General features: G+C 68.2%; 58 protein-coding genes and 1 tRNA gene. 40 read left to right on the top strand and 19 right to left on the bottom strand.

Annotation, left to right across the window (positions count from 1 at the left end; genetic code table 11):
* The first annotated feature begins 261 nt into the window (after positions 1 to 261).
* The 5 genes from MAA8898_RS10370 to pheT all read left to right on the top strand — a co-directional run bounded on the left by MAA8898_RS10370 (position 262) and on the right by pheT (position 6,152).
* Positions 262 to 942 carry a gamma-glutamylcyclotransferase gene (locus MAA8898_RS10370; protein ID WP_176445121.1) on the top strand — a complete coding sequence of 227 codons (681 nt, stop codon included), beginning with the start codon at positions 262 to 264 and terminating at the stop codon, positions 940 to 942.
* 70 nt (positions 943 to 1,012) lie between these two features.
* Complete coding sequence (gene pheS / locus MAA8898_RS10365; RefSeq protein WP_094020943.1) at positions 1,013 to 2,086, top strand: phenylalanine--tRNA ligase subunit alpha; 1,074 nt, start codon at positions 1,013 to 1,015, stop codon at positions 2,084 to 2,086.
* Positions 2,087 to 2,269: 183 nt separating this feature from the next.
* The gene (locus MAA8898_RS10360; protein ID WP_094020942.1) at positions 2,270 to 2,659 is read left to right on the top strand and encodes a hypothetical protein; all 390 of its coding nucleotides are present in this window, start codon (positions 2,270 to 2,272) and stop codon (positions 2,657 to 2,659) included.
* Positions 2,660 to 2,797: 138 nt separating this feature from the next.
* Positions 2,798 to 3,589, top strand: a complete 792-nt coding sequence (locus MAA8898_RS10355; protein ID WP_094020941.1) for a type 1 glutamine amidotransferase — start codon at positions 2,798 to 2,800, stop codon at positions 3,587 to 3,589.
* A gap of 157 nt (positions 3,590 to 3,746) precedes the next feature.
* Complete coding sequence (pheT, locus tag MAA8898_RS10350; protein ID WP_094020940.1) at positions 3,747 to 6,152, top strand: phenylalanine--tRNA ligase subunit beta; 2,406 nt, start codon at positions 3,747 to 3,749, stop codon at positions 6,150 to 6,152.
* 65 nt (positions 6,153 to 6,217) lie between these two features.
* Here the strand turns inward: pheT and MAA8898_RS10345 are convergent, their stop codons facing one another.
* The 3 genes from MAA8898_RS10345 to MAA8898_RS10335 form a co-directional block, all read right to left on the bottom strand.
* Positions 6,218 to 6,658 (bottom strand): EF-hand domain-containing protein, encoded by a 441-nt coding sequence (locus MAA8898_RS10345; RefSeq protein WP_094020939.1) that lies wholly within the window; start codon positions 6,656 to 6,658, stop codon positions 6,218 to 6,220.
* 93 nt (positions 6,659 to 6,751) lie between these two features.
* Positions 6,752 to 7,084, bottom strand: coding sequence for a carboxymuconolactone decarboxylase family protein (locus tag MAA8898_RS10340; protein WP_094020938.1), 333 nt, complete (start codon positions 7,082 to 7,084; stop codon positions 6,752 to 6,754).
* 214 nt (positions 7,085 to 7,298) lie between these two features.
* On the bottom strand, positions 7,299 to 8,984 hold the full coding sequence (locus tag MAA8898_RS10335) for an acyl-CoA dehydrogenase family protein (RefSeq protein ID WP_094020937.1): 1,686 nt from the start codon (positions 8,982 to 8,984) through the stop codon (positions 7,299 to 7,301).
* 224 nt (positions 8,985 to 9,208) lie between these two features.
* On the opposite strand from MAA8898_RS10335, the gene MAA8898_RS10330 reads away from it, so the two are divergent.
* Positions 9,209 to 9,976 (top strand): sulfite exporter TauE/SafE family protein, encoded by a 768-nt coding sequence (locus tag MAA8898_RS10330; RefSeq protein WP_094020936.1) that lies wholly within the window; start codon positions 9,209 to 9,211, stop codon positions 9,974 to 9,976.
* 5 nt (positions 9,977 to 9,981) lie between these two features.
* Positions 9,982 to 10,299 (top strand): hypothetical protein, encoded by a 318-nt coding sequence (locus MAA8898_RS10325; RefSeq protein ID WP_094020935.1) that lies wholly within the window; start codon positions 9,982 to 9,984, stop codon positions 10,297 to 10,299.
* Between the two features lie 487 nt (positions 10,300 to 10,786).
* Here MAA8898_RS10325 and MAA8898_RS10320 read toward each other — a convergent pair.
* Together MAA8898_RS10320 and MAA8898_RS10315 are read right to left on the bottom strand one after the other, a co-directional pair.
* A tRNA-Ala gene (locus tag MAA8898_RS10320) sits at positions 10,787 to 10,862 on the bottom strand.
* A gap of 165 nt (positions 10,863 to 11,027) precedes the next feature.
* A complete protein-coding gene (locus tag MAA8898_RS10315) occupies positions 11,028 to 11,354 on the bottom strand; it encodes a TIGR02300 family protein (protein ID WP_094020934.1) in 327 nt (108 codons plus the stop codon).
* A gap of 105 nt (positions 11,355 to 11,459) precedes the next feature.
* Between MAA8898_RS10315 and MAA8898_RS10310 the strand changes: the two genes are divergently transcribed.
* Positions 11,460 to 12,149: a M48 family metallopeptidase gene (locus tag MAA8898_RS10310; RefSeq protein ID WP_094020933.1), complete on the top strand. Its 690-nt coding sequence runs from the start codon at positions 11,460 to 11,462 to the stop codon at positions 12,147 to 12,149.
* Positions 12,150 to 12,171: 22 nt separating this feature from the next.
* Here the strand turns inward: MAA8898_RS10310 and MAA8898_RS10305 are convergent, their stop codons facing one another.
* Positions 12,172 to 12,690, bottom strand: coding sequence for a J domain-containing protein (locus MAA8898_RS10305; protein WP_094020932.1), 519 nt, complete (start codon positions 12,688 to 12,690; stop codon positions 12,172 to 12,174).
* 167 nt (positions 12,691 to 12,857) lie between these two features.
* Between MAA8898_RS10305 and MAA8898_RS10300 the strand changes: the two genes are divergently transcribed.
* Both MAA8898_RS10300 and MAA8898_RS10295 read left to right on the top strand, forming a co-directional pair.
* On the top strand, positions 12,858 to 13,502 hold the full coding sequence (locus MAA8898_RS10300; protein ID WP_094020931.1) for a GntR family transcriptional regulator: 645 nt from the start codon (positions 12,858 to 12,860) through the stop codon (positions 13,500 to 13,502).
* A 44-nt stretch (positions 13,503 to 13,546) separates the two neighbouring features.
* Positions 13,547 to 14,713, top strand: a complete 1,167-nt coding sequence (locus MAA8898_RS10295) for a cation:proton antiporter (RefSeq protein WP_094020930.1) — start codon at positions 13,547 to 13,549, stop codon at positions 14,711 to 14,713.
* Between the two features lie 18 nt (positions 14,714 to 14,731).
* Here the strand turns inward: MAA8898_RS10295 and MAA8898_RS10290 are convergent, their stop codons facing one another.
* The 4 genes from MAA8898_RS10290 to MAA8898_RS10275 form a co-directional block, all read right to left on the bottom strand.
* Complete coding sequence (locus MAA8898_RS10290) at positions 14,732 to 15,142, bottom strand: thioredoxin family protein (protein ID WP_094020929.1); 411 nt, start codon at positions 15,140 to 15,142, stop codon at positions 14,732 to 14,734.
* A 17-nt stretch (positions 15,143 to 15,159) separates the two neighbouring features.
* Positions 15,160 to 15,873 carry a cytochrome c biogenesis CcdA family protein gene (locus MAA8898_RS10285; RefSeq protein ID WP_094020928.1) on the bottom strand — a complete coding sequence of 238 codons (714 nt, stop codon included), beginning with the start codon at positions 15,871 to 15,873 and terminating at the stop codon, positions 15,160 to 15,162.
* 100 nt (positions 15,874 to 15,973) lie between these two features.
* Positions 15,974 to 16,936 carry an acetyl-CoA carboxylase carboxyltransferase subunit alpha gene (locus MAA8898_RS10280; RefSeq protein ID WP_094020927.1) on the bottom strand — a complete coding sequence of 321 codons (963 nt, stop codon included), beginning with the start codon at positions 16,934 to 16,936 and terminating at the stop codon, positions 15,974 to 15,976.
* Positions 16,937 to 17,026: 90 nt separating this feature from the next.
* Positions 17,027 to 17,620, bottom strand: a complete 594-nt coding sequence (locus MAA8898_RS10275; RefSeq protein ID WP_094021203.1) for a LysE family translocator — start codon at positions 17,618 to 17,620, stop codon at positions 17,027 to 17,029.
* A gap of 72 nt (positions 17,621 to 17,692) precedes the next feature.
* On the opposite strand from MAA8898_RS10275, the gene MAA8898_RS10270 reads away from it, so the two are divergent.
* On the top strand, positions 17,693 to 18,145 hold the full coding sequence (locus MAA8898_RS10270) for an Lrp/AsnC family transcriptional regulator (protein WP_094020926.1): 453 nt from the start codon (positions 17,693 to 17,695) through the stop codon (positions 18,143 to 18,145).
* A 37-nt stretch (positions 18,146 to 18,182) separates the two neighbouring features.
* Here the strand turns inward: MAA8898_RS10270 and MAA8898_RS10265 are convergent, their stop codons facing one another.
* Positions 18,183 to 19,142: an L-malyl-CoA/beta-methylmalyl-CoA lyase gene (locus MAA8898_RS10265; RefSeq protein WP_094020925.1), complete on the bottom strand. Its 960-nt coding sequence runs from the start codon at positions 19,140 to 19,142 to the stop codon at positions 18,183 to 18,185.
* A 15-nt stretch (positions 19,143 to 19,157) separates the two neighbouring features.
* Positions 19,158 to 19,322, bottom strand: coding sequence for a hypothetical protein (locus MAA8898_RS26235; protein ID WP_176445120.1), 165 nt, complete (start codon positions 19,320 to 19,322; stop codon positions 19,158 to 19,160).
* A gap of 57 nt (positions 19,323 to 19,379) precedes the next feature.
* Here MAA8898_RS26235 and dgcN point away from each other — a divergent pair, with 57 nt between their 5' ends.
* From dgcN to MAA8898_RS10240, 5 genes are all read left to right on the top strand, one after another.
* Positions 19,380 to 20,381, top strand: a complete 1,002-nt coding sequence (dgcN, locus tag MAA8898_RS10260; protein ID WP_094020924.1) for an N-acetyltransferase DgcN — start codon at positions 19,380 to 19,382, stop codon at positions 20,379 to 20,381.
* 162 nt (positions 20,382 to 20,543) lie between these two features.
* On the top strand, positions 20,544 to 21,509 hold the full coding sequence (dgcA, locus tag MAA8898_RS10255; RefSeq protein ID WP_094020923.1) for an N-acetyl-D-Glu racemase DgcA: 966 nt from the start codon (positions 20,544 to 20,546) through the stop codon (positions 21,507 to 21,509).
* On the top strand, positions 21,506 to 22,096 hold the full coding sequence (locus MAA8898_RS10250) for an NUDIX hydrolase (protein WP_245853352.1): 591 nt from the start codon (positions 21,506 to 21,508) through the stop codon (positions 22,094 to 22,096). Before dgcA ends, MAA8898_RS10250 begins: the two co-directional genes overlap by 4 nt.
* Complete coding sequence (locus MAA8898_RS10245; protein ID WP_094020921.1) at positions 22,093 to 22,728, top strand: 3'-5' exonuclease family protein; 636 nt, start codon at positions 22,093 to 22,095, stop codon at positions 22,726 to 22,728. The genes MAA8898_RS10250 and MAA8898_RS10245 overlap by 4 nt, the downstream gene beginning before the upstream one ends.
* A 44-nt stretch (positions 22,729 to 22,772) precedes the next feature.
* Positions 22,773 to 23,636 (top strand): D-amino-acid transaminase, encoded by an 864-nt coding sequence (locus MAA8898_RS10240; protein ID WP_094020920.1) that lies wholly within the window; start codon positions 22,773 to 22,775, stop codon positions 23,634 to 23,636.
* 71 nt (positions 23,637 to 23,707) lie between these two features.
* Here the strand turns inward: MAA8898_RS10240 and MAA8898_RS10235 are convergent, their stop codons facing one another.
* A complete protein-coding gene (locus tag MAA8898_RS10235; RefSeq protein ID WP_281252861.1) occupies positions 23,708 to 24,910 on the bottom strand; it encodes a TIGR03862 family flavoprotein in 1,203 nt (400 codons plus the stop codon).
* A 70-nt stretch (positions 24,911 to 24,980) separates the two neighbouring features.
* Here MAA8898_RS10235 and MAA8898_RS10230 point away from each other — a divergent pair, with 70 nt between their 5' ends.
* Together MAA8898_RS10230 and ybgC are read left to right on the top strand one after the other, a co-directional pair.
* Positions 24,981 to 25,283: an HNH endonuclease family protein gene (locus MAA8898_RS10230; RefSeq protein WP_094020918.1), complete on the top strand. Its 303-nt coding sequence runs from the start codon at positions 24,981 to 24,983 to the stop codon at positions 25,281 to 25,283.
* Positions 25,284 to 25,344: 61 nt separating this feature from the next.
* Complete coding sequence (gene ybgC / locus MAA8898_RS10225) at positions 25,345 to 25,731, top strand: tol-pal system-associated acyl-CoA thioesterase (RefSeq protein WP_094020917.1); 387 nt, start codon at positions 25,345 to 25,347, stop codon at positions 25,729 to 25,731.
* 69 nt (positions 25,732 to 25,800) lie between these two features.
* Here the strand turns inward: ybgC and MAA8898_RS10220 are convergent, their stop codons facing one another.
* Positions 25,801 to 27,378 (bottom strand): hypothetical protein, encoded by a 1,578-nt coding sequence (locus MAA8898_RS10220; protein ID WP_094020916.1) that lies wholly within the window; start codon positions 27,376 to 27,378, stop codon positions 25,801 to 25,803.
* A gap of 213 nt (positions 27,379 to 27,591) precedes the next feature.
* Between MAA8898_RS10220 and tolQ the strand changes: the two genes are divergently transcribed.
* The 15 genes from tolQ (at position 27,592) to MAA8898_RS10145 (ending at position 42,578) form a co-directional block, all read left to right on the top strand.
* Complete coding sequence (tolQ, locus tag MAA8898_RS10215; RefSeq protein WP_094020915.1) at positions 27,592 to 28,287, top strand: protein TolQ; 696 nt, start codon at positions 27,592 to 27,594, stop codon at positions 28,285 to 28,287.
* Between the two features lie 3 nt (positions 28,288 to 28,290).
* On the top strand, positions 28,291 to 28,767 hold the full coding sequence (gene tolR, locus MAA8898_RS10210; protein WP_094020914.1) for a protein TolR: 477 nt from the start codon (positions 28,291 to 28,293) through the stop codon (positions 28,765 to 28,767).
* Positions 28,768 to 28,774: 7 nt separating this feature from the next.
* Positions 28,775 to 29,998 (top strand): cell envelope integrity protein TolA, encoded by a 1,224-nt coding sequence (tolA, locus tag MAA8898_RS10205; protein ID WP_141194825.1) that lies wholly within the window; start codon positions 28,775 to 28,777, stop codon positions 29,996 to 29,998.
* A complete protein-coding gene (tolA, locus tag MAA8898_RS10200; protein WP_094020912.1) occupies positions 29,995 to 30,468 on the top strand; it encodes a cell envelope integrity protein TolA in 474 nt (157 codons plus the stop codon). Before tolA (MAA8898_RS10205) ends, tolA (MAA8898_RS10200) begins: the two co-directional genes overlap by 4 nt.
* A 143-nt stretch (positions 30,469 to 30,611) precedes the next feature.
* Positions 30,612 to 31,934 carry a Tol-Pal system beta propeller repeat protein TolB gene (gene tolB / locus MAA8898_RS10195; RefSeq protein WP_370738621.1) on the top strand — a complete coding sequence of 441 codons (1,323 nt, stop codon included), beginning with the start codon at positions 30,612 to 30,614 and terminating at the stop codon, positions 31,932 to 31,934.
* A 128-nt stretch (positions 31,935 to 32,062) separates the two neighbouring features.
* Complete coding sequence (pal, locus tag MAA8898_RS10190; protein WP_094020910.1) at positions 32,063 to 32,581, top strand: peptidoglycan-associated lipoprotein Pal; 519 nt, start codon at positions 32,063 to 32,065, stop codon at positions 32,579 to 32,581.
* Between the two features lie 48 nt (positions 32,582 to 32,629).
* Positions 32,630 to 33,415 carry a tetratricopeptide repeat protein gene (locus MAA8898_RS10185; protein ID WP_094021202.1) on the top strand — a complete coding sequence of 262 codons (786 nt, stop codon included), beginning with the start codon at positions 32,630 to 32,632 and terminating at the stop codon, positions 33,413 to 33,415.
* Positions 33,369 to 34,751 carry a tRNA lysidine(34) synthetase TilS gene (gene tilS, locus MAA8898_RS10180; RefSeq protein ID WP_094020909.1) on the top strand — a complete coding sequence of 461 codons (1,383 nt, stop codon included), beginning with the start codon at positions 33,369 to 33,371 and terminating at the stop codon, positions 34,749 to 34,751. Before MAA8898_RS10185 ends, tilS begins: the two co-directional genes overlap by 47 nt.
* Positions 34,752 to 34,829: 78 nt before the next feature.
* Positions 34,830 to 36,752, top strand: coding sequence for an ATP-dependent zinc metalloprotease FtsH (gene ftsH / locus MAA8898_RS10175; RefSeq protein WP_094020908.1), 1,923 nt, complete (start codon positions 34,830 to 34,832; stop codon positions 36,750 to 36,752).
* The gene (locus MAA8898_RS10170; RefSeq protein ID WP_094020907.1) at positions 36,749 to 37,543 is read left to right on the top strand and encodes a methyltransferase domain-containing protein; all 795 of its coding nucleotides are present in this window, start codon (positions 36,749 to 36,751) and stop codon (positions 37,541 to 37,543) included. Before ftsH ends, MAA8898_RS10170 begins: the two co-directional genes overlap by 4 nt.
* Before the next feature lie 61 nt (positions 37,544 to 37,604).
* Entirely contained in the window at positions 37,605 to 38,192 is a 588-nt protein-coding gene (locus MAA8898_RS10165) for an MOSC domain-containing protein (protein WP_094020906.1), read from the top strand.
* Between the two features lie 308 nt (positions 38,193 to 38,500).
* The gene (locus MAA8898_RS10160; RefSeq protein ID WP_094020905.1) at positions 38,501 to 40,177 is read left to right on the top strand and encodes a formate--tetrahydrofolate ligase; all 1,677 of its coding nucleotides are present in this window, start codon (positions 38,501 to 38,503) and stop codon (positions 40,175 to 40,177) included.
* A gap of 130 nt (positions 40,178 to 40,307) precedes the next feature.
* Positions 40,308 to 40,622, top strand: coding sequence for a chorismate mutase (locus MAA8898_RS10155; protein WP_245853348.1), 315 nt, complete (start codon positions 40,308 to 40,310; stop codon positions 40,620 to 40,622).
* Positions 40,619 to 41,512, top strand: a complete 894-nt coding sequence (gene folD / locus MAA8898_RS10150) for a bifunctional methylenetetrahydrofolate dehydrogenase/methenyltetrahydrofolate cyclohydrolase FolD (protein WP_094020904.1) — start codon at positions 40,619 to 40,621, stop codon at positions 41,510 to 41,512. The genes MAA8898_RS10155 and folD overlap by 4 nt, the downstream gene beginning before the upstream one ends.
* Before the next feature lie 172 nt (positions 41,513 to 41,684).
* Positions 41,685 to 42,578, top strand: coding sequence for an NAD-dependent epimerase/dehydratase family protein (locus tag MAA8898_RS10145; RefSeq protein ID WP_094020903.1), 894 nt, complete (start codon positions 41,685 to 41,687; stop codon positions 42,576 to 42,578).
* 4 nt (positions 42,579 to 42,582) lie between these two features.
* Here the strand turns inward: MAA8898_RS10145 and MAA8898_RS10140 are convergent, their stop codons facing one another.
* Positions 42,583 to 43,005 (bottom strand): PaaI family thioesterase, encoded by a 423-nt coding sequence (locus MAA8898_RS10140; protein WP_094020902.1) that lies wholly within the window; start codon positions 43,003 to 43,005, stop codon positions 42,583 to 42,585.
* A gap of 123 nt (positions 43,006 to 43,128) precedes the next feature.
* On the opposite strand from MAA8898_RS10140, the gene MAA8898_RS10135 reads away from it, so the two are divergent.
* Positions 43,129 to 43,404, top strand: coding sequence for a hypothetical protein (locus tag MAA8898_RS10135; RefSeq protein WP_094020901.1), 276 nt, complete (start codon positions 43,129 to 43,131; stop codon positions 43,402 to 43,404).
* On the opposite strand, the gene pdeM is transcribed toward MAA8898_RS10135, so the two are convergent.
* Positions 43,397 to 44,071, bottom strand: coding sequence for a ligase-associated DNA damage response endonuclease PdeM (gene pdeM / locus MAA8898_RS10130; protein ID WP_094020900.1), 675 nt, complete (start codon positions 44,069 to 44,071; stop codon positions 43,397 to 43,399). The two genes, MAA8898_RS10135 and pdeM, sit on opposite strands and share 8 nt — an antisense overlap.
* Before the next feature lie 134 nt (positions 44,072 to 44,205).
* Between pdeM and MAA8898_RS10125 the strand changes: the two genes are divergently transcribed.
* On the top strand, positions 44,206 to 44,502 hold the full coding sequence (locus MAA8898_RS10125) for an antibiotic biosynthesis monooxygenase family protein (RefSeq protein ID WP_094020899.1): 297 nt from the start codon (positions 44,206 to 44,208) through the stop codon (positions 44,500 to 44,502).
* Positions 44,503 to 44,505: 3 nt separating this feature from the next.
* Here MAA8898_RS10125 and MAA8898_RS10120 read toward each other — a convergent pair whose 3' ends face one another.
* On the bottom strand, positions 44,506 to 46,947 hold the full coding sequence (locus MAA8898_RS10120) for a ligase-associated DNA damage response DEXH box helicase (RefSeq protein WP_094020898.1): 2,442 nt from the start codon (positions 46,945 to 46,947) through the stop codon (positions 44,506 to 44,508).
* A 305-nt stretch (positions 46,948 to 47,252) separates the two neighbouring features.
* On the opposite strand from MAA8898_RS10120, the gene MAA8898_RS10115 reads away from it, so the two are divergent.
* Positions 47,253 to 48,329, top strand: a complete 1,077-nt coding sequence (locus MAA8898_RS10115) for a CaiB/BaiF CoA transferase family protein (RefSeq protein WP_094020897.1) — start codon at positions 47,253 to 47,255, stop codon at positions 48,327 to 48,329.
* Positions 48,326 to 48,994 (top strand): nitroreductase, encoded by a 669-nt coding sequence (locus MAA8898_RS10110; RefSeq protein ID WP_094020896.1) that lies wholly within the window; start codon positions 48,326 to 48,328, stop codon positions 48,992 to 48,994. The genes MAA8898_RS10115 and MAA8898_RS10110 overlap by 4 nt, the downstream gene beginning before the upstream one ends.
* 12 nt (positions 48,995 to 49,006) lie before the next feature.
* Here the strand turns inward: MAA8898_RS10110 and MAA8898_RS10105 are convergent, their stop codons facing one another.
* A complete protein-coding gene (locus MAA8898_RS10105) occupies positions 49,007 to 49,942 on the bottom strand; it encodes an aldo/keto reductase (RefSeq protein ID WP_094020895.1) in 936 nt (311 codons plus the stop codon).
* A 125-nt stretch (positions 49,943 to 50,067) separates the two neighbouring features.
* Between MAA8898_RS10105 and MAA8898_RS10100 the strand changes: the two genes are divergently transcribed.
* From MAA8898_RS10100 to MAA8898_RS10090, 3 genes are all read left to right on the top strand, one after another.
* On the top strand, positions 50,068 to 50,796 hold the full coding sequence (locus MAA8898_RS10100) for a vWA domain-containing protein (protein ID WP_245853347.1): 729 nt from the start codon (positions 50,068 to 50,070) through the stop codon (positions 50,794 to 50,796).
* 112 nt (positions 50,797 to 50,908) lie between these two features.
* Entirely contained in the window at positions 50,909 to 51,400 is a 492-nt protein-coding gene (locus MAA8898_RS10095; protein WP_094020894.1) for a pilus assembly protein N-terminal domain-containing protein, read from the top strand.
* Between the two features lie 104 nt (positions 51,401 to 51,504).
* Positions 51,505 to 52,605 (top strand): hypothetical protein, encoded by a 1,101-nt coding sequence (locus MAA8898_RS10090; RefSeq protein ID WP_094020893.1) that lies wholly within the window; start codon positions 51,505 to 51,507, stop codon positions 52,603 to 52,605.
* A 12-nt stretch (positions 52,606 to 52,617) separates the two neighbouring features.
* On the opposite strand, the gene MAA8898_RS25775 is transcribed toward MAA8898_RS10090, so the two are convergent.
* Positions 52,618 to 52,830 (bottom strand): hypothetical protein, encoded by a 213-nt coding sequence (locus MAA8898_RS25775; RefSeq protein ID WP_141194824.1) that lies wholly within the window; start codon positions 52,828 to 52,830, stop codon positions 52,618 to 52,620.
* Positions 52,831 to 52,901: the final 71 nt, after the last annotated feature.

Raw genomic sequence — 52,901 nt, 5'->3', positions numbered from 1 at the left:
TCGCTGCGCCCTGAGCTGCCCCGCCGGCTCTGACAGCCATCGCGAACAGGGCGCCTGCCGGCCTGCTCTGACCGATCCTCAGTCCTGGCCCGCCCGCGCCCCATGTCCGAGCGCCTGACAGGGCCTGCGCGCTTGCCCATTGGCAAAACCCCCGCGCCGCCTTGCGCTTTGGTCCCCTCCCGCGCAAGCTGCGGCCTTGTCAGCAAGGAGCCGCCGGTGTCCCAGGACGACCCATTCCGCCACCATCCTCGCCTGCGTGCCATGATCACCCCGCGCGACCAGTCCATGTTCAAGGATTTCCGGGTCGAGATGGCGCGCGCACGCATGGCCGAAAAGGGGCTGCCGGACGCCTGGGTGCAGAGCGAGGACGCGCGCGAGGCCTGCCGCGCCCAGGCATTGGCCGGGCGGATGGACCGGGACCTCTGGGTCTTTGGCTATGGCTCGCTGATGTGGGATCCGGGGATACATTTCACCGAGGTGCGCCGCGCCTTTGTCCCCGGCGTCGCGCGCCGTTTCATTCTGGTCGACGCGAATGGCGGACGCGGCACGCAGGATGCCCCCGGCGCGATGGCTGCGCTGGACCGGGGCGAAGGTTGTCATGGCCTCGTCTTCCGCATCCCCGCCGAGGTGCTGGAGGCCGAGACCTACAGCCTGTGGAGCCGCGAGCGCATCGGCGGCGCCTATTCCCCGGCCTTCGTCATGGCCGAGACGGCGCATGGTGCGGTCGAGGCGCTGGCCTTCCTGGCCGACCACTCCGCCGACCAGATCGACCCCGACCTCAGCCACGAAGACCAGGTTCGCCTGATCGCCACCGGCGCGGGGATCCTGGGCACCAGCCTGACCTACCTGGAAAACCTGGCCGCGCATTTCGACGCCATGGGCATCGACGCGCCCGAGGTGGCGCGATTGCTGGCTGACGTGCGGGCCTATCGCGGGACGTGATCCCGCGCTTGGCGGTTGCAAACGGCGCAGGCCAAGGCTAACCCGTCGCGGGCAGCCTGAGGGACGTGACATGGATGATCTGCGCAACAAGTACATCGACCTGATTGCAAGCGCCGCCAGCGAGGCCGCGCTCGAGGAGCTGCGCGTCGCCGCCGTGGGCAAGAAGGGCGAGATCAGCCTGTTGATGCGCGAACTGGGCAGGATGAGCCCGGAGGAGCGCACCACCGCCGGCCCCGCGCTGAACGCGCTCAAGGACGAGATCAACGCCGCGCTTGCCGCCAAGAAGGCCGCGCTGGCCGATGCCGCGCTGGACGAACGGCTGAAGGCAGAGTGGCTGGACGTGACCCTGCCGGGCCGTCCGCGCCGCGCCGGCACTATCCACCCGGTCAGTCAGGTGATGGAAGAGATCACCGCGATCTTTGCCGACATGGGATTCTCGGTGGCCGAAGGGCCGCAGATCGACTCTGACTGGTACAACTTCGACGCGCTGAACATCCCGTCGCACCACCCGGCGCGGGCCGAGATGGACACCTTCTACATGCACCGCGCCGAGGGCGACAATCGCCCGCCGCACGTCCTGCGCACCCATACCAGCCCCGTGCAGATCCGCCACATGGAGGCGCATGGCGCGCCCTGCCGCGTGATTGCCCCGGGCCGCGTCTACCGCGCCGACTATGACCAGACCCACACGCCGATGTTCCACCAGGTCGAGGGGCTGGCAATCGACCGCGACATTTCGATGGCCAACCTCAAGTGGGTGCTCGAGGAATTCGTGAAGTCCTACTTCGAGGTCGACAACGTCGAACTGCGCTTCCGCGCCTCGCATTTCCCCTTCACCGAACCCTCGGCCGAGGTCGACATCCAGTGTTCCTGGGAAGGCGGCGTGCTGAAGGTGGGCGAGGGCGACGACTGGCTCGAGATCCTCGGTTCCGGCATGGTGCATCCGCAGGTGCTGAAAAATTCGGGCGTGAACCCCGACGAATGGCAGGGCTTTGCCTTCGGCATGGGGATCGACCGGATCGCCATGCTGAAATACGGCATCCCCGACCTGCGCGCCTTCTTCGACAGCGACCTGCGCTGGCTTCGGCACTACGGCTTTGCGGCGCTCGACGTCCCGGCGATGCATTCGGGGCTGAGCCGATAGGGTCTTTCGCGCGGCCATCAAAACGACGGCATGAGAACGGCGCGGACCAGGACCGATGGCCGCCGGGGTCGCGCCCAAGGCGCGGCGCCGGTCGTCGTGTTTCCTGCCGCCCCAAGATTTCCCTGACTTCCCGGTATGATCCGTGCAAACCTGCCCGGACATGACCAGCCCGGGAGACCCGACATGATCCGCCCCATCCTGCTTGCCTGCCTGCTCGCCACGCCCGCACTGGCCGACGAAGTCTGGTCCTCGGACGTGGGCGACATCGTCTACCAGGACGAGATCGACGGCGCGGCGACCTTTTCCTTTCGCGGGCATGACGGCCACCCCGTCACGCTGGTGATTCCGGGTCTCGCCGGCAACTACGATGCCCGGGGCGTGCATGACGCCTTCTGGCTGGGCGACGGGCCGGGGTACTGCACGGGCGCGATGTCCTGGCAGGGGCAGACGCGCACCCAGTGGGGTCAGGCCCTGCTGATCTTTGACAAACCCGCCTATCCGACGTCCTTCACGCTGTTGATGGGCGACTGCTTTGACCAGCCCAGCTATTCCATCCGCGCCGAGATCCGCTGACAGCCCCCGGCAGGGCGCGACGCAGCGGTGTCGCGCCTTGTCGCTGAAATGACGATTCCGGCACCGCTGTAGTCGGCGCGCGGCGCTATTGCTGCGCGGCGTGCGGGCTGACAGGGTCCGTGCCTGGGATCCGCCGCCATGCCTGCCATCCTGATCGTCAACGGCAATGCGCCGGGCCTGATCGCCGCCGGCGACCCGGACTACGGCGCTCTCTTCGACACCGTCCTGCGCGCGCTCGATCCGCTGATCGGGACCCGCCAAGTCTATCCTGACCTGAGCGCCCTCGCCGAGGCCGACCTGGTGGGGAACGACGGCGTGATCTTTACCGGCTCATCGACGCACTACTCTGCTGACGCCGCCGAGGTGGCCCCGCACCGCACCGCGATGGAGCGGGTCTTTGCCCGGGGGCTGCCGGTCTGGGGGTCGTGCAACGGGATGCAGCTGGCGGCGGTGGTGCTGGGCGGCCGGGTCGGCACCTCGCCCAAGGGGGTCGAGATCGGGTTGGCGCGCGACCTGTCGCTGACGCCCGAAGGGGTGCTGCACCCGATGATGGTGGGCCGCAGCGGGGTCTTTACCGCCTGCACCATCCACCGCGACGAGGTGCAGCTGCTGCCCACCGGTGCCACGCTGACCGTCTCCAACGCGCACAGCCCGGTGCAGGCCTTTGCCTACGACCGCGGCGGGGTGGACTTTCGCGGCACCCAGTACCATCCCGAAGTGGCGCCCGCGCTGATCGCCCGTCTGTTGCGGCAGCGCGGCGAGGATGGACCACTGGCGGCGGACCTGGACGCGGCCGAGACCGACCCGCTGGCCGCCGCCCGGCTTGGTGCGACCTGCGCGGCGCTGCGCCCCGAGACCCGCGCGACCGAACTGAAAGCCTGGCTGGCGCACGTCCACACGCGCAGTCCGCAGGTCGGTGTGCCTGCCTGACAGCCGCGCCCGGACCCGATCCGGAGGACAAGGGGGGGTATCTGGGCCAAGAAGACGCCGGGACGAGGCTTTCGAACCCCCTGTCCGCGCCCTCTTTCCTCCCCCCGGCCGATCCGTTAATCACGGCGCAACTGAAGGCGACGCGGGGCACGGACCGATGAAATTCACGTTTTCCTGGCTCAAGGAGCACCTGGACACCAAGGCTTCGGTCGACGAGATCGCCGAGGCGCTGACCGATCTCGGGCTCGAGGTCGAGGAGGTGGTGAACCCGGCGGCGCGGCTGTCGGCCTTTACCCTGGCCAAGGTGCTGGAGGCAGAACAGCACCCCGACGCCGACCGCCTGCGGGTCTGCAAGGTGCAGACCGACGAGGGGGTCAAACAGATCGTCTGCGGCGCGCCCAACGCGCGGGCGGGGATCACCGTGGTGCTGGCCAAGCCGGGCGACTACGTGCCCGGCATCGACGTGACGCTGTCGGTCGGCAACATCCGCGGCGTCGAGAGCCACGGCATGATGGCCTCGGAACGCGAGCTGGAGCTGTCGGACGAACACACCGGCATCATCGAGCTGCCCTCGGGCGAGGTGGGTCAGAAGTTCACCGACTGGCTGGCCGCGAACGACCCGGCAAAGGTGGACCCGGTGATCGAGATCGCCATCACGCCGAACCGGCAGGACGCGCTGGGCATACACGGCATCGCGCGCGACCTTGCGGCGCGGGGCCTGGGCACGCTGAAGCCGATGAAGGTGGAACAGGTGCCCGGCACCTTCCCCTGCCCGATCTCCGTCACCATCGACGCCGACACGCAGGGCGAGGGCGGCTGCCACATCTTTGCCGGTCGGCTGATCCGGGGGGTCAAGAACGGCCCTTCGCCGAAGTGGTTGCAGGACCGCCTGCGCGCCATCGGGCTGCGACCGATCTCGGCGTTGGTGGATGTGACCAACTTCTTCACCTTCGACCGCAACCGCCCGCTGCACGTCTTTGACGCGGACAAGGTCAAGGGCGACGCCCTGCGCATCCACCGCGCCAAGGCCGGTCAGACGCTGCTGGGGCTGGACGAGAAGAGTTACACCTTTTCCGACGGGCAGGTGGTGATCTCGGACGCCGAGGGGATCGAATCCATCGGCGGCATCATGGGCGGGCTGGCGACCGGCTGCACAGGGGAGACGGTCAATGTCTTCCTGGAGGCCGCCGTCTGGGACCGCATCCAGATCGCCCACACCGGCCGCGCGCTCAAGATCAACTCGGACGCGCGCTATCGCAACGAACGCGGGATCGACCCGGCCTACAACATGCAGGCGATGGAAGACGCTGCGCGCATGATCCTGGACCTCTGTGGCGGCGAGGCGTCGGAGGTGGTCGTCGCGGGCGAGGTGCCCGACGACCGCCGCGCCTACCGACTGGACCCGGCGCGGGTGGTGTCGCTGGTGGGCATGGAGATCCCGGCGGCGACTCAGCGCGCGACGCTGGAGGCGCTGGGCTTCTGCCTGGACGGCGACATGGCGCATCCGCCGTCCTGGCGGCCGGACGTGCTGGGCGAGGCGGACCTGGTCGAGGAGGTGGCGCGGGTGGCGTCCCTGACGAAACTCAAGGGCAAGCCGCTGCCGCGCCTGTCCGACGGGGTGACGCGGCCGATCCTGTCGCCGATGCAGCTGCGCGAACGGTCGGCACGGCGCACCATGGCGGCGCTGGGCTACAACGAATGCGTGACCTACAGCTTTATCGACCAGGCCTCGGCGGCGCTGTTCGGCGGCGGCGAGGACAGTCAGATGCTGGCCAACCCGATCAGCTCGGAAATGAGCCACATGCGCCCGGCGCTGCTGCCCGGACTGTTGCAGGCGGCGGCCCGCAACCAGGCGCGCGGCTTCATGGACCTGGCGCTGTTCGAGGTGGGCCATGCCTTCGACGGCGGTGAGCCTGGGGAGCAGCACGTGCAGGTCTGCGGGCTGCTGGTGGGGCGGACCGGTCCGAAGGACGTGCACGGATCGGCGCGGCCGGTGGATGTCTACGACGTGAAGGCCGATGCCGAGGCGGTGCTGGCCGCCATGGGCGCGCCGGCCAAGGTGCAGATCCTGCGTGGCGCGCCCGGCTGGTGGCACCCCGGTCGGCACGGTCTGATCTGCCTTGGCCCCAAGAAGGTGCTGGGTGTGTTCGGCGAGTTGCACCCCAAGGTGCTGGCGGCGATGGACGTCAAGGGCCCGGCCATGGGCTTTACCCTCTGGCCGGCCGAGGTGCCGCTGCCGCGCAAGACCGGCGCGACCCGTCCCGCGCTGGTGCTGAACGACTTGCAGCCGGTCGAGCGCGACTTTGCCTTTGTCGTGGATGTCGGCGTCGAGGCGCTGACGCTGGTCAACGCGGCGGCAGGTGCCGACAAGGCGCTGATCGACGAGGTGCGCGTCTTTGACGAGTTCATCGGCGGCGCGCTGGGCGAGGGCAAGAAATCGCTGGCCATCACCGTGCGCCTGCAGCCGACCGGGGGCACGCTGAAGGAAAAGGACATCGAGGCCGTCGCGGCCAGGATCGTCGAGAAGGTGACCAAGGCCACCGGCGGCGTGCTGCGCGGCTGAGTCCAGCCTTTCACGGAACGGCAAAAGGGCGGGGTTCTTCCCGCCCTTTGTGCGTTTTCAGCCGGTCAGTTGCCCGCGCCGGGTCCGAAGTCGTCGGTGGTGACGACGCCGTCGCCGGTCCGGTCCATCGCGGCCACCCAGGCGGGGACCTGGCCCAGGAACTCTTCGAGGCTGACCTTGCCGTCGCCATCGGTGTCGTTGCGTTCCAGCAGCATGCCATCGGCGGCGCGCATCATCGCGCCCCCACCCGGACCGCCGGCATGGGTGGCGAGGTCCGTGTTGCGCGCCTCGTCGAACAGGACGTATTCCTCGGCATCCAGGAACCCGTCCTCATTGGCGTCGAAGGAGGCAAAGATGTCCCCCCGACGCTCGGTCGCCTCGTCGACGGTGACCTTGCCGTCACCGTCGATGTCCCAGACCTGGACGAAATGTCCGCCGGGCTGGCCTTGCTGGGCAAGGGCGGGCGCGGCGGCGAGCAGCAGGGCGAGGGAGATATGCTTCAGCATGGGATCCGTCCTTTGTTCGTTGATCTCTATATATAACGAACGCGGAATGTAATCTGGTCGCGGCAGGCTGACGCAGGTCTCGCCCGGTGGGCTTCAGCTCAGTTCGTCGAAGACTTCCAGTGCCTTGCCGGCGTACATCAGGCCGGGGCCGCCACCCATCTGGATGCACATCGACAGCACCTCCGAGACTTCCTCGCGCGTGGCGCCGGCGCGCAGCAGCGCCTCGACGTGGAACATGATGCAAGGTTCGCAGCGGATCGCGACGGCGATGCCGAGGGCGACGAACTCCTTTTCCTTCACCGAGAGCGCGCCGTCATGCTTGACGCTCTTGCCGAGGGTCGAGAAGGCGCCGGTGGTTTCGGGGATCGCCTGGCGCAGGGTGCGCTGCTGCTGCTTGGCCTCGTTCAGTTTTTCCGTCCAGCTCATGTTGGGCTCCGTTGCGTGCGTGTTCTGCGTCTCAGACCACGGCGGGCCGGAGGGGTCCTTGATCTGTGTCAGGCCGGGGCGGACAGGGGGCGGGGGCGCTGCCCCCGTCGACCTGCGGTCGACTCCCCCGGGAGTATTTTCACAGAGAAGAAGCCGGAAACGGAAAAGCCCCGCCCGAGGGCGAGGCCTTGCGATGTTCGGGAGCGGCCGGTTGTCAGGCCAGCAGGCGGCGGGCGATGACCTGGGCCTGGATCTCTGCGGCGCCTTCGAAGATGTTCAGGATGCGCGCGTCGCAGAGGATGCGGCTGATGCCGTATTCCAGCGCAAAGCCGTTGCCGCCGTGGATCTGCAGCGCGTTGTCGGCGGCAGCCCAGGCGACACGGGCGCCCAGCAGCTTGGCCATGCCGGCCTCGAGGTCGCAGCGGCGGCCCTCGTCTTTTTCACGGGCCGAGAAATAGGTCAGCTGGCGCGCGATCATGATCTCGACCGCCATCATTGCCAGCTTGCCCGAGACGCGCGGGAAGCGGATCAGCGACTTGCCGAACTGCTTGCGGTCTATGGCGTATTGCAGGCCGACGTCCATCGCCGACTGCGCCACGCCGATGGCGCGGGCGGCGGTCTGGATGCGGGCGCTCTCGAACGTTTCCATCAACTGCTTGAAGCCCTTGCCCTCTTCGCCGCCGAGCAGGTTGTCGCCCTTGACCTTGAAGTCGTCGAAGTTGACCGTGTATTCCTTCATGCCGCGGTAGCCGAGCACCTCGATCTCGCCGCCCGAGAGGCCCGGATCGACGAAGGGCTGCGCGTCCGTGCCGGGGGTCTTTTCCGCCAGGAACATCGACAGGCCCTTGTAGTCGTCGGTATCGGGCACGGTGCGGGCCAGCACGGTCATGACGTGGGTGCGGGCGGCGTGGGTAATCCAGGTCTTGTTGCCGTTCAGGATCCAGTCGCCGTTGGCGTCCTTGACGCCCTTGGTGCGCAGGCTGCCGAGGTCGGAGCCGGTGTTCGGCTCGGTGAAGACGGCGGTGGGCAGTATCTCTCCGCTGGCGAGTTTCGGCAGCCAGTGTTCCTTTTGCGCCTGGGTGCCGCCGGCGATCACCAGTTCGGCGGCGATCTCGGAACGGGTGGCCAGGCTGCCCACGCCGATGTAGCCGCGCGACAGCTCTTCGGACACGACACACATCGAGGCTTTGGACAGGCCCAGTCCGCCGAACTCCTCGGGGATGGTCAGGCCGAAGACGCCCATTTCCGCCAGTTCCTCGATGATCTCCATCGGGATCAGCTGGTCCTTGAGGTGCCAGTCGTGGGCGTGCGGGATCACCCGGTCCACGGCGTAGCGGCGGAACTGGTCGCGGATCATCTCGAGCTCTTCATCCAGACCGGTGCGGCCCACGGTGACCTCGGCCTGGCGTTCTTCCATCAGCTGCACAAGCCGGGTGCGCGCGCCGGGGTGGTTGGCCTCCTGCATCAGCCGGTCGACCGTGGGGGTCAGCATGCGGCGGCGGTCGTCCTGGTGGACGCCCATGTCGGCCAGGCGCACGACCTCGCCCTGGTTCATCTGGATGCCGCCGTGGATCTGCGACAGGTACTCGCCAAAGGCGATCTGGTGGATCAGCTGTTCGACCTCGCCGAAGGTGCCCTCGGCGGTCAGCTTTTCGGCCCAGTGCTGCATCTGGCGCAGCGATTCGACGTAAGTCGCCAGCCAGGCCAGCCCATGCGCGGCGAACTGGAATTCCTCGACCAGATCACCGGACACGCGGCCATCCTGCACCACCATCTCGCGGACCTTCTCGCGCGCGGTCTCGAGGATCGATTCGACGGGGGGCACGGCCTCTCCGGTCAGGGTCAGGAGGTCGGGCAGGATCACGCTGCCAAGGGTCAGGTCTTGTCCGTCATGTGCCATGACTCAGGTCCTTTCTTGCGGCGCGGGGCCGGGCCTGCCGCGCAAATCCGTTATCGTGCCGGCGGGGGTGACTCGGGTTCGCCCCCGCATGCTGCCAGTGCGAAGGTCCTAGACATTTTGCAAGTGCAGCGCAACAAAAATACCTGACGTGCGTTGAAATTGGTCAATTGTTGCGCGCATCTCTTTTGCCGTGCGTTCGACTTGCAGCATGATATGACGCGAACATGCCTGGAGTCCTTGCCGAATTGTCACCCGTTCTGCTGGTCGCTGCCACAGCAATTGCGCTGCTGGCCGGCGTTATCAAGGGTCTTGTCGGCTTTGCCATGCCGATGGTGCTGATTTCCGGGCTGGGCAGCCTGATCGCGCCGGAACTGGCCCTGGCGGGGCTGATCCTGCCGACGCTGGTCACCAACGGGTTTCAGGCCTTGGCGCAGGGGCCGCGGGCGGCGGTAGCCTCGGTGCGCAAGTTCCGGGTCTTCCTGCTGGTCGGCCTGGTGATGATGCTGGGATCGGCGCAACTGGTGGCGCGGGTACCGGGGGACGTGCTGCTGTTGATGATCGGCGCGCCGATCACGCTGTTCGCGGTGATCCAGGTCATGGGCTGGCAGCCGCGGGTGGCCGGCGAAGGGCACCGCAGGCTGGAGATCGGGATCGGCGCGCTGGCCGGGCTGATCGGCGGGTTCTCGGGCATCTGGGGGCCGCCGACCGTGGCCTATCTGACGGCGCTGGGCACCGAGAAGCACGAGCAGATCCGCGTCCAGGGGGTGATCTACGGGCTGGGCGCGGTGGCGCTGGCGGTGGCGCACATCGGGTCGGGGGTGCTGAACGGCGCGTCGGTCTGGCTGTCGCTGTGGCTGGTGCCGCCGGCGCTGCTGGGGATGTGGCTGGGCGGGCGAGTGCGCAACCGGATCGACCAGCGCGCCTTTCGCCGCGCGACGCTGCTGGTGCTGCTGTTGGCGGGGCTGAACATCGTGCGGCGCGCGCTGACCTGAGCGCGATGGAGGCGGCGGCGATCCCCGGCCATGTCCTGCGGCTGATCGAGGCCGAGGTTGCCGGACATGAGATTCGCTCGGACGGGGACAGGCTGCTGCTGCGGGATTTCGCCCAAATGCGGGTGCGGCGGCCGCGCCCGGTCACGGTGAACTTCAGCGGCGGGCTGACCCAGATCTGCTACAGCGTGACCCGGTCCAATGGCGCCTACTCGGTCCTGTACTTGCCAAGCGCCGCGGTTTTCAGCCTCTGCGTCGACAGCGTCTTTGGCCCCGTCGACATCGGTGTACACGGGCCGGCGCTGGCCTGTTTCGCCTCGGTCTGAGGCGGTTCGGGCGGAACATCACAGGCGAAGTCCGCCTCGGTCAGGCCGATCATGCCCGCCACCCGGATCAAGATGTCGATGGCTCTGTTGCCGATCACGTCCAGCTTTTCGATGGTCGATCCGGTGGGCGTCTTCTATGGCGGCCACTCCGGATTGCCGGAGGCCGCAAGGGGAGACGGGCTGCAAGACGCGACCACCGCCGGAAGCAGGACCGTCTGGACGATCAGGCCGCCTCGCTGCCCGTCGGCGAGTCGTCGACAGGGAAGGCGAACTTTGCCGAGAGGTGTTGCAAAGAGGACGGGCCGTGGTGAGGGTGAAACTGGGAGACGCGAGAAATCTGCGTTTGATATCAGTGATCGTGGAGCGGAGTTGCGGACTTCACACCGGGTACTGGGGCAACCCGGGCCAGGGCGCGTGCGGACACTTTGGGAGCGCGCACATCAGGTCAACAGGATGTGCAAGGCAAAGGTGGGAGGGAGTTGGGGGATGGTGGAGCCTAGGGGGATCGAACCCCTGACCTCTACAATGCCATTGTAGCGCTCTCCCAGCTGAGCTAAGGCCCCATTCCCCGGGCGGCACCGAAGCGCCGTGCGCGGGTCATTACGCAATGCCGGCGGAGGGTTCAAGCGGAAAAACGCGACCCGCCGCCAATTTCCCCGCGACCGGAACGGCAAACGCCGGCCGGAGGTCCGGCCGGCGTTACGCCGTTCCACGTCAATCGGTGGTGGTCAGTCGTCGTCGCTCGCCACGTCGGTGATTTCGTCGAGCGAGACATCGTCGTCATCGTCCTCGTCTTCGAGAACATCGTCGTCGTCGATATCGACGCCGACATCATCATCATCGTCCAGGAGCGTGACTTCGTCATCGTCCTCGGTCTTCTTGGCCTTGCGGTTGGCTGCGTCCGCCGCATCCGCCGCGATCATGCTGCGCTTGCCGGTCTCGAGGTTCACGACCTCACCGGTATAGGGGCTGACGATCGGAGAGCGGTTGAGGTCGTAGAAACGCTTGCCAGTTGTGGGGCACAGACGCTTGGTGCCCCATTCTTCCTTGGGCATGGGTGATCCCCCTTAACTCGTGGTCATGTCGACAATCCGTGCGCCCTGCCATATCTCTCTGACGATGTCAAAAGGTTTGACCGCGGCTGGCGGGGCAGGAGGCACATGGGGCAGATCACCTTGGCGGGCAATCCGGAGATCGAGGTCACGCTGCGCCGGTCCGCGCGGGCGCGGCGGCTGACCCTGCGCATCTCCAGCCTGGACGGGCGCGTGACCCTGACGCTGCCGCGCGCGGTGCCCGAGTCCGAGGGGCTGGCGTTTCTGCGCACCAAGGAGCGCTGGCTGCGCGGTCACCTCGCCGGGCAGCAGGCGGCGGTGGCGGTGCGTCCGGGGGCGCGGCTGCCGGTCGAGGGGACGCTGCACGAGGTCCGCACCGGCACCGGGCGGATGGTCCGGCAGGCCGAGGGCGTCCTGTGGGTGCCCGGCCCGGACGAGCGGGTGGCGGCGCGCCTGCAAGCCTGGCTGAAGACCCGCGCGCGCGACCGCCTGGCCGAGGCGTCGGACCGCTACGCCGCGCGGCTGGGCCTGCCCTATAGCCGGATCACGCTGCGCGACCCGCGTTCGCGCTGGGGGTCCTGCACGCATGACGGCGGGCTGATGTATTCCTGGCGGCTGATCCTCGGGCACCCGGAAGTGCTGGACTACGTCGCCGCGCACGAGGTGGCGCACCTGCGCCACATGGACCACTCCGAGGCCTTCTGGCGGCAGGTCGAGGCGCTGTACGGCGACTGGCGCGCGGCGCGGGGCTGGCTGCGCAAGAGCGGCGCGGAACTGCACCGCTACCGGTTCGATTGACTCCTGCGACCCGCTGCGCGTCTCAGAGGCAGACTTGCCGCCGCGGGCCAGGCGGCCAGGGATCCGAGGTGCAAATCCCGCGCAGTGCGATGTAAAGCGCGGTGGCGTCCGCAGCGTCGAGACAGGACCAGACGCAGCCGCGTCGAGCGGTTGCACCCGAGGGCGCCTGTGCGGCGCTTGGCGGGTCGGACGGGTGTCGTTCGAACGCCTCGCGTCGTTCGGTTGCGCCAGATCGTTGCGGATGGCGGCCGGGTTCGGCACGCCGCGGCTGCGGGTCGTCGGACTGCGGTTCGCCGCCATGCGCCTGTCGGGAGGCCTCCTGTTCGCGGATGCGCACCTTGTCCGGGCTGTGCCAACGCAGCGAATCATAGGCATCGTTGAGCCGGGCCAGCTTGCGCGTCAGTTCCTCGATGTCGCCGCCCACCACGTCCGGGTGGTTTTCCTTGACCAGCCGGATCCAGGTGCGGCGGATGGTGGCGAAATCGTCGCTGGGCGTGACTCCCAGGATGTCGAAGGCGGACTGGGGGGCGATGCGGCTCATGGCGGGTCTCGGTCCTGTCTCGGGTCGGTCGAAAATGGGCTAAATTGAATGTAACTTTGATACAGAGTCGCGGGTAGTCGGTTTGTGAACAAAGGGTTAACGCCTAAGGCGGCCTGCGCCGCTGCGCGCAGTTGACCGCGGCGAAAAACGTGATCACAAAAAGCGGTATGCAAGCCGCTCCGAAACCCGAAACCGCCTCGGCCCATGACCGCGTCTATCGCGGGTTGCGCACGCGCATCATGCATGGGCAGATGGCCCCGGGGCAGCCGCTGACCCTGCGCGGCATCGGGCGCGAATTCGGCGTGTCCATGACCCCCGCCCGCGAGGCGGTGCAGCGGCTGGTGGCCGAGGGCGCCTTGCAGATGTCCAGCTCGGGGCGGGTATCGACGCCCGAGATTACCAACGAGCGGATCGAGGAACTGGCCGCGCTGCGCGCGCTGATCGAGGTCGAACTGGCCTCGCGCGCCCTGCCGCGCGCGCATATCGCGCTGATCGACCGGTTGCAGACCATCAACGCCAGCATTGCCGACGTGGTGTCGAACCGCGATGCCGTGGGCTACATCCGCACCAACCTGGAATTTCACCGCACGCTGTACCTGCGCGCCCAGGCGCCCGCCATGCTGGCCATGGCGGAAACGGTCTGGCTGCAACTGGGGCCGACGATGCGCGCGCTCTACAGCCGGTTGCGCCGGTCCGAGGCGCCGCAGTATCACCGGCTGATCATTGCCGCGCTGAAGGCCGGGGACGAGCCGGGGCTGCGGCTGGCGGTGCGGTCGGACGTGACGCACGGGCTGCGGATGCTGGCGGGCTGACGCACGGCAGGCGCAAGGAGCGTATCGCCCACAGGAGACAAATCATGGAGTACGGACCGGTCTTCATCGCCTTTGGCGCGCTGTTCCTGACCGGGCTGGCGGCGGATGCTTTGGGACATCGCACGCGCCTGCCGGCGGTCACGCTGCTGCTGATCATGGGCATCCTGGCCGGCCAGTCGGGCTTTGACCTGATCCCCGACCTGGCGATCGGCTGGTACGAACCGCTGTCGATGGTGGCGCTGACCATGGTCGCCTTTTTGCTGGGCTCGGCGCTGCGGTATGACAAGGTGGCCGCGCATGGCCGCGCGATCCTGGGCGTGTCGGCGGCTGTGGTGATCTTCACGATGCTGCTGCTGGCGATGGGGTTGTGGCTGATGGCGCTGCCGCTTGGGCTGTCGCTGGTCATCGGCGCGATTGCCACGGCGACGGACCCGGCCGCGACCGAGGATACCCTGCGGCAGTACGGCGCCGATGGCGCCTTTGCCGACGTGGTGCGCGGCATCGTCGCCATCGACGATGCCTGGGGCATGATCGTCTTTGCGCTGGCCATGGTGGTGGCGCAGGCCATGGGCAACGGCGGTTTCGACCTGGGGCACATGGGACTGGCGGTCTACGAGGTCGGCGGCGCGCTGGCGCTGGGGCTGGTCGTGGGCCTGCCCGGCGCCTACCTGACCGGCCGTCTGAAGCAGGGCGAACCGACGCGGCTGGAGGCGCTGGGCCTGGTCTTCCTGACGCTGGGGCTGGCGCTGACCTTCGAGGTGTCGTTCCTGCTGGCCGGGATGATGGCGGGCGCGGTCATCGCCAACCTTGCCCGCCACCACGAACGCGCCTTCCACGAGATCGAGATGGTCGAACGGCCCTTCCTGATCCTGTTCTTCCTGCTGGCGGGCGCCTCGATGGAGATCGCGGCGCTGGCGGCCATCGGCTGGCTGGGGCTGGCCTATATCGTCCTGCGGATCGCCGGGCGAATTGCCGGCGGCTGGCTGGGCGGTGTCTGGAGCGGGATGCCACCGGTGGACCGGCGCTGGATCGGTCCGGCGCTGCTGCCGCAGGCGGGGGTCGCGGTGGGCATGGCGCTGGTCGCCGCCGCCGAGATGCCGCAGCACGCCGAATTGCTGCTGTCACTGACCATCGGCACGACCGTGGTGTTCGAGGTGATCGGCCCCTTTGTCACCATGTTGGCGGTGCGCCGGGTGCAGGACGCGGCCTGACACCCGGCGGGCGGTCCGTCAGGCGGTGGCGGCGCTCAGCGCGGTGTCCATCAGCCCCTTGATCGCGTTGCGCGAGGTCTGGGCGACGATGCGCCCCAGCTCCTGCTCGCCCTTCAGCACCACGAGGGTGGAGCGGCGCGGGATGCGCAGCGACTTGGTCAGATCGTCGTTGGCGTAGCTGTCCCAGTCGACGTTGATGAAGGTGATGCGGGCCTCATAGGCGGGGTTCTCGGCTTTCAGCGCCTTGATCACGCGCTCCTGCGCGGCGCAGGTCGAACACCAGCTGGCCTTGAAGTCCAGGAACACGGTCTCGCCCTTCTTGAGGTGCGCGCCGACAAGTCCGGGCGTGTAGTCCAGCGGCGCGGCCTGTCCGGCAAAGGGCAGGGCGGCGGCGCCGGCGGTGAGGGCAAGAAAGCTGCGGCGGTGCATGTGAGGTCTCCTGGGGTCTAGAGGGTAACGGACAGGTCGATCAGCCAGGCCGGCAGGACGCCGATCAGCCAGGCTTCGATGGGGTGATGCAGGTTGAAATAGAGCGCGACTCCCACGGCGACGAAGGTGCCGCCCAGGATCGGCCGGGCGCGGCGGGCCAGCCCGCGCAGCGCCGCGTTGTGCCGGGTGATCGCGCCCCGGGTGCCATAGGCGAGGCCCAGGATCAGGGTCGAGACCCCCAGCGCGAAAAACATCATGATGGCGGCCGCACGACCCAGGTCCTGGCCCTGGCTGGCCAGCGAGATCGCGCCGCCCAGGGTGGGGCCGATGCAGGGGCTCCAGACCGCGCCCAGCAGCAGCCCGCCGGCGAACTGCCCGCCCAGGCTGTGCCGGTCCAGCCCGTCGATGCGGGCATCGGCGCGGGCCGACAGCCCGGCGGTGGCGGTCTGCATCAGCGCCGCGCCCTGCGGCAGCAGCAGCGCCAGCCCGAACAGCACCATCAGCACCGCGCCCACCTTGGAAATCGTGTCGATGGTCAGGCCGATGGCATGTCCAAAGGCGGTGATGCCCACGCCCAGCACGACAAATGACAGGCTGAGGCCTGCCGCCATGGCCAGGGGGGCGAACCGGCTGGACTGCAAGGCGGCGGCGATGACGACCGGCAGGACCGGCACCACGCAGGGATTGATCAGGGTCAGCAGACCCGCGCCATAGGCAAGGATGAGTTCCATGTGCCCTGTATGGCGCGGCGGCGGTCGCGCGTCACCAAACGAAGGGCTGACGTCGCTTCACATGGCCGTAAGCGGCCTGAAACACGGGGGCTGGGTAGGCTCAGGCGGCCAGGCCGCGCGCGCCCATGTTCAGGAACTTGTCGCGCCGCTGGCGGATCAGCTCTTCGCGCGACAGCGGGCGCAGGTCCGACAGCAGGCCGGTCAGCGCCTTGCGCACGTTGGCGATGGCGGCATCGGGGGCGCGGTGCGCGCCGCCCAGAGGTTCGGGGATCACCCGGTCGCAGACCTCGAGTTGAAACAGGTCCTGCGCGGTCAGGCGCAGCGCCTCGGCGGCCTCGCGCATCTTTTCGGCGTCCTTCCACAGGATCGAGGCGCAGCCCTCGGGCGAGATCACCGAGTAGACGGAATGCTCCAGCATGGCGACGCGATTCGCCGTGGCAAAGGCCACCGCCCCGCCCGACCCGCCCTCGCCGATCACCACCGACACCAGCGGCACGCCGACCTGAAGGCACTTTTCGGTGGACCGGGCGATCGCCTCGGACTGGCCGCGCTCCTCGGCGCCCTTGCCGGGGTAGGCGCCGGGGGTGTCGATCAGCGTCATCACCGGCAGGCCAAAGCGGTCCGCCATATCCATCAGGCGCACCGCCTTGCGATAGCCTTCGGGCCGGGCCATGCCAAAGTTGTGCTTGATCCGCGAGGTTGTGTCGTTGCCTTTCTCGTGGCCGATCACCATGACCGGATGATCGTCCAGCCGCGCCAGCCCGCCCATCACCGCGTGATCGTCGGAAAAGCCGCGGTCGCCGGCCAGCGGCGTGAACTCGGTGAACAGCGCGTCGATGTAATCCTTGCAATGCGGCCGGTCGGGGTGGCGCGCGACCTGGCATTTGCGCCAGGGCGACAGCTTGGAATACAGGTCCTTGAGCATGGTCTCGGCCTTGCGATCCAGCGCGCGGGCCTCGTTTTCGATGTCCATTCCCTCGTTCTCGCGGGCCATGGCGCGCAGCTCTTCGGCCTTGCCTTCGATTTCGGCCAGCGATTTTTCGAAGTCGAGATAGTGGGTCATCGGTGTCTCCTTGCCGAGCGCTATATGGCCTTGCCGCCAGCCGGATGCAACAAATCCCATGCATAGGGGGCGGGAATCGCGCCCGGCAGGTCAGCCCAGCAGGACCGGCGCCATCGCCGCCAGCAGCAGCGCCGCCATGCTCCAGTTGAACAGGCGCAGGCGCGACGGGTTGGACAGCCAGCGGCGCAGCCCGGTGCCCAGCAAGGCCCAGGTCAGGGCCGAGGCGGTGCCGATCACCGCGTAGGTGCCCGAGACCCAGGCCACCGCCGCCAGGTCACGGCTGGCGGCATAGAGCGTGATCGCCCCCAATGCCATCGACCATGCCTTGGGGTTGACCCACTGGAACGCCGCCGCCTGGACAAAGCTGAGCGGCCGCGCCCGGCTGCGCGCCTCGCCCGGGGCGGCCTGGTGCGCGATCTTCCACGCCAGCCACAGCAGGTAGACGACCGAGACGACCTTGAGCAGGGTAAAGGCGGGTGGCCAGGCCTCGAACAGCTGCATGACGCCCAGGCCCACCGGCAGGATCATCAGCGGAAAACCGTAGGCAACCCCGGCCAGGTGCGGCAGCGTGCGGCGCAGGCCGAAATTGGCCCCCGAGGTCATCAGCATCAGGTTGTTCGGCCCCGGCGAAAACACCGTGGCGGCGGCAAACAGCGCAAGCGCAAAGAGGAGATCGGGTGTCATGTCGAATATCTGGCGGCTTTTGCGCGGCATGAAATTGCAATCTGCGGCGTTTGCCGCTAGCAATCGCAACTTATGACCGACTTGGATCACCTGGACGAAAAGATATTGCGAGAGCTGTCCACGGACGGGCGACTCAGCAATCTTGCCCTGGCCGAGCGGGTGGGGCTGTCGCCCTCGGCCTGCCTGCGTCGGGTGCAGGCGCTGGAAAAGTCAGGGGTGATCCGCGGCTACCGCGCGGTGGTCAGCCCCGAGAAGACCGGCATCGGCTTTACCGCCTACATCACGGTGGGCCTGAGCCAGCACACCAAGCCCGCGCAGGAGGCCTTTGAGCGGGCGATGGCGGCCGCGCCGCAGGTGCGCGAGTGCCACAACATCACCGGCCCGGTGGAATACCTGCTGCGGGTCGAGGTCGAGGACCTCGTCGCCTACAAGCATTTCCACACCGAGATCCTGGGCGCCCTGCCGCAGGTGCGGCGGCTGACCTCCTTCGTGGTCATGGGATCGCCCAAGGATCTGCGGGCGTGACGCGGGCCGGTCGGCGTCCCGCGTCACACCGCGCGGGTCAGCGGCCCGCGATCATCTCGGACTGGCGCACGATCACCTCGGCCTGCTTGATCGAGGCGATGTCGATCAGCTTGCCCTTGTAAGTGGTCGCACCCTCGCCGCGCGCCTTGGCCTCGTCCATCGCCTTGAGGATGGCGCGGGCGTCGGCGACGGCGGCCTCGGTGGGGGTAAAGACCTCGTTGGCCAGCGTGACCTGCTTGGGGTGGATCGCCCATTTGCCCACCATGCCCAGCGTGGCCGAGCGCAGAGCCTGAGCGCGAAAGCCCTCGTCATCGCTGAAATCGCCGAACGGGCCGTCGACCGGCAGCACGCCGTGGGTGCGGCAGGCGGCGACGATGGCGGCCTGCGCCCAGTGCCAGGGGTCGGACCAGTGGCGCGCGCCTTCGTGCAGCATGTAATAGTTTTCCTGGGTGCCGCCGATGCCGGTGGTCGCCATGCCCATGGAGGCGGCGAAATCGGCGGCCCCCAGGCTCATCGCCTCCAGCCGGGGGCTGGCGGCGGCGATCTCCTCGACATGGGCGATGCCGGCGGCGCTTTCGATGATGACCTCGAATTTCAGGGCCTTGGTGCGGCCCTTGGCGCGTTCGACGGCGGTGACCAGCGCGTCGACGGCGTAGAGGTCACCGGCGCAGCCCACCTTGGGGATCATGATCCGGTCGAGCCGCTCGCTGCCCTGCTCCAGCAGGTCGATCACGTCGCGGTACCACCAGGGCGTGTCCAGGCCGTTGATCCGCACCGACAGCGTCTTGTTGCCCCAGTCGATGTCGCCGATGGCCTTGACCACATTGGCCCGCGCGCTGTCCTTGTCCGAGGGGGCAACCGAGTCCTCGAGGTCGAGGTTGATGACGTCGGCGGCGCTGGCGGCCATCTTTTCAAAGATTGCCGGGCGCGAGCCGGGCCCGAACAGCTGGCAGCGGTTGGGGCAGGCGGGCGCGGGCGGCTGGATGCGGAAGGACATGGGCGGGCCTTTCGGTCATAAAGTTGCGAATTCCTTGGCATGCGGGTTATAAAACTGCGCGATGCTGCGCAAGCGAAATCCGATGCCGCAGTGCAGGAGGGCCGCGCACGATTCTTCGGCAAAGCGCCCTTGCGGAGCAAAAATGTTCGAGAAAATCCGCGAATCCACGCGTAATGACAACGGCGTTCCCGGCCGAGTCGGGCATGCTGCGGCAAACATCAACGACCGGAGAGCGCCATGATCGAGACCCCGTACCTGCTGTTCCTGGGCGACGCGCCCGATCCCCTCGCCGCCAAGGTGGCGCAGGGCATCCGCGACTGGCGGCCGGAGAACTGCGTCGGCCAGTACCGGATGGAGGGCTGCAAGGCCGACATGCGCCTGCCCGACATGACCCTGACCGAGGCGAAGGCCGCGGGGGCAAAGACGCTGGTGATCGGTGTGGCCAACCGGGGCGGAAAGATCAGCCAGGCCTGGAAAAAGGTGCTGGTGCAGGCGTTGGAAGAGGGATTCGACCTGGCCTCGGGCCTGCACAACCTCTTGCGCAACGAGCCGGACCTGAAGGCGGTGGCCGAGGCGACCGGGCGCAGCCTGCATGACGTGCGCGTGCCGGAGGTGGAGTACCCGATTGCCGACGGCAGGAAACGGACGGGCAAGCGGGTGCTGGCGGTGGGCACGGATTGTTCGGTGGGCAAGATGTACACCACGCTGGCGCTGGACAAGGCGATGCGGGCGCGCGGCATGAAGTCGACCTTTCGCGCCACCGGGCAGACCGGCATCCTGATCACCGGCGACGGCGTGCCGCTGGACGCCGTGGTGGCGGATTTCATGGCCGGGTCGATCGAGTGGCTGACGCCCGACAACGATCCGGACCATTGGGACGTGATCGAGGGGCAGGGCAGCCTGTTCCACGTCAGTTTCTCCGGCGTGTCGCTGGCGCTGATCCACGGTGGGCAGCCGGACGCGCTGATCTTGTGCCACGAGCCGACGCGGACCCACATGCGGGGCCTGCCGGACTACACGCCGCCCTCTCTGGAGGCGGTGCGCGACCTGTCGCTGGCGCTGGCGCGGGTGGCCAACCCGGGCTGCCGCGTGGTGGGCGTGTCGATCAACACCCAGCACATGAGCGAGGACGAGGCCGCGGCCTGTTGCGCCGAGATCGAGGCGCGGCTGGGCCTGCCGACGGTGGACCCGTTCCGCCACGGCGCCGAGCGGCTGGCCGAGGCATTGGCGGCGTTCTGAGGCCCGGACCGGTGGGGTGGGCCGGCCTTCGGCCGTACGCTCGCTGCCGCGGGCAGCATCGCCCCACCCACCGTCCCTTTGGGCGCTTTGACCGCCGGGGTTGTGCGGGGCGGGTAGCCGGGGCAGGGGTATTTGCTCAGAGAAGAAGACAAGGGGAGTGGCATGACCATCACCGTGACGCGGGACGTGTTCCGCCTGGCCGAGGCGTTCACCATCAGCCGGGGGTCGCGCACCAAGGCGCAGGTGCTGACGGTGCGGATCGCCCGCGGCGGCGTGACGGGGCAGGGCGAATGCGTGCCCTATGCGCGCTATGGCGAGACGCTGGACAGCGTGACGGATGAAATCGCGGCTCTGCCCGGGGATGTGACGCGCGACGCCTTGCAGGGGCTGCTGCCGCCGGGCGCGGCGCGCAACGCCGTCGATTGCGCGCTCTGGGACCTGGAGGCCAAGCTGTCCGGGCGGCGGGCCTGGGAGCTGGCCGGTTTGCCTGCCCCGGGGCCGGAGGTGACGGCCTATACCCTGTCGCTGGACACGCCGGAACGGATGGAGGCCTCGGCGCGGCGCCATGCGGCGCGCCCGCTGTTGAAGATCAAGCTGGGCACGCCGGACGACATGCCCCGGCTGGAAGCGGTGCGGCGCGGCGCGCCTGAGGCCCGTATCATCGTCGACGCCAACGAGGGGTGGAGCGCGGCGGTCTACGCCGACCTCGCCCCGCACCTGCTGCGGCTGGGCGTGGCGCTGGTCGAGCAACCTCTAGCTGCCGGTCAGGACGAGGCGCTGATCGGGGTGGCGCGGCCGGTGCCGGTCTGCGCCGACGAAAGCTGCCATGACCGCGCCTCGCTGCCCGGGTTGAAAGGGAAATACGACGTCGTCAACATCAAGCTGGACAAGACCGGCGGGCTGACCGAGGCGCTGGCCCTGCGCGTGGCGGCCGAGGCCGAGGGATATGGCATCATGGTCGGCTGCATGGTCGGGTCTTCGCTGGCGATGGCGCCGGCGGTTCTGGTGGCGCAGGGCGCGGCCTACACGGATCTCGACGGTCCGCTGCTGCTGGCCGAGGACCGGGACACTCCGCTGCGATACGACGACCGGGGCGTGCATCCGTCCGAGGCCGCGCTGTGGGGTTGAAGACACGGTGGGAGGTGCTGGAGGTCCGGCGCCTGTCCAAGAACTGGGGGATCGTCGAGACCACCCGGCTGAAGGTCACGCAGTTCGATGGACGTGTCATGGAGCAGTGGCGCGAGACCTATGACTGCGGCGACGGTGCGGTGATCCTGCCCGTGGACCGCGTGCGCGGGCACGTGCTGCTGGGACGTCAGTTCCGCTGGCCCGCGGCCTACCGAGGCGATCCCGACCCGATGCTGATCGAGGCGGCGGCCGGCAAGCTGGACGACGCCGCCCCCGAGGACCGCATTCGCGGCGAAGCGGAAGATGAATTGGGGCTGGTGTTGCAGGACACCCGCTTTTTGTTCTCGCTCTACATGTCGCCCGGATCGGTCACCGAGCGGCTACATTTCTTTACCGCGGTCTATGGCGCAGAGGATGCCCGGCAGCGCTATGGCGGGCTGCGCGACGAGGGCGAGGAGATCGAGATCCTCGACCTGCCTCTTGCCGAGGCCTTGGCGATGATCGCGGATGGCCGCGTCCGGGATGCCAAGACCGTGATCCTGCTGCAATACGCGGCCTTGCACCTGATGCCTGGCGCCTCTTCATGACCCGCACCGCCATCCTGTTCGATTGCGAGTTCCTGACCGCGCCGGGGGCTCCGCAGCGTTTCTGGTGCGGACCGGACGACCCTGACCCCATCGTTGCGCAGATTGGCGCGGTGCGTCTGGCCCTGGATGCCAACGCCGAGATTCTCGACAGCCTGGAGATCCTGGTCAAGCCGTTCGGACGCGATGGTCGCCCGGTGACGCTGCATCCACTCTTTTCCCGACTGACCGGCGTGACACAGCAGCGCCTGGACGAAGGCGCTGTCGATCTGGCGGAGGCCCTGGCGCGATTCGACCGGTTCAGCCAGGGCGCGCCGCTGTGGTCATGGGGCAAGGACGAGTTCAACCTGCTCGCGATCAGCTGTTACGTCGCGGGGATCGCGCCACCCATTCCGGTCACCCGGTTTGGCAACGCGGTGCATCTCCTGGTGCAGGCCGGGGTGCCCAGCGAAGTGGTCGTGACCCTGCGCAGCAACACGCTGACCCGGCATTTCGGGCTGATGGCGCCCGACCGGCCCGGCCATGACGCCCTGGGAGACGCGCAGTCCGTCGCCATCGTGCTGCAACACCTGATTCGAGGCGGCAAACTGGCGCCCGAGGCACTGTCGGATCCCTTGCATCGCGGACACATTTGACGTTTCTGGGCGCTGACACGCCCTGACCCCAAGGAGGCCCGCCCATGACCCGCACCGTCTATCTCAACGGAGAGTACCTGCCCGAAACCGAGGCCAAGGTGTCGATTTTCGACCGCGCCTTCCTGATGGCGGACGGCGTCTACGAGGTGACCTCGGTGCTGGACGGCAAGCTGATCGACTTCGACGGCCATTGCGCGCGGCTGGAACGGTCGCTGACCGAACTGGACATGGCGATCCCGCTGCACCGCGACGAGTTGCTGGTCATCCACCGCGAACTGGTGGCGCGCAACGGCATCAATGAGGGGTTGATCTACCTTCAGATCTCCCGCGGCACAGCGGGCGACCGTGATTTCGTGTTCCCCGATCCGGAGGTGACAAAGCCGACCGTGGTTCTGTTCACCCAGGCCAAGCCCGGGCTGGCCGACAACCCGGCGGCGAAGAAGGGGATCAAGGTGATCTCGATTCCGGATGTGCGCTGGGGCCGGCGGGACATCAAGACGGTGCAGCTGCTCTATCCCTCGATGGGCAAGATGATGGCCAAGAATGCCGGCGCGGACGATGCCTGGATGGTCGAGGAGGGCTTTGTCACCGAGGGGACCTCGAACAACGCCTATTTCATCAAGGGCAACAAGATCGTCACCCGGGCGCTGTCGAACGACATCCTGCACGGGATCACCCGCGCCGCCGTCCTGCGCTATGCCGCCGAAGCGCAGATGGAAGTCGAAGAGCGCAGCTTTACCATCGAAGAGGCGCAGGCGGCGGACGAGGCCTTCATCACCTCGGCCTCGACCTTCGTGATGCCGGTGGTGGAGATCGACGGGGTCACGCTGGGCGCCGGCGCGCCGGGACCGCGGGCGCTGCGGTTGCGCGAGATCTACCTGGAAGAGAGCCGCAAGGCCGCGGTCTGAGGGGACGGGAAAGGGCTTTCGAAAGCCCTTTCCAAAGCGCTTCGAAGCGCGTTGGCACTGTCCCCATGGGTTCAGCCCTTCTGGTTCAGCCAATCAGCCGCATGTCGCCCGGCCCAGAGTCCCGTGGCCAGGCAGGCGGTCAGCAGGTAGCCGCCCGTCGGCGCCTCCCAGTCCAGCATCTCGCCGGCGCAGAAGGTGCCGGGGAGATCGCGCAGCATCAGGCCCCCATCCAGCGCCGCGAAAGGCACCCCGCCAGCGGTCGAGATCGCCTCGTCCATCGGGCGCAGCCGCGCGCCGGGGACTGGCAGCGCCTTGACCAGAGAGGCCAGTGCCGCCGGGTCCTCGGGCAGGGGACGGGCGCATTCCATCAGCAGGGCCTGCGCGGCTGGGGGCAGCCGCAGCGCCTTGCGCAGGGCGTTGGCGCGGCTTTGCTTGCCACGCGGCTGCGCCAGGCGGCGCCCCAGCGTGGCGTGGTCGAGGTCCGGCACGAGGTCCAGCATCAGCCCTTGGCCGTCGCGCAGGGCGGGCGTCAGCGGGTAGATCCCGCCACCTTCCAACCCGCGTGCCGAGATCACCGCCTCGCCCCGATTCTCCAGCGGCCCGGCGCGGAATGTAACGTTTTTCAGCGGCGCGCCGAAGTGCCGCTCCATGTGCGCGGACCAGTTCACCGACAGCCCGGCGTTGGACGGCGCAAAGGGCGTGACCGGCAGGCCCCGGGCGCCGAAGGCCACGGCCCAGGCCCCGTCCGAGCCGAGCCGCGCCCAGCTGGCGCCGCCCAGCGCCAGGACGGTTACGCGGGGGCAGACGAGGTGCGGCCCTTCGGGCGTGCCGAAGCGCAGCGCGCCATCCGGCTCCCAACCCTGCCAGCGCCAGCGGGTGCGCACCTCCAGCCCCATGCCTGTCAGCCGCTCCAGCCAGGCGCGCAGCAGGGGCGAAGCTTTCATGGCCTTGGGAAACAGCCGCCCGCTGGAGCCGGTGAAGGTCTCCTGTCCCAGCCCCTCGGCCCAGGCGCGGACGTCCTCCGGGCCGAAGACCTCTAGCATGGGCGCAAGCTGCGGCGCGGCCTCGGCATAGGCGGCGCGAAAGGCGGCCTCTTCCTCCATCCTGGTCAGGTTCAGGCCGGACTTCCCGGCCATCAGGAACTTGCGCCCGAGCGAGGGTTTCGCCTCGGCCAGCAGCACGCGGTGCCCGGCCGACAGCAGCGCGTCGGCGGCCATCAGCCCGGCGGGTCCACCACCGATCACCAGCGCCTCTGTCCTGTCCCGCGATGTCACCGGCCTTGATCTCCCGTTCCCGTGCCGCATCCTAATGCCCGTCATGTGATGGAGGAACAAGGGCGGCACCATGGACGAGCCCGGCGATCCGATTTGCCCGCTGTGCCTGCGCCCGATCCCGGCGGAGGCGCGGCAGAGCCTGCACCATCTGGTCCCCCGGCTGAAGGGTGGCAAGGGCGGACCCACGGTGCTGCTGCACCAGATCTGCCACAGCGAGATCCACGCCCGCTTTACCGAAGGCCAATTGGCGCGCGAGTTGAACACCATCGCGGCGCTGCGTGCGCATCCGGAGATGGCGGCCTTCCTGGACTGGATCGCCAAGCGCCCGCCGACATTTCACAGCCGCAGCGCTGGTGGGCGGCGCAAGCGCTGAGCAGGGGTTGCCGCGGGCGCGCGGGCTTTCTAGGGTCGCCCCGCCAGACAGGAGGCCCGCCATGCACCGTTTCCCGATCCGAGTCTACTACGAGGACACCGACATGGCCGGGATCGTCTACCACGCGAACTACCTCAAGTTCATCGAGCGGGCGCGCTCGGACTGGGTCAAGCAGCAGGGTCTGGACCAGAATGCCATGCGCGAACGGCAGGGCATCGTCTTTGTCGTGCGCCGGATCGAGGCCGATTACCTGATGACCGCGAAATACGACGATGCGCTCGAGGTGCGCACCGTAGTCAAGAGCATGACCGGCGTGCGCCTGGTCATGACCCAGGAGGTCATGCGCGGCGAAGAGGTGATCTTTCGCGCCGAGGTGACGGCGGTCTGCGTGACGAAAGACGGCCACCCCGCGCGCCTGCCCGCTGAATTGCGTCAGCGGGTGCATTGACCGCATGCCCCCGGCCGGCCGCGGCCCGGACTGGCGGCGCCCTGCACGGCGGGGGCAGGGCCGCCCCGGTCAGGGCGTGGTGTCGTCCAGGATGATCTCGTCTCCGGCGGCGATGTCCCCCACCAGCTTGAACGCGATCTCTTCCAGCTTGCCGCCCCAGAACTGCCGGAACAGCCGGTAGCCTTCGGCGCGGTTGGCGCCGGTGCCCACCTTGATCTGCGGGAAATAGTAGTCCGGGTTGCTGGTGTAGCCGCCGGCGATCTGGGTCGAATTGTCGGTCCCCAGCTTCATCCAGGGGCTTTTCGGCCCCTCGCCAAAGCGGTTGACCGGGATTACGCAGTAGCGGACGCGGAACCCGGGGGTAAATCGGCCCTCGCCCTGAGGATGCTTGGAAAACGCGCCGGTCCAGGCCGACAGGACCGGTTGCACGCCGCCGGGCTTGAGGTCGGCATTTTCCATGGTCAGCGTCCAGGGCGCGGTCGGCGGCTTGGTCATCTGCATCATCCGGCCGGAATAGCCGTAGTCCTCGAAACCGATGACCTGGCCCTTGTCGTCCTCGAGGATGTAGTGATCCGCCTTGGCACCGCAGCGCAGGGCGAACCTGTAGGGTGCGCTGGCCGACATGATCGCGCCAAGAAGCGGCGCGTCCACATAGTCCGACGGCACCTCGCGTTGCGTCGGGCCGATGCCGATGGAGTAGCTGTTTGTCGGCACGCTGACCGTCTTTTCCTGCGCCGCGTAGAAATAGAAGTTGTTCAGTTGGTAGACGGGTTCACCGTTGCGGGTGCCGCAGCGCACCAGCTGCCAATTCTCGTCCTTCTGATAGGCAAAGAGATCGAACCGGTCGCCCACCCGGTAGATCGGCGTCCAGGTCTTGCTGTCGCGGATCTTCAGCGTGTCGAAGGCGATGCTCAGGCCGGGGCAAGGCAGCGATTGGACCGCAACCAGTTTCGGCATCGAGGTCCACAGCGTCTGGTATTGCGCCACGGCGCGTTCGGCGAAATGCTGGCGTGCGGCCTGGGCCAGGATCTGGTCGTTCCTGGCGATCCGGTAGGCGACCAGCAACGAGGTGATCGCCTGCTGGACGTGGATCATCCGGGTATAGGCGGCCTCCAGCGTTGTGGCGACCTTGGCCGGGTCGGGGTCGTGCAGGGTGTCCCAATGGGTATCGACGTAGATCTTGAACAACGGGTCGGCCGTGGGGCCGATGATCGTGCCCTGGCTGCCCATGATCGCGTCGTCCAGGGTGGTCAGGTCCTTGTCATACTGGGCAAAGTTGTTGGCCGGATCCGTGACGTAGCTGGTGATGTCCGCCTGGATGTCCGCTTTGGACTTGCCGCTGGACAGGTAGGACGACAGGTTGCTGGTGTCGGTCTTGAGCGCGGTCAACACCGCGCCGAAATCGCGGGTCGCCTGGTTCCATTTCTGCAAATCGATCAGCTTGGACAGCCTGGCGTCGATCTGCTGGACTTGCTTGGACAGCCGGGTCAGCCTGGCGTCGATGTCGGACATCGCGTCGCCGCCCAGGCCGAAGATGTCCAGCACCATGCCCCCCAGCCCCGCGGCCAGTTTCGACCCGGCGATGCCCAGCGCCTTGCCTGCGAGTTTCTTGAGCAGTTCGTCCGTGATGTTGTCTTCGATCGCCATGCCTCGGGTTCCTATACTTCTGGTTGCAATGGCGGCCAAGGAAACACGCCGTCGCACGTATCGAAAGTCACGTTTGCCTTACCTCTTGGCGGCAGCGTGCCCAGCCTGTCGGCGGTGCGTCGCTTGCCCATGGCTTTCCCCCTGCAAATCGGCTAAAACACCCGCTAATCAGAGCCCCGGTCCCAGGGGCCGAAAAGAACAATGAGCAGGTTCATGGAAGCAGAAGCGCTTGCCCTCGCGTCGGAGATCGACTTTTCGTTCTGGAGTCTCTTCCTGCGCGCCACCTTGACGGTGAAACTCGTCATGCTGATGCTGATCGTGGCATCGGTCTGGGCCTGGGCGATCATCATCGAGAAATTCGTCAGCTACCGCACCGCGCGGCGCGAGGCGGCGCGGTTTGACCGCTCCTTCTGGTCGGGCGAGCCGCTGGACGAATTGTTCGAACAACTGGGCCCGGAACCCAAGGGCCGGTCGGAACGGGTCTTTGCCGCCGGCATGATGGAGTGGCGGCGCAGCCACCGCGAGGACGGCGGCCTGATCGCCAATGCGCAAAGCCGGATCGACCGCAGCATGGACGTGGCCATCCAGAAAGAGGCCGACGCGCTGCAACGCGGCCTGCCGGTGCTGGCGACGGTCGGCTCGACCGCGCCTTTCATCGGGCTGTTCGGCACGGTGTTCGGCATCATGCATTCGTTCATCCAGATCGCCGAGCAGCAGAACACCTCGCTGGTCGTGGTGGCGCCCGGCATCGCCGAGGCGCTGCTGGCCACCGGCCTGGGCCTGCTGGCCGCCATCCCGGCGGTGATCTTCTACAACAAGTTCTCGGCCGATGCGGACCGCATCGTCGGCAACTACGAGGCCTTCGCCGACGAATTCGCCACCATCCTCTCGCGCCAGCTGGACGCCTGAACCATGGGGGCGGGGGTCGTCAAATCCGGAGGCGGCAAGCGGCGGCGGGGATCGCGCCGTCGCGGTGGCGCGCAGCCGATGTCCGAAATCAACGTGACGCCCTTCGTGGACGTCATGCTGGTGCTGCTGATCATCTTCATGGTGGCCGCGCCCCTGCTGACGGTGGGCGTTCCGGTGGAACTGCCCAAGACCGCGGCGCAGGCCCTGCCGGCCGAGACCGAAGAGCCGCTGACCGTCACCCTGTCGGCGGATGGCACCGTGTTGATCCAGACCACCGAGATCCCGCGCGACGAGCTGGTCAACCGCCTGCGCGCCATTGCCGCCGAACGGTCGGATGACCGCGTCTACCTGCGCGCCGACGGCAGCGTGCCCTATGAACAGGTCGCGCAGATCATGGGGGCGCTGAACGCGGGCGGGTTTTCCTCGATCGGTCTGGTGACCGACGTGGGAGGGCCCGCGCTTGACGGGCCGGGCCGCTGAGCGGGCGATGAAACGCTACCTCTACATATCGGGTGGGGCGCATGCCCTCCTGTTCGCGTGGGTGCTGCTGGGCGACATGTTCGCCTCCGCTCCGCCAGAGATGCAGGTGGCCGATGTCACCATCCTGAGCGAGGCGGAATTCGCAGCGCTGACGGCGCCGCGCGCCGAACAGCCCGCGCCCGAGCCGGTGGCCCCTGCCGCCGCGCCCGAGCCTGTGCCGGAACCGGCACCTGAACCCCCACCGGAGCCTGTGCCCGAACCCGCGCCTCAGCCTGTGCCCGAGCCGACCCCGGCGCCCGAACCCGCGCCCGCACCGGAGCCGGTTCCCGAACCCGCGCCAGAGCCGGTCCCGGAACCGCAGCCCGCACCGGCGCCCTTGCCCGCGCCGACCCCGGCGCCGCCCGCGCCGGAACCCGCGCCGCGCCCGGTGCTGGCGCCCAACGCCTCGGTCCGGCCGCAGCCCCGGCCCGCCGACCGCATCGCCGACACGCCCGTCGAGCCGCCGCCAGACCCGACCGTCCCGCCGGCCGAAGAGACGCAGCAGGCCGCCGACCCGGATGCGGTCAGCCCGGACGTCACGGAAGAAGCTCAGGAGGCCGCCGCGCCACCCGAAACCACGACCGAGATCGTCACCGAGGCGGCGACCCCGCCGGCGGCGGCAGCGCCGTCGTCGTCGCTGCGCCCCAAGGCGCGGCCGCAGACCCTGGCGCAGGCCGCGCAGCCCGCGCCGACGCCGACGCCGACACCCGCGCCGGACCGGCAGGCCGACGCCGCGCCGGCCCCGACCCCCACACCGACCCCCACGCCCACACCCGCCCCCGCGTTGCCTGACGTCAACGCCGACATCACCGCCGCGCTGCAAGAGGCACTGTCGGCCGGGGGGCCGGACGTGCCTGCCGGACCGCCGCTGTCGCGCGGCGAACAGGATGCCTTCCGCCTGGCGGTGCAGTCCTGCTGGCTGGTCGATCCCGGCTCCGAGGCCTCCGAGGTGACGGTGACCATCGGCTTTGAGATGGAGCATGATGGCATGGTCGTCGCCAACTCGATCAAGCTTCTGAATGCGTCGGGCGGATCGGCGTCGGCGGTCGACACCGCCTTCAGCAAGGCCCGCATCGCCGTGCTGCGCTGCCAGACCCAGGGCCGCAATGGTTACTCCCTGCCGGCCGAGAAATACGACCAGTGGAAACAGATCGAGCTGACCTTCAACCCCGAGGACATGCGGCAGAGATGACCGGTTTGGGCAGGATGCCGGGTCTGGCGGCGCGCGCGCTCAGCCTCGTCGCGGCGCTGGGGGTCACGCAGTCCGCGGCCGACAGCGCGTCGGAGGCGCAGCTGCGCATGGCGCTGGCGCAGCCCGGGGCCGGCGGGGACGAGGAGGCGCTGCCCGACTGGGCGGCCGCCTTTCAGCGCGCGGTGCAGACCTGCTGGCAAGTCGATCCATCGACGGCGGCGGGAAAGCTGGTGGTGACGGTCGGCTTCGACCTCGACCCCGATGGCCGGGTCATGGCGCAAAGCCTGTCGCTGCTGCACGCCTCCGAAGGGGCCAAGGCGGATGTGCAGAGCGCCTACGACAGCGCGCGCCGTGCCGTGTTGCGCTGTCAGGCCGTCGCCGGCGGTGGCTACGATCTGCCATCGGAGCAGTACGTCCGCTGGAAACGGGTCGAGATGACCTTCGATCCCGCCCCGTTTCGATTGCGGTGAGCGGCATTCTGCACAATTCCCCGCGAAAACGCGCCCAATTCACGGTTTTGCGGCGCATCAATTCAGGATAGGTTAACGCAGGCGGGCAAAGACCCGCCGCATCCGGTCCGAGCAGTTCGCCCCGAAGGAGGGTTCCCGAGATGATGAGACGCCTAGCCGCCCTGGTCCTTGCCTGTGCCGCGGCCCTTCTGCCGGTGCAGGTGCTGGCCCAGTCCGGCCCCCTGCGCATCGAGATCACCGAAGGTGTGATCGAACCGTTGCCCTATGCCGTGCCCGATTTCGTCGCCGAGACGCCGCAGGCGGCGCAGTTCGCCGCCGAGCTGGCGCGCGTGGTGGCCGACGACCTGACCGGCACCGGGCTGTTCCGCGAGATCCCGCAGCAGGCGCACATCAGCCGGATCAGCAGCTTTGGCGCGCCGGTGCAGTTCGCCGACTGGAAGGCGATCAACGCGCAGGCGCTGATCACCGGCGCGGTCTCGGCCGATGCCTCGGGGCGGCTGGTGGTCAAGTTCCGCGTCTGGGACGTGTTCGCCGGGCAGGAGCTGGGCCAGGGGATGCAGTTCGCCTCGGACGCCAGCGGCGCGCGCCGGCTGGCGCACAAGGTGGCGGACCAGGTCTACAGCCGGCTGACCGGCGAGACGCCTTATTTCGACAGCCGCGTGGTCTTTGTCTCGGAAATCGGCCCCAAGGATGCCCGGCAAAAGCGGCTGGCCATCATGGATTACGACGGCGCCAACGTGCAGTACCTGACGGACGGCCGTTCCATCGTGCTGGCGCCGCGCTTTTCGCCCAACGGCGACCGCGTGCTCTATACCAGCTACGAAAGCGGCTTTCCCCGCATCCACGTGCTGACGGTGGGGGATGTCAACAGCCGCATCCTGCAGGCCGGAGAAGGCGTGATGAGCTTTGCGCCGCGCTTTTCGCCGGACGGGCGGACGGTGATCTACTCGCTGACGCAGGGATCGAACACCGACATCTGGGCGATGGACATCGCCTCGGGCGCGGTGCGGCAGCTGACCAATTCGCCGGCGATCGAGACGGCGCCCAGCTTTTCGCCGGACGGCACGCGCATCGTCTTCGAAAGCGACCGCTCCGGCAGCCAGCAGCTCTACATCATGCCCGCCAGCGGCGGCGAGCCGACCCGCATCAGCTTTGGCGAGGGGCGTTACGGCACGCCGGTCTGGTCGCCGCGCGGCGACCGCATCGCATTCACCAAGCAGAACGCGGGCCGGTTCCACATCGGCGTGATGCGCACCGACGGCAGCGAAGAGCGGCTGCTGACCGCCTCCTTCCTCGACGAGGGGCCCACATGGTCGCCGAATGGCCGCGTCATCATGTTCTCGCGCGAGACGCAGGGCGCTCAGGGCGCGACCGCGCTCTATTCGGTCGATATCTCGGGCCGGAACCTCAAGCGTGTGCGGACTCCCGCCGGTGCGTCGGATCCCAGCTGGGGGCCCTTGCAGTAACGCGGCAAATGGCGCACATGCCGCCGCAAAACCGGGTGTTTCCCGGGCTCGACTCCTCTTAACGTCAATTCCCCTCGCGGGCGCCTTGTGGTAAACATCGTGTTAACAACAAGAGCAGGAACGGAACAATGAGACACCTCTCCACGGCCCTACTGATCGCTGCGGCGCTGGCCACCGCGGCCTGCACCAGCCCCAGCCGTTTCGGCAACGATCCGAGCGCCACCCGCGCGGCTAGCGGACCGGACAGCTACGCGCCGGGCAGCATCGACGATCCGACCTCGATCGCCTATTTCCAGGCGCGCGTCGGCGACCGCGTGCTGTTCGCCGTCGACCAGTCCACTCTGACGCCCGAGGCGCGCACGGTGCTGGACGGCCAGGCCAACTGGCTGATGCAGAACCCCGACTACCTCGCCATCATCGAAGGCCACGCCGACGAGCAGGGCACCCGCGAGTACAACATCGCGCTGGGCGCCCGCCGGGCCAATGCCGTAATGGAGTACCTGACGTCGCGCGGCATCTCGCAGGGCCGGCTCAAGTTCATCAGCTACGGCAAGGAACGCCCGGTCGAGATCTGCTCGGAAGAGGCGTGCTACGCCAAGAACCGCCGCGCCGTGACGGTGATCTCGGCCTCCAGCCTGACGGGCTGACGGGTGCTTCGGGGTCTGCTCCTCAGCGTCTGCCTGTTTGCCGGCGGCATGGTCGCCGCGCAGCAGGACCAGACGCTGGCCGACATCAAGCAGGACCTCGCGGTGCTGACGGTGGAACTGCGCAAGCTGCGCTCGGAACTGAACACCACCGGCGGGCCGTCGGTGACGCTGGGCGGGTCGGCGCTGGACCGGCTCAACGCCATCGAGAGCGCCTTGCAACGCGTCACCGCCAAGACCGAGGAACTGGAGTTCCGCATTGGCCAGGTGGTCGAGGACGGCTCCAACCGGCTGGGCGACCTTCAGTTCCGCATCTGCGAGCTGGATCCCGGCTGCGACATCGGCAAGCTGGCGCAGTCGGACCCGCTGGGCGGAGGCGCCGTGCCGGCCGCTCCGGCAGCCGCGCCGGCGCCCGCGCCCGCGACCGACGCGCTGCCCTTCCAGGGGCAGCTGGCGGTCAGCGAAGAGGCCGATTTCCGCGAGGCCCAGGCCGCGCTGGACCAGGGCGATTTCGCCAGCGCGCAGATGCTGTTCGGCCAGTTCCGCGAGACCTACCCCATGGGACCGCTGGAGCCCGCAGCCCTTCTGGGTGAGGGTCGCGCGCTGGAGTCGCTGGGCGACACCCGCGAGGCGGCCCGCCGCTACCTGTCGGCCTACTCCGGCTTTCCCGACAGTCCCGTCGCGCCCGAGGCGCTGTGGCGGCTGGGGGTGACACTGGCCGCGCTGGGCTCTGTCCCCGAGGCCTGCGTGACGCTGGGCGAGGTTGGCGCGCGGTATCCGCAGTCGGACTATGTCAGCCGTGCCGAGGCCAGCTGGAACGAGTTTGGCTGCCAGTGAGCCGGGCCCTTCGGGGCTCGACTCGCGGTTTGCCGAAGCGATGGGGCAGCTTCTGGGCCCCGATTTCCCGTCCGACATCGCGCTGGCCGTCTCCGGTGGCGGCGACAGCATGGCGATGCTGTATCTGGCGCACAACTGGACACGCGTCTGGGGTGTGCGGCTGTGGGTGGTCACGGTCGACCATGGTCTGCGGCCCGAAAGTGCCGCCGAGGCGACGATGGTGGCCGAGGAATGTGCCGCGCTGGGCTGGCCGCATGCCACGCTGCGCTGGCACTGGGATGGCACCGGCAACAAGATGGACGCGGCACGGCGCGCCCGTCTGGCGCTGATCGACCGCTGGCGCGGCGGGATCGACGCGGTGCTGATGGCGCATACCCTGGACGATGTGGCCGAGACCTTCCTGCTGCGGCTGGCGCGCGGGTCGGGGGTGGACGGCCTCGCGGCGATGGCGGCCGAGCGGCGGGTGTTTCCGGATACGGAGGTCGATGGCGAGATCACTGGCGCCTGTCCGCCCTCTGACCCCGACCGTGCCAAAGGGTTTCGCCTGCTCAGGCCCTGCCTGGACATGGCCCGGGCCGATCTGCGCCATTACCTGCGCACGCTGCATGGCCGCTGGGTCGAGGACCCGTCGAATGATGATCCCGCCTACGCGCGCGTGCGCGTGCGCCGGGCGCAGGAGCTGCTGTCCGGCCTCGGGCTGGACAATACCACCCTCGCCGCCACCGCCCGGCGCATGGCCCGCGCCCGAGACAGCCTGCGCCAACAGGCTTGGCAGGTCTGGCAGGAGATCGGGCAGGAGGGCCGCGCCGGTGTTGCTCCGACCGGCGAATTGCTGATGGATCGCACCGGGTTCGAGGCGGCGGGGCGCGAAACGCAGCTGCGCCTCTTGGCGGCGGCGCTGCAATGGATCGCCTCGGACGCCTACCGCCCCCGCGCCGAACCGCTCGAGGCGCTGCTGGACCGGCTGCTGGGTGGCGGCGGCGGCACACTGCTGGGATGCGAGGCGCGGATGGAACGCGCCCAGTTGCGCGTGTTCCGGGAGCTGAAGGCGGTGCAGGACCTGGCCACCCCGATGGGCATATGGGACACGCGCTGGCGAGTCTCGGCGCAGGCGTTCCACGACATGGAAGGGGTCGAGGTCCGCACGCTGGGCGACGCGGGCTGGCAACAGGTCGCCGAGAAACCGGCGGGTGCACCGCCCCATGCCAGCGCCCGCAGCCTGCCGGCGCTCTGGCAGGGCGACACCCTGCTGGCCTGCGATGCGTTGGGCATCGGGCCGGGCGGCACGTCGACGCTCCTCTCCAAGGTTTTTTCGGACTTCCTGCTGTCGCATTGAAGCCGGGGCGCCGATGTCTATGTTACCTCGTAACACGCTGTGCTACACCGCACGAAAGCTTTCAAAGGAGTTCCCCCCTTGGGTAACGCGAGAAACATCGCCTTTTGGGTCGTCCTGTTCCTGTTGATCCTGGCGCTCTTCAACCTGTTCTCGGGCGGGGGCAACACCCTGCAAAGCCGCGAGGTCAGCTATTCCGACTTTGTCCGCGCGGTGGAGACGCAGAACGTCAGTTCCGCCACCATCGACGGCGAACAGGTGCGCTACCGCACGACCGACGGGCAGGACTTTGTCGCGATCAAGCCGCAGGACGCCGAGATCACCACCCTGCTGCTGGACAACAACGTGCCCATGCGGGCCGAACAGCAGGAACAGTCCGGCTTCCAGTCTTTCCTGCTCAGCCTGCTGCCCTTCCTGCTGCTGATCGGTGTGTGGATCTACTTCATGAACCGGATGCAGGGCGGCGGCAAAGGCGGGGCGATGGGTTTTGGCAAGTCCAAGGCCAAGCTGCTGACCGAAAAGCACGGCCGCGTGACATTTGACGACGTGGCCGGCATCGACGAGGCCAAGGAAGAGCTGGAGGAAATCGTCGAATTCCTGCGCAACCCGCAGAAATTCAGCCGCCTCGGCGGCAAGATCCCCAAGGGCGCGCTGCTGGTCGGCCCTCCGGGCACGGGTAAGACGCTGCTGGCGCGGGCCATCGCGGGTGAGGCGGGTGTGCCGTTCTTCACCATCTCCGGCTCGGATTTTGTGGAAATGTTCGTCGGCGTCGGTGCCAGCCGCGTCCGTGACATGTTCGAACAGGCGAAAAAGAACGCGCCCTGCATCGTATTCATCGACGAGATCGACGCCGTGGGCCGCGCCCGTGGCCAGGGTTACGGCGGCGGCAACGACGAACGCGAACAGACGTTGAACCAGCTGCTGGTCGAGATGGACGGTTTCGAGGCCAACGAGGGCGTGATCATCGTCGCCGCCACCAACCGGCGCGACGTGCTTGACCCGGCGCTGCTGCGCCCCGGCCGTTTCGACCGCCAGGTGACGGTGCCCAACCCCGACATCAAGGGCCGCGAAAAGATCCTGGGCGTGCACGCCCGCAAGACCCCGCTGGGCCCGGATGTCGATCTGCGCATCATCGCGCGCGGTACGCCCGGCTTCTCCGGTGCGGATCTCGCCAACCTCGTGAACGAGGCCGCGCTGATGGCGGCCCGCGTGGGTCGGCGGTTTGTCACGATGGAGGATTTCGAGAACGCCAAGGACAAGGTCATGATGGGCGCCGAGCGCCGCAGCATGGTCCTGACCGATGAGCAGAAGGAAAAGACCGCCTACCACGAGGCCGGCCACGCCATCGTCGGCCTGTCGCTGCCGCAGTGCGACCCGGTTTACAAGGCCACGATCATCCCGCGCGGCGGCGCGCTGGGCATGGTGGTGTCGCTGCCGGAAATCGACCGCCTGAACTGGCACAAGTCCGAGTGCGAGGAAAAGCTGGCCATGACCATGGCGGGCAAGGCGGCCGAGATCATCAAGTACGGCGCCGAGAACGTGTCGAACGGCCCGGCCGGCGACATCCAGCAGGCCAGCGCGCTGGCGCGCGCCATGGTGCTGCGCTGGGGCATGTCCGACAAGGTGGGCAACATCGACTACGCCGAGGCGCACGAGGGCTACCAGGGCAACACCGCCGGCCTGTCGGTGTCCGCGCACACCAAGGAACTGATCGAGGAAGAGGTCAAGACATTCGTCCAGAACGGCTATGACCGCGCCTACCAGATCCTGACCGAACGCAAGGACGACTGGGAACGGCTGGCGCAGGGCCTGCTGGAGTACGAGACCCTGACCGGCGAGGAGATCGAGCGCGTGATCCGTGGCGAGAACCCGCATGCCGGCGACGACGACCGCGGCTCGGGATCGGTCAAGGAAGAGACGCCTTCGCTGACCGCGATCCCCAAGACCAAGGCCAAGAACAAGCCGGCAGGCGAAGGCGGGCTGGAACCCGAACCCTCCGCATGAGCGGCACTGGACAGCACGATTGGGACCCCGGGACCTACAGCAGGTTCCGGGGTCATCGTTTGCGCCCCGCGCTTGACCTGCTGTCCCGGGTCGGTGACCTGCCCCCCGGCGACGTGGTGGACCTCGGCTGCGGCTCGGGTGCCGCGGCCGAAGCCCTGCGCGCCGGTGCGGCGCGCGACCGGCAGCTGATCGGGGTCGACCTGTCGCCCGCCATGATGCGCGAGGCCGAGGCGCTGGGCCTTTATGACAGGCTGACGGACTGCGACATCGCCGAATGGCGCCCGCAGGCAGCGCCCGCGCTGATCTTTTCCAACGCGGCGCTGCACTGGGTCGCCGGCCATGACGCGCTGCTGACACGGCTGGCGCAGGCGCTGACGCCGGGTGGCACGCTGGCGGTGCAGGTGCCGCACCAGAACAACGCGCCTTCGCATCGGCTCTGGCGCACCCTGGCGGACGAGTTGTGCGGCGGCTGCCTCAAGGGGCTGCACCTGCCCGAGGTCCTGTTGCCGGCGCAGTATTTCCACCTGCTCGAAACGCTGGGCGAGGTGAACCTCTGGGAAACCGAGTATTTCCAGATGCTTCCGCCCAGCGAGCAGGGCCACCCGGTCCGCCGCTACACCGAAGCCACCTATGCGCGCCCGATCCTCGATGCCCTGCCGCAGACAGAGCGCGACCGGCTGATCCGGGCCTATGACGATCTGATCGACCGCGCTTATCCGCTGTCTGCCAACGGCGGGGCGCTGTTCCCGATCCGGCGGCTGTTCTTCACGCTGCAACGGGGCGGGCGGTGACACCGGGCGCGCGAGTGCGCAGGCGCCCCGCCAAACCTACGGCCCGGCGCCGGGAAAACCCATGCCCGCACTGAAACCCACGAATCTGACGGCCACGGTCACCTGGCTGGGCATCGTCACCAGCGCCGACCGCAAGGAATTGGTGGCTGAGACGCGCGCGGCGCTCGACCTGACCTTTGCCGGCATCACGGGATCGGTGCACGAAGGCGCCACGCGGCCCTCCTGTTCGCGCGTGACGGCGCAGTACAAACGCGGCACCGAGATCCGCAACGAACGCCAGCTGAGCATCGTCAGCGAAGAGGAACTGGCGCAGATCGCGGCGGCCCTGGGGCTGGCGCGCATCGACCCGGCGCGGCTGGGCGCCACGATGGTCCTGCGCGGATTGCCCGACTTCAGCCACCTGCCGCCCTCGTCGCGCCTTCAGGCGCCCTCGGGGGCGACGGTCATGGTCGACATGCAGAATCGCCCCTGCCAGTTCCCGGCGCGCAGCATCGAGGCGGTGGAGCCGGGCAAGGGCAAGGGTTTCAAGCGCGCCGCCGAAGGCCGCCGCGGCGTCACCGCCTCGGTCGCCCGCGAGGGCCGCGTGGCGGTGGGGGACGTGCTCACCCTGCACCTCCCCGACCAACGCGCCTGGCGGCCCGAAACCTGAGGCGCAACGGCCGGGCCGGGCGAAATTTTTCCCGGAAAAATTTGCGCCCCTGGCGGATCGTGCGCCCGGGTTGCGTTACGCAGGGTCGTGTTGCAAGGTCAGGACAGCGCAACGATATCCGGGCGCGGACGGTGATCCGGCCGGGCCGGTGGACCGCTGCGGTTTCCGATGCACGGCGCAATGCGCCGCCAACCGGACGGCCGCGCCGCAGTTCCGTCTCATTATGTCGGATTCGCTTTCGCGACGCGGGTCGGAGACCGCTATGGCTTGGGCACCGCGAAACCATCCGCAACGGGAACAACACCAAGATGGCATTCAAGTCCGACATCGAAATCGCCCGCGAGGCCAACAAGAAACCGATCCAGGCGATCGGCGACGTGTTGGGCATCCCGTCCGAACACCTGCTGCCCTATGGTCACGACAAGGCCAAGGTTTCGCAATCCTTCATCGACAGCGTGCAAGGCCGCCCCGACGGCAAGCTGATCCTCGTCACCGCGATCAATCCGACCCCGGCAGGCGAGGGCAAGACGACCACCACCGTGGGCCTGGGCGACGGTCTGAACAAGATCGGTAAGAAGGCAGTGATCTGCATCCGCGAAGCCTCGCTGGGCCCGAATTTCGGCATGAAGGGCGGCGCGGCCGGGGGCGGCAAGGCGCAGGTCGTGCCGATGGAGGAGATGAACCTCCACTTCACCGGCGACTTCCACGCCATCACCTCGGCGCATTCGCTGCTGTCGGCGATGATCGACAACCACATCTACTGGGGCAACGCGCTGGACATCGACCAGCGCCGCGTGGTCTGGCGCCGGGTCGTCGACATGAACGACCGGTCGCTGCGCCAGATCACCTCGTCGCTGGGCGGCGTGGCCAACGGGTTTCCGCGCGAGGACGGTTTTGACATCACCGTGGCCTCCGAGGTCATGGCGATCCTGTGCCTGGCAAAGAACCTAAAGGACCTGGAAAAGCGGCTTGGCGACATGATCGTGGCCTACCGCCGCGACAAGACCCCGGTGTTCTGCCGCGACATCAAGGCCGAAGGCGCGATGACCGTGCTGCTCAAGGACGCGATGCAGCCGAACCTGGTGCAGACGCTGGAAAACAACCCCGCCTTCGTGCACGGCGGTCCCTTTGCCAACATCGCGCACGGCTGCAACTCGGTCATCGCCACGACGACCGCGCTCAAACTGGCCGACTACGTGGTGACCGAGGCCGGTTTTGGTGCCGACCTGGGCGCCGAGAAGTTCATGGACATCAAGTGCCGCAAGGCCGGGCTGAAGCCCGCCGCCGTGGTCATCGTCGCCACCGTGCGGGCGATGAAGATGAACGGCGGCGTCGCCAAGGCCGACCTGGGGGCCGAGAACGTGGACGCGGTCAAGGCGGGCTGTGCCAACCTCGGCCGCCACATCGAGAACATGAAGAAGTTCGGCGTGCCGGCGGTGGTGGGCATCAACCACTTCTTCACCGATACCGATGCCGAGGTGCAGGCGATCAAAGACTATTGCGCCGGCTTGGGCGTCGACGCGATCCTCAACACCCATTGGGCCGAAGGCGGCGCGGGCATCACCGAGACCGCGAAGAAGGTGGTCGAACTGTGCGAAGCCGGCTCGGCCGACTATCGCCCGCTCTACGGTGACGAGTTGTCGCTGGCCGAGAAGATCGAGACCGTCTGCAAGGAAATCTACCGCGCCGACAGCGTCACGATGGACGGGTCGGTCCGTGCGCAGCTGAAGGCCTGGGAAGAGCAGGGGTATGGCAAGCTGCCGGTCTGCATGGCCAAGACGCAGTATTCCTTTACCACCGACCCCAACCGGCGCGGCGCGCCCACCGGCTTCTCGATCCCGGTGCGCGAGGTGCGGCTTTCGGCCGGGGCCGGTTTCGTGGTGGTGGTCTGCGGCGAGATCATGACCATGCCGGGCCTGCCCCGCGTGCCGGCGGCAGAGACGATCCGCCTGAACGAGGATGGGTTGATCGAAGGGCTGTTCTGAGACCGGGACGGGGGCGGACGCTGTTTGCCTTGCGGCAAAGGCGCCCCGCCCGCCGTCCCTCAGGGCGCGCTTGATCCGGGCGGCGCCGTGTCGGATAGGGGGCAGGTCCTGGTTGTGAAGAGGTACACAGATGGCGCGTCCCGCCCCTGACAAGATCGAAACCATGGCAGGCCTGCGGGTCTGCATCGACCAGATCGACAGCGAACTGGTCACGCTGCTGGCCGAACGCGAGCGCTACACCGACCGCGCCCCGGACCTCAAGGCGCGTGAGGGCATCGCGGCGCGCGCCCCGCGCCGGGTCGAGGCGGTGCTGGCCAACGTGCGGGACAAGGCCCGCGCGCGTGGGCTGGATCCGGACCTGGCCGAGGCGATGTGGCGGATCATGATCGAGGCGGTGATTGCCCGCGAAGAGCGGGTGATCGGCAAGGAAGGGATTGACGGATGAGCGCGACGGTGATTGACGGCAAGGCCTTTGCGGCGACGGTCCGGGCAAAAGTGGCGGGCCACGTGGCACGGCTGAAAGAAGAAAACGGCATCACCCCGGGACTGGCCGTGGTGCTCGTGGGGCAGGACCCGGCGTCCCAGGTCTACGTCCGCTCCAAGGGAAAGATGACCGTCGAGGTCGGCATGAACTCCTACGAGCACAAGCTGGAGGCCGACACCTCCGAGGCAGAGCTTCTTGCGCTGATCGACAAGCTGAACAGCGATCCGGCGGTGCATGGTATCCTCGTGCAACTGCCGCTGCCGAAACACCTGGACGAAGACCTGGTGATCAACGCGATTGACCCGGCCAAGGACGTGGACGGCTTTCACATCTCGAACGTCGGCCTGCTGGGGACCGGGCAGAAATCCATGGTGCCTTGCACGCCGCTGGGCTGCCTGATGATGCTGCGCGACCACCACGGGTCGCTCTCCGGCATGGACGCGGTGGTGATCGGCCGGTCCAACATCGTGGGCAAGCCGATGGCGCAGCTGTTGCTGGGCGACAGTTGCACCGTGACCATCGCCCATTCGCGCACGAAAGACCTGCCCGACGTGGTGCGCCGCGCCGATATCGTCGTGGCCGCCGTGGGCCGCCCCGAGATGGTGCCGGGCGACTGGATCAAGCCGGGTGCCACGGTGATCGACGTGGGCATCAACCGCGTCGACGCAGGCGACGGCAAGACCCGGCTGGTCGGCGACTGCCACTATGACAGCTGCGCTGAGGTCGCGGGCGCGATCACCCCGGTGCCGGGCGGTGTCGGGCCGATGACCATCGCCTGCCTGCTGGCCAACACGCTGACAGCCTGCTGCCGGGCGAACGGGCTGGCGGAACCCGAAGGGCTGACCGCCTGAGGGCGCCAGCGGTTTCTTCTGGTCGGAAATATCCCGGGGGTGAATTGGTCCCGGACCTGGTCCGGGGCCAAGAGGGGGCAGCGCCCGCTCTCATCCATCCCAAAGCGCGACACGCTTTTCCCCGCCAGGAATTCAGGGCACAGTCGGTCAGCAACAACATAGGACCGAAGGCATGCGTATTCTGTTCACCGGCGGATCGGGCAAGGCGGGGCGGCACGCGGTCGCCTACCTTGTGCAGCAGGGGCACCGCGTCCTGAATGTCGACCGGGTGCCGCTGGACCTGCCGGGCGTCGACAATCGCATCGCCGACATCACCGACGCCGGCCAGATGTACGACGTCATGAGCAGCTATGCCGGTCTCGATGAACTGGAACCCGGCACCGGGATGCCACGCTTTGACGCCGTGGTGCATTTCGCCGCTGTCCCGCGCATCCTGATCACCTCGGACAACGAGTGTTACCGGGTCAACACTTTAGGCACCTACAACGTCATCGACGCGGCGGTGAAATTCGGCGTGCGCAAGATCGTCTTTGCCTCGTCCGAGACCACTTATGGCGTCTGCTTCGCCAATGGCGAGCGAAAGCCCGACTACCTGCCCATCGACGAGGACCACCCGACCGTGCCCGAGGACAGCTATGCCATGTCCAAGGTCTGCAACGAGGCGACGGCGCGCAGCTTTCAGCGCCGCACGGGGTTCGACATCTACGGTCTCAGGATCAACAACGTGATCGAGCCGCACGAGTATGCGCAGAATTTCCCCGCCTACATGGCCGATCCGTCGCTGCGGCGGCGCAATATTTTTGCCTATATCGACGCGCGCGACCTGGGCCAGATGGTCGACTGCTGCCTTGCCACCGACGGGCTGGGCTACCAGGTGTTCAACGTCTCGAACGACGATCATTCCGTGGCGCTGACCTCATCCGAGCTGATCGCGCGCTACTACCAGGGCATCCCGGTCTGCGAGGTCGGCGAGACCGAGACCTTTTACTCGAACCGCAAGGCGCGCGAGATGTTGGGGTTTCGTCCCGCGCACAGCTGGCGGATGTACCTGGAGGATCCCGCGTAGGGCCTCAGCCCTCCCGCAGCGGCACGCGGACCATGGTGCCGGTCAGGCGGGCGATATGGGTCTCGGCCCCGTCGCGGAGCGCGTAGACATCGGCCTGCGTGACCAGCATCCGCTTGCCCGGCTTGATCACCGTGCCGCGTGCGACAAGGCGCTCTCCCAGGCCCGGCGCAAGAAAGTGGATCGCCATTTCCGAGGTCACCACGTCGCTGTCGGCGTCCAGCATCGTCACCGCCGCATACCCGGCCGCGCTGTCACCGATGCAAAAGGCCAGCCCGCCGTGCGCATAGCCCTGCTGCTGCGACACCTTTGGGCCGATGGGCGCCTCGATCTCGACCAGCCCGGGTTCGACGCGGGTCAGCCGCGCGCCAAGCGTGACCAGCATGCCCTGCCGGGCGAGATTCGTGCGGATGCGGGTTTCCAGGTCCATGGCAAAGACTTGCCTGCTGCCGCGCGGCTCTACAAGAGCCTCTTGCGGCGGCATGCGGGCATGCCAATATCTGACAGCGCGCCCGCATCGTGCGGCACGCCCGTCGATCAACGGAGAATCGACATGTTCCTGCTTGAGGGCGTCATCGCCCTTTTCGCGGCCTTTGCGCTCTACACTCTTGCCTCTTTCCTCCATCACCGCGAAACCTCGCCCGCCTGGCTTCGGGGGCAGCTGTTTGCCTCAGTTGTGGGGATGTCGCTGGTCGCCATCGTCCCGGCCGGGGTCGGCCTGGTCACCTATGGACTGGGGGAGCCGATGACCACGGCGTCGCGCATCGGCCTGGCTGGCCTGGCGCTGCTGCCACTGGCGATGGTGCCGCTGGTGCGCGCCGTCAGGTAAGCGCCCGGCGCGGCATCGGGATGGCCACGGGGCGGGCGCCGGTCAGGATCGCCCGGGCCGTGGCCCCCATGAGCGCCGACAGCACCGGGCTGTCGCAGGACAGCCCGCCGGTGTAGGCGCCATAGGCCGGCAGGATCAGCCGCACCTCGTCCACCAGGAAACAGGGCCGGGTCAGGCTCCGTCCCCGGGCGCAAAGCCGCGCCTTGGGGTGATAGTGGCCCGACACCTCGGCCTGTCCCTCCGGTGTGGCGATGTGGCGAAAGACCAGCGCCGCCTCCCGGTGCTCGGCCCGGTGATGCCCTTTCAGCGTCACCGGGGCGGGATCGTGATTGCCCGCGATCCAGGTCCAGTCGCGCCCGGCCTGCAGGCGGGTCAGCCAGGTCAGGTCGTCCTCGGGCAGGACGGCGTCTATCCCGGGCGCGTCAAAGCTGTCGCCGAGGCAGATCACCCGCCGCGCCCCGGTCGCCGCCAGGTCGGCGTCCAGCCGGTGCAGCGTCTCGCGCGTCTCGTAGGGCGGCAGCTGCGCGCCGCCCACGGCCGAAAGACGGGCGGATTTGCCCAGGTGCAGGTCCGACACCACCAGCAGGCTCTGGTCCGGCCAGTGCAACGCGCCCGAGGGCAGGGTGCGCAACTCGGCCCCGTGAAAGGTGAAGGCGTGGGTGTTCATGCTGTGTTCTTGACACCTGCGCGCCGCATCGGCAAGCCCCCGGAGCGCCCCGACTGTGTTATGCTGGACCTGTGCCCCAGGCGCGCCGAACCCGGCCCGTCCTGTCGCGCACCCCACATCGAAGGAGCGCCGCCATGATCATGCGCATTTTCCAGGTCTCGGTCCGCCCCGGAAAGGAGGCCGAGTTTGCCCGGTTCTTCCACGAAATCGCCATCCCGCTGATCCGCGAAACCGACGGCGTGGTGCAGGTTCTTCCGGGCGCGGCGCGGCCGGACAGCCCGGGCGACTTCAGCCTCGTCATGGTCTGGCGCGATCTCGACAGCCTCAAGGCCTTTGTCGGGGACGACTACACCTCCGCCCACATCGCCCCGGAGGAGGAGGACCTCGTCGCCCACCGCCTGATCCGCCACTACGACCTTGTCGACGCCTGAGACCTAGAACGGCACCCGCCAGGCGCGCGGCTTGACCTCGACCTGCGCCAGCCCGCTTTCGTCCAGCAGCCGGGTGATTTCCTCTTCCATCAGCCGTTCGTCGGCGGACCCCCGCACCGGCACGCGGCCCGGTTCCAGGAACAGCGGCGCGGCCAGCGGCGTGACCCGCGACAGGCGCAGGTGGTCGATGCGGTCGCCGACGCGCTGGCACATCTCGCGGATGCGGGCAAAGTCCACCAGCCCGCGCATCGCTTCCTCGCGGGTGATCTGCATCAGCAGGTGGTCGGGATCGTATTTCAGCAGCGTGTCATAGAGGATGTCCGACGACATGGTCGCCTGCCGCCCGGTCTTGCGCTGCCCGCCCACCTGCCGCTCGATCAGCCCGGCGATGGTGGCCGAGGCCCTGAACGTCCGCTTCATCACCGCGTTGCCCGCCAGCCAGCTGTCCAGCCCTGCTTCCAGCGCCACAAGGTCGAACAGCGGCGCAGGGTCGGTCACCGCATCCAGCCCCCAGATCAGCGTGGCATAGTCGGTGGCGACAAAGCCCATCGGCGCCAGCCCCATTTCCTCCATCCTCTTGGTCAGGAGCAGGCCCAGCGTCTGCTGCGCGTTGCGCCCGGCAAAGCCGTAGACCACCAGCTGCTGCCGCCCGTCGTGCGGGAAACTCTCGACCAGCAGGCGCCCCGGCTCCGGCAGGCGCGACACCCGGCGTTGCAGGCGCAGCCACTCGGCTGTGTGGGGCGGCAGGTCGGGCCAGTCGTCCTGCCGGAACATCCGCAGGATGCGGTCCGACAGCTGCGTCGAGGTGGAAAACTTGGTGCCCATGAATGTGGCGATCTTGGGCTTGCGCCCCGGGTCGCGGGTGACCTCGACGGTCAGCTCGCGCAGCCCCTCGTAGCGCACGATCTGCCCGCCGATCAGAAAGGTGTCGCCCTTGGTCAGCGAGGCGGCAAAGCCTTCCTCGATCTCGCCCAGCGGGGCGCCACCGCGGCCGCGCCACTTCACCTTCAGCGTGTCGGTGTCCTGGATCGTGCCAATGTTCTGGCGGATGCGCAGGGCCGAGCGCGGGTCGCGCAGCCGCCATTTCCCGTCAGGGCGCTGCTGCAAACGCTTCCACTGGTCGTAGGCGCGCAGCGCGTAGCCGCCGGTGGCGCAGAAGTCGAGGCAGGCATCGAACTGCGCCCGCGTCAGTCCCGCATAGGCCCCCGCGCCGCGCATTTCCTCATACAGCGCATCGGCGTCAAAGGGCCCCGAGGCGGCGGCGATCAGGATGTGCTGGCAGAGCACGTCGCGTGGCCCCGGTCCGCGCGGGTCGCCGTCCAGGTCATGCGCCTTGACCGCTTCAAGTGCTGCCAGGCATTCGACCACCTCGAAACGGTTTGCCGGCACCAGGATCGCCTTTGACGGCGCGTTGTAGCGGTGATTGGCGCGCCCGATCCGTTGCACCAGCCGCTTGACGTTCTTCGGCGCGCCAACCTGGATCACCAGGTCCACGTCGCCCCAGTCGATGCCAAGGTCGAGGCTGCCGGTGCAGACGATCGCCCGCAATTGCCCGGCGACCATGGCGGCCTCCACCTTTTCCCGCTGGCCACGGTCGAGCGAGCCGTGGTGAATGCCGATCGGCAGCGCGTCCTCGTTGGCCAGCCAGAGGTTGTGAAAGTAGATTTCCGCCTGCGCGCGGGTGTTATGAAAGATCAGCGTGGTGCGATGGCGCTTGACCTGCTCCAGCACCGCCGGGATGGAATAGGCCGCCCCGCCGCCGGACCAGGGCGGCGCCTCCTCGGTGACCAGCATCGAGATATCGGGATCCGGGCCGGGATCGGCCTCGAGGATCTCGCAGGGCGCCCCGCGATGCGACAGGAAACGCGCGATGGCGCCCGGATCCTCCACCGTGGCGGACAGGCCGACCCGGCGCAGCCCCGGGCACAGCGCCTGCAACCGCGCCAGCGCCAGCATCAGCTGGTCGCCGCGCTTGCTTTCCGACAGCGCGTGGATCTCGTCCACAACGACCCGTTGCAGCCCGGCGAACATGCGCGGCGCATCCTCGTAGGAGGTCAGCAGGGCCAGGCTTTCCGGCGTGGTCAGCAGGATGTGCGGCGGATCGGCGCGCTGCCGCCGCTTGCGGCTGGCGGGGGTGTCGCCGGTGCGGTCCTCGACCCGGATCGGCAGACCCGCCTCCTCGATCGGGATCAGCAGGTTGCGCCGGATGTCGGCGGCCAGCGCCTTCAGCGGCGAGATGTAGAGCGTGTGCAGCCCGCCACGCGGCGCTGCGGTCAGCTCCGCCAGGGTCGGCAGGAACCCGGCCAGCGTCTTGCCGCCGCCGGTGGGAGCGATCAGCAGCAGCGCGGACGCCTCGGCCCGCGCCAGCATCGCGCGCTGGTGCGGGTGCATCCGCCAGCCGCGCGTGTCGAACCAGTCCTGCAAGGAAGAGGGAAGTGTCGCCATGGCCGAGACATAACCCGGCAGGGGCAAAAGAAAAACAGGCACGGCAAGCGAGGGGCCAGCCCCTCGCGCTCCCCGAGGTATTTGTCAAACCAAAGAAACTGGACGTGGTGACACCTGGCTTCGTCCCGCCAGGCATCAGGCTTCTTTGGTTTCTCAAATACCTCGGGGGGAATTGGCCGCAGGCCAAGGGGGCGGAGCCCCCGCGCGCGGCGTCAGCCGCGCGCCCCCGGGCGACGCCGCAGGCGGCGCAACACCTCTTTCCTTTCCCGCCGCCATCCGGTTTCCTGCCGCCGGGGAGGACGGACATGCTAACAGGCATCCGCATCGTCGAATTCGAAGCCTTGGGACCGGCGCCCTTCGCTGCCATGCACCTGGCCGATCTCGGCGCCGAGGTGATCGTGATCCAGCGCAAGGGCGGCGAGACCAATCCGGCCAAGCAGGGTCCGCGCCTGCTGGATCGCGGCAAACGGGCAATCGCGCTCGATCTCAAGGCCCCCACCGACCTGGACACCGCCCGCGCGTTGATCCGCAGCGCCGACGGCCTGATCGAAGGTTTGCGCCCCGGCGTGATGGAGCGGTTGGGCCTGGGCCCCGACGATACCCGGGCGCTGAACCCGGGCCTGGTCTACGGCCGGATGACCGGCTGGGGCCAGCACGGGCCCAAGGCGCGCCAGGCGGGGCATGACCTCAATTACCTCGGCCTGTCGGGCGCCCTGTTCTACGCCGGGCTGCCGGGTCAGGTGCCCGGCGTGCCGCCGACTCTGCTGGGCGACATCGGGGCAGGGGCGCTCTATCTCACCGTGGGGTTGCTGGCGGGGTTGGTGCAGGCGCGGGCGACCGGGCGCGGCACCGTGGTGGATGCTGCCATCGTCGATGGCGCACAGCACATGATGGCGCTGCTGCGCTCGCTGGGGCCGCAGTTCGACACCGGCGCGCGGGGGCGGTCGCTGCTGGACGGGCCGCACTGGTCACGCTGCTACGTCTGTGCCTGCGGCGGACATATGGCGGTGCAGTGCCTCGAGCCGAAGTTCTACGCCCAGTTCCTCGACACCTTGGGGCTGGGCGACGATCCGGGTTTTGCCCGGCAGTTCGACACGGCGCAGTGGCCGGTCCTGACCGCACGGCTGGCCGGGATCTTCGCCGGGCAGAGCCGCGATCATTGGGCAGCACAGTTTGACGGCAGCGATGCCTGCGTCGCCCCGGTGCTCAGCCCGGACGAGGCGGCGCGCGATCCGCATATGGTGGCGCGCGGACACGGGGCGGGCGCCGCGCTGCCCGCGCCGCGCTTTGACGGTGCGGTGTCCGTGCCGGGGCCGGTGCCGGACCCGGGACACGACGGCGCGGCGATCCTGCGGGAGTTGAGAGAGAAAGGGTGGCTATGACCGAGGCCGAGACATTTGCCGCGCTGCTGAAGGCGCGGTTTTCCTGCCGGGGGTTCATGCCCGACCCGGTGCCGCGCGACGTGATCGAAGACGCGCTGGCCGATGCGCAGCACGTGGCCTCCTGGAACAACGTGCAACCCTGGCAGGTGATCGCCCTGTCACCGGAGGAAACGGCCGGTTTTGCCACGGCCCTCTCCGCCAATGCCGAGACCGCAACGCACCAGAGCGACATCCCCTTTCCGCTGCGCTACGAAGGCATCTACAAGGAGCGGCGCCGTGCCTGTGGCTGGCAGCTCTACGACGCCGTCGGCGTGCAGAAGGGCGACCGCGCAGCCTCGGGGCGGCAGATGCGCGAGAACTTCCGCCTGTTCGGCGCGCCCAACTGCCTGCTGGTCACCACGCCGAAGGACCTGGGCGCCTACGGCGTGCTCGACTGCGGGGCCTACGTGATGGCGGTGATGCTGGCGTTGCAGGCGCGCGGCGTCGCCAGCATCGCGATGGCGGCGGTGGCCAGCTTTGCGCCCTTTGTCCGCGCGCGCTACGGCATCGCCGAGGACCGCGACCTCGTGTGCGCGGTGGCCTTCGGTTACGCCGATCCCGATCACCCGGCCAACAGCTACCGCACAACGCGCGCGGGGCTGGACGAGGTGGTGGACTGGCGCTGAGCCTGCGCGGGTTCAGCCACCCGCCTCCTCCAGCCGGTCGGTCGCCGGGGGCGGTGTCGCGCTGAGGGCGGAGAGCCGGGCGTAGAGCGTCGGGTCCAGCGTCAACGACATGGCCGCCAGCGAGGGCGCCAGCTGCGCCGCGTTGCGGGCCGACAGGATCGGCGCGGGCCGGGCAGGGTGCGCCGCGACCCAGGCCACCGCCAGCGTCGCCGCCTGGGTGCCCAGCTCGGCCGCCAGCTCACTCAGCGCGCGGGCGCTGTCGTGCATCTCGGGGCGGCCGTAGCGGGCGGCATAGCGTTCGTCCTCGATCAGCCGGCCGGTGCCGCCGCTGGCATATTTGCCGGTCAACAGCCCGCCACCCAGGGGCGAATAGGGCACCGGGACGATGCCTTCCGCCGTGCACATCGGCAAGAGCTCGACCTCGGCCTGCCGCTTGACCAGGTTGTACATCGGCTGGATCACGTCGATCCGCGTGCCCAGGCGCGCGGCGACGCATTGCGCCTTCATCACCTGCCAGGCGGCGTAGTTGGACACGCCGATATGGCGGATGTGGCCCGCCGATTGCAGCCCGGCCAGCGTCTCGAAGGTTTCCTCCAGCGGCGTGCCATCGTCCCAGCGGTGCATGTAGAAGAGGTCGATCACCTCCATGCCCAGCCGCCGCCGGCTGTCGTCGAAGGTGGTCAGGATGTTGTCGCGGCTGGCCCCACCCTCGTAGCCCGCCTTGGTCGCGATGAAGAGGCTGTCGCGCTCGGCAGCGGCAAAGCGGCCCAGCATACGCTCGGACTCGCCGCCGGTGTAGACATGGGCGGTGTCGAAATGGGTGATGCCCGAGGCGCGGCAGGCCTCGAACATGGCGCGGCTGTCGGGTTCGGAGGCGCGGCCACCGAACTGCATGCAGCCAAAGGCAAAGCGGGCGGGCGTCGCGCCCGAAAGCGTGGTCAGGGTCATGGCGCGACAGTGCCACGGGCACAGCATGGCGCAAAGGGGTTTCCGCCACCCGGCGGGGCGGGGTGACAGGAATCTCGACAGGCGGGCAGACCGGTGCCATGCTGGTGGGGAAAGGAGCCGCTCCGATGCACCTTCTCCCCCGCCTTGCCGGACTTGCCGCGTTTGGCGCGGCGCTGGCCCTGCCGCTGGTCGGCAGCGCGGGTGAAAGCTGTACCGAGGACGCGATGATCGTCTTTGACGGCTCGGGCTCCATGGCCGAGATCGGCTACAACGCCATCGGCGTGCCGCGCATCTCCGAAGCGCGGCTGGCGATGCAGCGGGTCATCCCCCGGATCGCGGCGCAGCGCCGGCTGGGGCTGGTGATCTACGGCCCCTTCGGCGACCGCACCTGCGTCAACACCGACCTGCGCTTTTCGCCGATGTGGCAGGCCGCGCCGCGCATCCTGGCCGATGTGGAGGCGCTGAACCCGGCGGGCGGCACCTCGCTGACCGAAAGCGTCAAGCGGGCGGCCGAGGCGCTGCACTACAGGGACACGCCCGGCACCGTGGTCGTCGTGACCGACGGCAAGGAGACCTGCGGCGGCGCGCCCTGCCAGCTGGCCGCCGAGATCGCGGCCATTGCGCCCTGGCTGACCGTGCACGTGATCGGCTTCAAGGTGCGGGGCGACCATTTCGACTGGTCCCGACCGGACGATCCGGAGGCGACGACCGTCGCGCGCTGCCTCGCGGACGAGACCGGCGGCAAATACGTCCGCGCCGAGACGGTGGATGAGCTGATCGGCGCGTTGCAGCTGACGCTGGGCTGCACGGTCATGGGATCGATTTTGGGGCAATCGGTCGTTCGGCTGCGCTGAGCGCGCGATCCTTCCCCGGCACACCGTGCTTTGCCGAGGACCCCGCCCGTGGCAGTCTTCTGGCATTGGCCGTCCCGACCCGGGACCGTGTTCGTTTCACGGAGGATTTGACATGAGATTTCGCCTTGCCCCGCTTGCCGTGCTGCTGTGTGCCGCGCTGCCCGTCGCCGCACAGGACGCCGGGATGATCGTCACCAAGGCGAAGGATGTGCTCGAGGTCGAAGTCTCATCCGCCGTGACCGCCAGCTTTGTCGATCCCTTCAGGGAACTGTCGATCGCGGACCCGGAGATCGCCGATATCGCCACGCTGTCGGACACCCTGGTCTATGTGCTGGGCAAATCGGTGGGGGTGACCACGCTGACGCTGATCTCGGGCACGACCCCCGTGGACGCCCGGCATGTCCGGGTCGCGGTCTACCGTGACACCGCGCCGATGCAGGCTTTCCTGTCCTCCGTCACGGATGTCACGCTGGCGCGCGACGGTGCGGTGGTCACGCTGGCCGGCTGCGCCGGTGGCGCGCGGGCACGGGCGGCGGTCGACGGCGTGACCGCGCAGTTGCAGGCCTGGGGATATGTCATCCTGTCCGATGTCGGCGACTGCTGAGGTCGGGCGGCATCGCCCGGGCACATCTGCCTGATCTTTCATGGTCCTGCGCCACCGACCTGCCTATGGTGGGCGCTCAACAGGATTTTGGAAAGGCCGATTTGATGAAGCTTGCGACAGTGCTGGCAGCCATTGCCCTGACCGCTGCGACGGTCGAGGCAGGCGAGATCACGACCCAAGGCGACATGTTTTCCGAATGCACCTACAAGTTCGAAGGCCGTCTGGAACCGGGCGACGCCGGCAAGGTGGCGGAGCTTGACACCTTTGGATCGGCCGGGGCCTCGCTGTGCCTGAACAGCCCGGGCGGGTCGCTGCCCGAAGGCATCAAGATGTTCGACGTGATCTGGTCCAGGCAGATGCACACCCGCGTGCTGAGCGGCGATATCTGCGAATCCGCCTGCGCCATCGCCTGGCTGGGCGGCGGTGTCACAATGGGAACGGCGCCGGCCCGCATTCCGTCGCGCAGCATCGAGCCGGGGGCCTTGCTGGGTTTTCACGCGCCCCGGCTGGATTTGCCCGAGGGGGGCAGCTACCCGGCGGAACAGGTCGAGCAGGCGTTTCGCATCGCGCTGAAATCGGCCGAGGGGCTGTTCGACATCAAGCTGACCACGCAGGACAGCGCAGGGGCGCTGAACGATTTTCTCTACGCGCGCATCCTCGAGACGCCGGGCGACAGGATGTTCCATATCACCACGTTGGCCGAGGCGCTGATGTCCAATGTCCTGGTCTCGGCGGTGCGCGCGCCGGAAAAGATCCTGACGGCGAACCTCGTTCACCTGTGCGAAAACGCCTGGCTGGTGCAGCGCGGCGTCGACGTGACGCTGGACGATGCCGCCCACCACCTGACCCTGCTGCGGCGCGGGGCGGTGACAGGTGAGCGGGTCAAATACATCAACGCAGCGACCTGGGTGGTCCGGATGGACGTCGAGCAGCGGTCGCAATACCTCTGCGTGATCGGCGACAGCGACTTCGGCTTCTACCTGCAGCAGGCCAGGGATTTCAACACGGCACCGGCTTACATCAACGGTGGGGCCGAGCCGCCGACGATCCGGATGGGCTTGCAGCAGGTGGACTCCAGGCAGACCGTCGAACAGGTGTGGAAAGAGGTCGAAGACGGCCTTGGACAGGCCCTGGCGACGGTCGATATGCCGCATTATGCGCTGCTGGACGGGGCGACAGCGCTGGCAGACCTGCCGCGCCGCTAGAGCGTTTCGCGATCAATCGGCCTCATATCCGGCTGCCTTGAAGTCGTTGTAGCACTCCTCGTCGGAGAAGAGGCCGCAGACGTGTCCGACAGCCGCCCATAGTTGATCGTAGGTTCGTGCAGCAGCTTTCCTGATCAGCGCCTTGAGCTTCGAGAACGCCATCTCGATTGATGGTGTGGATGGCTCCTGCTCCCGGCGTCGCGATGCGCCATGATGGGGTGTCATTGTCCCAACTGGAGGAGCCATCCATGTTCGAAGTTGGCACAGTCGGAATTGATCTCGCCAAGAATGTCATT

This window comes from Antarctobacter aquimaris (assembly GCF_900184945.1).
In the GTDB taxonomy this organism is placed as follows: domain Bacteria; phylum Pseudomonadota; class Alphaproteobacteria; order Rhodobacterales; family Rhodobacteraceae; genus Maliponia; species Maliponia aquimaris.
The sequence above is the reverse complement of the archived record's forward strand: the minus strand, read 5'-3'. Positions and strand labels throughout refer to the sequence as shown.

Bases quoted from the DNA above. Each gene is read 5' to 3' on its own strand.
- MAA8898_RS10370 (WP_176445121.1), top strand. From the start codon at position 262: ATGATCACCCCGCGCGACCAGTCCATGTTCAAGGATTTCCGGGTCGAG.
- pheS (WP_094020943.1), top strand. From the start codon at position 1,013: ATGGATGATCTGCGCAACAAGTACATCGACCTGATTGCAAGCGCCGCC.
- MAA8898_RS10360 (WP_094020942.1), top strand. From the start codon at position 2,270: ATGATCCGCCCCATCCTGCTTGCCTGCCTGCTCGCCACGCCCGCACTG.
- MAA8898_RS10355 (WP_094020941.1), top strand. From the start codon at position 2,798: ATGCCTGCCATCCTGATCGTCAACGGCAATGCGCCGGGCCTGATCGCC.
- pheT (WP_094020940.1), top strand. From the start codon at position 3,747: ATGAAATTCACGTTTTCCTGGCTCAAGGAGCACCTGGACACCAAGGCT.
- MAA8898_RS10345 (WP_094020939.1), bottom strand. From the start codon at position 6,658: ATGCTGAAGCATATCTCCCTCGCCCTGCTGCTCGCCGCCGCGCCCGCC.
- MAA8898_RS10340 (WP_094020938.1), bottom strand. From the start codon at position 7,084: ATGAGCTGGACGGAAAAACTGAACGAGGCCAAGCAGCAGCAGCGCACC.
- MAA8898_RS10335 (WP_094020937.1), bottom strand. From the start codon at position 8,984: ATGGCACATGACGGACAAGACCTGACCCTTGGCAGCGTGATCCTGCCC.
- MAA8898_RS10330 (WP_094020936.1), top strand. From the start codon at position 9,209: ATGCCTGGAGTCCTTGCCGAATTGTCACCCGTTCTGCTGGTCGCTGCC.
- MAA8898_RS10325 (WP_094020935.1), top strand. From the start codon at position 9,982: ATGGAGGCGGCGGCGATCCCCGGCCATGTCCTGCGGCTGATCGAGGCC.
- MAA8898_RS10315 (WP_094020934.1), bottom strand. From the start codon at position 11,354: ATGCCCAAGGAAGAATGGGGCACCAAGCGTCTGTGCCCCACAACTGGC.
- MAA8898_RS10310 (WP_094020933.1), top strand. From the start codon at position 11,460: ATGGGGCAGATCACCTTGGCGGGCAATCCGGAGATCGAGGTCACGCTG.
- MAA8898_RS10305 (WP_094020932.1), bottom strand. From the start codon at position 12,690: ATGAGCCGCATCGCCCCCCAGTCCGCCTTCGACATCCTGGGAGTCACG.
- MAA8898_RS10300 (WP_094020931.1), top strand. From the start codon at position 12,858: ATGCAAGCCGCTCCGAAACCCGAAACCGCCTCGGCCCATGACCGCGTC.
- MAA8898_RS10295 (WP_094020930.1), top strand. From the start codon at position 13,547: ATGGAGTACGGACCGGTCTTCATCGCCTTTGGCGCGCTGTTCCTGACC.
- MAA8898_RS10290 (WP_094020929.1), bottom strand. From the start codon at position 15,142: ATGCACCGCCGCAGCTTTCTTGCCCTCACCGCCGGCGCCGCCGCCCTG.
- MAA8898_RS10285 (WP_094020928.1), bottom strand. From the start codon at position 15,873: ATGGAACTCATCCTTGCCTATGGCGCGGGTCTGCTGACCCTGATCAAT.
- MAA8898_RS10280 (WP_094020927.1), bottom strand. From the start codon at position 16,936: ATGACCCACTATCTCGACTTCGAAAAATCGCTGGCCGAAATCGAAGGC.
- MAA8898_RS10275 (WP_094021203.1), bottom strand. From the start codon at position 17,620: ATGACACCCGATCTCCTCTTTGCGCTTGCGCTGTTTGCCGCCGCCACG.
- MAA8898_RS10270 (WP_094020926.1), top strand. From the start codon at position 17,693: ATGACCGACTTGGATCACCTGGACGAAAAGATATTGCGAGAGCTGTCC.
- MAA8898_RS10265 (WP_094020925.1), bottom strand. From the start codon at position 19,142: ATGTCCTTCCGCATCCAGCCGCCCGCGCCCGCCTGCCCCAACCGCTGC.
- dgcN (WP_094020924.1), top strand. From the start codon at position 19,380: ATGATCGAGACCCCGTACCTGCTGTTCCTGGGCGACGCGCCCGATCCC.
- dgcA (WP_094020923.1), top strand. From the start codon at position 20,544: ATGACCATCACCGTGACGCGGGACGTGTTCCGCCTGGCCGAGGCGTTC.
- MAA8898_RS10245 (WP_094020921.1), top strand. From the start codon at position 22,093: ATGACCCGCACCGCCATCCTGTTCGATTGCGAGTTCCTGACCGCGCCG.
- MAA8898_RS10240 (WP_094020920.1), top strand. From the start codon at position 22,773: ATGACCCGCACCGTCTATCTCAACGGAGAGTACCTGCCCGAAACCGAG.
- MAA8898_RS10230 (WP_094020918.1), top strand. From the start codon at position 24,981: ATGGACGAGCCCGGCGATCCGATTTGCCCGCTGTGCCTGCGCCCGATC.
- ybgC (WP_094020917.1), top strand. From the start codon at position 25,345: ATGCACCGTTTCCCGATCCGAGTCTACTACGAGGACACCGACATGGCC.
- MAA8898_RS10220 (WP_094020916.1), bottom strand. From the start codon at position 27,378: ATGGCGATCGAAGACAACATCACGGACGAACTGCTCAAGAAACTCGCA.
- tolQ (WP_094020915.1), top strand. From the start codon at position 27,592: ATGGAAGCAGAAGCGCTTGCCCTCGCGTCGGAGATCGACTTTTCGTTC.
- tolR (WP_094020914.1), top strand. From the start codon at position 28,291: ATGGGGGCGGGGGTCGTCAAATCCGGAGGCGGCAAGCGGCGGCGGGGA.
- tolA (WP_141194825.1), top strand. From the start codon at position 28,775: ATGAAACGCTACCTCTACATATCGGGTGGGGCGCATGCCCTCCTGTTC.
- tolA (WP_094020912.1), top strand. From the start codon at position 29,995: ATGACCGGTTTGGGCAGGATGCCGGGTCTGGCGGCGCGCGCGCTCAGC.
- tolB (WP_370738621.1), top strand. From the start codon at position 30,612: ATGAGACGCCTAGCCGCCCTGGTCCTTGCCTGTGCCGCGGCCCTTCTG.
- pal (WP_094020910.1), top strand. From the start codon at position 32,063: ATGAGACACCTCTCCACGGCCCTACTGATCGCTGCGGCGCTGGCCACC.
- MAA8898_RS10185 (WP_094021202.1), top strand. From the start codon at position 32,630: ATGGTCGCCGCGCAGCAGGACCAGACGCTGGCCGACATCAAGCAGGAC.
- tilS (WP_094020909.1), top strand. From the start codon at position 33,369: ATGTCAGCCGTGCCGAGGCCAGCTGGAACGAGTTTGGCTGCCAGTGAG.
- MAA8898_RS10170 (WP_094020907.1), top strand. From the start codon at position 36,749: ATGAGCGGCACTGGACAGCACGATTGGGACCCCGGGACCTACAGCAGG.
- MAA8898_RS10165 (WP_094020906.1), top strand. From the start codon at position 37,605: ATGCCCGCACTGAAACCCACGAATCTGACGGCCACGGTCACCTGGCTG.
- MAA8898_RS10160 (WP_094020905.1), top strand. From the start codon at position 38,501: ATGGCATTCAAGTCCGACATCGAAATCGCCCGCGAGGCCAACAAGAAA.
- MAA8898_RS10155 (WP_245853348.1), top strand. From the start codon at position 40,308: ATGGCGCGTCCCGCCCCTGACAAGATCGAAACCATGGCAGGCCTGCGG.
- folD (WP_094020904.1), top strand. From the start codon at position 40,619: ATGAGCGCGACGGTGATTGACGGCAAGGCCTTTGCGGCGACGGTCCGG.
- MAA8898_RS10145 (WP_094020903.1), top strand. From the start codon at position 41,685: ATGCGTATTCTGTTCACCGGCGGATCGGGCAAGGCGGGGCGGCACGCG.
- MAA8898_RS10140 (WP_094020902.1), bottom strand. From the start codon at position 43,005: ATGGACCTGGAAACCCGCATCCGCACGAATCTCGCCCGGCAGGGCATG.
- MAA8898_RS10135 (WP_094020901.1), top strand. From the start codon at position 43,129: ATGTTCCTGCTTGAGGGCGTCATCGCCCTTTTCGCGGCCTTTGCGCTC.
- pdeM (WP_094020900.1), bottom strand. From the start codon at position 44,071: ATGAACACCCACGCCTTCACCTTTCACGGGGCCGAGTTGCGCACCCTG.
- MAA8898_RS10125 (WP_094020899.1), top strand. From the start codon at position 44,206: ATGATCATGCGCATTTTCCAGGTCTCGGTCCGCCCCGGAAAGGAGGCC.
- MAA8898_RS10120 (WP_094020898.1), bottom strand. From the start codon at position 46,947: ATGGCGACACTTCCCTCTTCCTTGCAGGACTGGTTCGACACGCGCGGC.
- MAA8898_RS10115 (WP_094020897.1), top strand. From the start codon at position 47,253: ATGCTAACAGGCATCCGCATCGTCGAATTCGAAGCCTTGGGACCGGCG.
- MAA8898_RS10110 (WP_094020896.1), top strand. From the start codon at position 48,326: ATGACCGAGGCCGAGACATTTGCCGCGCTGCTGAAGGCGCGGTTTTCC.
- MAA8898_RS10105 (WP_094020895.1), bottom strand. From the start codon at position 49,942: ATGACCCTGACCACGCTTTCGGGCGCGACGCCCGCCCGCTTTGCCTTT.
- MAA8898_RS10100 (WP_245853347.1), top strand. From the start codon at position 50,068: ATGCACCTTCTCCCCCGCCTTGCCGGACTTGCCGCGTTTGGCGCGGCG.
- MAA8898_RS10095 (WP_094020894.1), top strand. From the start codon at position 50,909: ATGAGATTTCGCCTTGCCCCGCTTGCCGTGCTGCTGTGTGCCGCGCTG.
- MAA8898_RS10090 (WP_094020893.1), top strand. From the start codon at position 51,505: ATGAAGCTTGCGACAGTGCTGGCAGCCATTGCCCTGACCGCTGCGACG.
- MAA8898_RS25775 (WP_141194824.1), bottom strand. From the start codon at position 52,830: ATGACACCCCATCATGGCGCATCGCGACGCCGGGAGCAGGAGCCATCC.